At 56.5% G+C, this 57671-nt stretch carries 46 protein-coding genes (1 of these 46 running past the window's edge); 28 read left to right on the top strand and 18 right to left on the bottom strand.

Going from position 1 to position 57671, the window contains the following annotated elements; genetic code table 11:
* The 4 genes from BSF44_RS18570 to istB form a co-directional block, all read left to right on the top strand.
* Positions 1–87: the 3' portion of a M81 family metallopeptidase gene (locus tag BSF44_RS18570; protein ID WP_095944749.1), read on the top strand. 1401 nt of this gene lie to the left of the window's left edge; 87 of the gene's 1488 nt are visible here — the last part of the coding sequence; its start codon lies beyond the left edge, outside the window; it ends in the stop codon at positions 85–87.
* A 202-nt stretch (positions 88–289) separates the two neighbouring features.
* Complete coding sequence (locus BSF44_RS18565) at positions 290–1666, top strand: OprD family outer membrane porin (RefSeq protein ID WP_095944748.1); 1377 nt, start codon at positions 290–292, stop codon at positions 1664–1666.
* A 521-nt stretch (positions 1667–2187) separates the two neighbouring features.
* Positions 2188–3687 carry an IS21 family transposase gene (gene istA, locus BSF44_RS18560; protein WP_141250053.1) on the top strand — a complete coding sequence of 500 codons (1500 nt, stop codon included), beginning with the start codon at positions 2188–2190 and terminating at the stop codon, positions 3685–3687.
* Complete coding sequence (gene istB / locus BSF44_RS18555; RefSeq protein WP_095944747.1) at positions 3680–4483, top strand: IS21-like element helper ATPase IstB; 804 nt, start codon at positions 3680–3682, stop codon at positions 4481–4483. The genes istA and istB overlap by 8 nt, the downstream gene beginning before the upstream one ends.
* A gap of 367 nt (positions 4484–4850) precedes the next feature.
* Here the strand turns inward: istB and BSF44_RS18550 are convergent, their stop codons facing one another.
* The 9 genes from BSF44_RS18550 to BSF44_RS18510 form a co-directional block, all read right to left on the bottom strand.
* On the bottom strand, positions 4851–5297 hold the full coding sequence (locus BSF44_RS18550; RefSeq protein WP_218194560.1) for a MarR family winged helix-turn-helix transcriptional regulator: 447 nt from the start codon (positions 5295–5297) through the stop codon (positions 4851–4853).
* A gap of 221 nt (positions 5298–5518) precedes the next feature.
* Positions 5519–7177 carry a cation acetate symporter gene (locus BSF44_RS18545; protein ID WP_095944745.1) on the bottom strand — a complete coding sequence of 553 codons (1659 nt, stop codon included), beginning with the start codon at positions 7175–7177 and terminating at the stop codon, positions 5519–5521.
* Positions 7174–7485, bottom strand: coding sequence for a DUF485 domain-containing protein (locus BSF44_RS18540; RefSeq protein ID WP_095944744.1), 312 nt, complete (start codon positions 7483–7485; stop codon positions 7174–7176). Before BSF44_RS18540 ends, BSF44_RS18545 begins: the two co-directional genes overlap by 4 nt.
* Positions 7486–7585: 100 nt before the next feature.
* Positions 7586–8569, bottom strand: coding sequence for an MDR family oxidoreductase (locus BSF44_RS18535; protein WP_095944743.1), 984 nt, complete (start codon positions 8567–8569; stop codon positions 7586–7588).
* 429 nt (positions 8570–8998) lie between these two features.
* Entirely contained in the window at positions 8999–9304 is a 306-nt protein-coding gene (locus tag BSF44_RS18530) for a helix-turn-helix transcriptional regulator (RefSeq protein ID WP_095944742.1), read from the bottom strand.
* Between the two features lie 141 nt (positions 9305–9445).
* Complete coding sequence (locus BSF44_RS18525) at positions 9446–10411, bottom strand: LLM class oxidoreductase (RefSeq protein WP_095944767.1); 966 nt, start codon at positions 10409–10411, stop codon at positions 9446–9448.
* Between the two features lie 148 nt (positions 10412–10559).
* The gene (locus BSF44_RS18520; protein WP_095944741.1) at positions 10560–11684 is read right to left on the bottom strand and encodes an alkene reductase; all 1125 of its coding nucleotides are present in this window, start codon (positions 11682–11684) and stop codon (positions 10560–10562) included.
* A gap of 64 nt (positions 11685–11748) precedes the next feature.
* Entirely contained in the window at positions 11749–13248 is a 1500-nt protein-coding gene (locus BSF44_RS18515; protein ID WP_095944740.1) for an aldehyde dehydrogenase family protein, read from the bottom strand.
* A gap of 807 nt (positions 13249–14055) precedes the next feature.
* Positions 14056–14997, bottom strand: coding sequence for a LysR family transcriptional regulator (locus BSF44_RS18510; RefSeq protein WP_095944739.1), 942 nt, complete (start codon positions 14995–14997; stop codon positions 14056–14058).
* A 116-nt stretch (positions 14998–15113) separates the two neighbouring features.
* Between BSF44_RS18510 and BSF44_RS18505 the strand changes: the two genes are divergently transcribed.
* The 7 genes from BSF44_RS18505 (at position 15114) to BSF44_RS18475 (ending at position 24808) form a co-directional block, all read left to right on the top strand.
* Entirely contained in the window at positions 15114–16637 is a 1524-nt protein-coding gene (locus tag BSF44_RS18505; protein WP_095944738.1) for a CoA-acylating methylmalonate-semialdehyde dehydrogenase, read from the top strand.
* Between the two features lie 75 nt (positions 16638–16712).
* The gene (locus BSF44_RS18500) at positions 16713–17348 is read left to right on the top strand and encodes a TetR/AcrR family transcriptional regulator (protein WP_095944737.1); all 636 of its coding nucleotides are present in this window, start codon (positions 16713–16715) and stop codon (positions 17346–17348) included.
* A gap of 81 nt (positions 17349–17429) precedes the next feature.
* Positions 17430–19097 (top strand): GMC family oxidoreductase, encoded by a 1668-nt coding sequence (locus BSF44_RS18495; RefSeq protein ID WP_095944736.1) that lies wholly within the window; start codon positions 17430–17432, stop codon positions 19095–19097.
* A gap of 63 nt (positions 19098–19160) precedes the next feature.
* Positions 19161–20387, top strand: a complete 1227-nt coding sequence (locus BSF44_RS18490; RefSeq protein WP_256589111.1) for a CaiB/BaiF CoA-transferase family protein — start codon at positions 19161–19163, stop codon at positions 20385–20387.
* 40 nt (positions 20388–20427) lie between these two features.
* Positions 20428–21321 carry an enoyl-CoA hydratase gene (locus BSF44_RS18485; protein WP_095944734.1) on the top strand — a complete coding sequence of 298 codons (894 nt, stop codon included), beginning with the start codon at positions 20428–20430 and terminating at the stop codon, positions 21319–21321.
* Between the two features lie 399 nt (positions 21322–21720).
* Positions 21721–23676 (top strand): acetate--CoA ligase, encoded by a 1956-nt coding sequence (gene acs / locus BSF44_RS18480; protein ID WP_095944733.1) that lies wholly within the window; start codon positions 21721–21723, stop codon positions 23674–23676.
* A gap of 163 nt (positions 23677–23839) precedes the next feature.
* Positions 23840–24808: a LysR family transcriptional regulator gene (locus BSF44_RS18475; protein ID WP_095944732.1), complete on the top strand. Its 969-nt coding sequence runs from the start codon at positions 23840–23842 to the stop codon at positions 24806–24808.
* A gap of 70 nt (positions 24809–24878) precedes the next feature.
* On the opposite strand, the gene BSF44_RS30380 is transcribed toward BSF44_RS18475, so the two are convergent.
* A complete protein-coding gene (locus BSF44_RS30380) occupies positions 24879–25046 on the bottom strand; it encodes a hypothetical protein (RefSeq protein ID WP_172435370.1) in 168 nt (55 codons plus the stop codon).
* A 389-nt stretch (positions 25047–25435) separates the two neighbouring features.
* Between BSF44_RS30380 and BSF44_RS18470 the strand changes: the two genes are divergently transcribed.
* The 5 genes from BSF44_RS18470 (at position 25436) to BSF44_RS18450 (ending at position 35512) form a co-directional block, all read left to right on the top strand.
* A complete protein-coding gene (locus BSF44_RS18470; RefSeq protein WP_172435369.1) occupies positions 25436–27853 on the top strand; it encodes a sensor histidine kinase in 2418 nt (805 codons plus the stop codon).
* A complete protein-coding gene (locus BSF44_RS18465; RefSeq protein WP_095944730.1) occupies positions 27853–30015 on the top strand; it encodes a hypothetical protein in 2163 nt (720 codons plus the stop codon). The genes BSF44_RS18470 and BSF44_RS18465 overlap by 1 nt, the downstream gene beginning before the upstream one ends.
* 434 nt (positions 30016–30449) lie before the next feature.
* Positions 30450–31373, top strand: coding sequence for a DUF4007 family protein (locus BSF44_RS18460; RefSeq protein WP_095944729.1), 924 nt, complete (start codon positions 30450–30452; stop codon positions 31371–31373).
* Positions 31366–34680: an ATP-binding protein gene (locus BSF44_RS18455; protein WP_095944728.1), complete on the top strand. Its 3315-nt coding sequence runs from the start codon at positions 31366–31368 to the stop codon at positions 34678–34680. The genes BSF44_RS18460 and BSF44_RS18455 overlap by 8 nt, the downstream gene beginning before the upstream one ends.
* The gene (locus BSF44_RS18450) at positions 34673–35512 is read left to right on the top strand and encodes a phosphoadenosine phosphosulfate reductase family protein (RefSeq protein WP_080956988.1); all 840 of its coding nucleotides are present in this window, start codon (positions 34673–34675) and stop codon (positions 35510–35512) included. Before BSF44_RS18455 ends, BSF44_RS18450 begins: the two co-directional genes overlap by 8 nt.
* A gap of 160 nt (positions 35513–35672) precedes the next feature.
* Here BSF44_RS18450 and BSF44_RS18445 read toward each other — a convergent pair whose 3' ends face one another.
* From BSF44_RS18445 to BSF44_RS30770, 3 genes are all read right to left on the bottom strand, one after another.
* Complete coding sequence (locus BSF44_RS18445) at positions 35673–36143, bottom strand: hypothetical protein (RefSeq protein ID WP_095944727.1); 471 nt, start codon at positions 36141–36143, stop codon at positions 35673–35675.
* An 81-nt stretch (positions 36144–36224) separates the two neighbouring features.
* On the bottom strand, positions 36225–36869 hold the full coding sequence (locus BSF44_RS30775; RefSeq protein WP_256589110.1) for an RES family NAD+ phosphorylase: 645 nt from the start codon (positions 36867–36869) through the stop codon (positions 36225–36227).
* Positions 36866–37258, bottom strand: coding sequence for a hypothetical protein (locus BSF44_RS30770; protein ID WP_256589108.1), 393 nt, complete (start codon positions 37256–37258; stop codon positions 36866–36868). Before BSF44_RS30770 ends, BSF44_RS30775 begins: the two co-directional genes overlap by 4 nt.
* Positions 37259–37609: 351 nt before the next feature.
* On the opposite strand from BSF44_RS30770, the gene BSF44_RS31155 reads away from it, so the two are divergent.
* Positions 37610–37738 (top strand): amidase family protein, encoded by a 129-nt coding sequence (locus BSF44_RS31155; protein ID WP_371918281.1) that lies wholly within the window; start codon positions 37610–37612, stop codon positions 37736–37738.
* 915 nt (positions 37739–38653) lie between these two features.
* On the opposite strand, the gene BSF44_RS18430 is transcribed toward BSF44_RS31155, so the two are convergent.
* From BSF44_RS18430 to BSF44_RS18415, 4 genes are all read right to left on the bottom strand, one after another.
* Entirely contained in the window at positions 38654–39235 is a 582-nt protein-coding gene (locus BSF44_RS18430) for a HupE/UreJ family protein (protein ID WP_095944726.1), read from the bottom strand.
* Positions 39236–39306: 71 nt separating this feature from the next.
* Positions 39307–40842, bottom strand: coding sequence for an amidase (locus BSF44_RS18425; protein ID WP_095944725.1), 1536 nt, complete (start codon positions 40840–40842; stop codon positions 39307–39309).
* Between the two features lie 205 nt (positions 40843–41047).
* On the bottom strand, positions 41048–41680 hold the full coding sequence (locus tag BSF44_RS18420) for an ANTAR domain-containing response regulator (RefSeq protein WP_095944724.1): 633 nt from the start codon (positions 41678–41680) through the stop codon (positions 41048–41050).
* Positions 41677–42825, bottom strand: coding sequence for a transporter substrate-binding domain-containing protein (locus tag BSF44_RS18415; RefSeq protein WP_095944723.1), 1149 nt, complete (start codon positions 42823–42825; stop codon positions 41677–41679). Before BSF44_RS18415 ends, BSF44_RS18420 begins: the two co-directional genes overlap by 4 nt.
* A 677-nt stretch (positions 42826–43502) precedes the next feature.
* Between BSF44_RS18415 and urtA the strand changes: the two genes are divergently transcribed.
* From urtA to BSF44_RS18360, 11 genes are all read left to right on the top strand, one after another.
* Positions 43503–44684, top strand: a complete 1182-nt coding sequence (gene urtA, locus BSF44_RS18410) for an urea ABC transporter substrate-binding protein (RefSeq protein WP_095944722.1) — start codon at positions 43503–43505, stop codon at positions 44682–44684.
* A gap of 91 nt (positions 44685–44775) precedes the next feature.
* Positions 44776–45678, top strand: a complete 903-nt coding sequence (gene urtB, locus BSF44_RS18405; protein WP_095944721.1) for an urea ABC transporter permease subunit UrtB — start codon at positions 44776–44778, stop codon at positions 45676–45678.
* A 1-nt stretch (position 45679) separates the two neighbouring features.
* The gene (urtC, locus tag BSF44_RS18400; protein WP_095944720.1) at positions 45680–46822 is read left to right on the top strand and encodes an urea ABC transporter permease subunit UrtC; all 1143 of its coding nucleotides are present in this window, start codon (positions 45680–45682) and stop codon (positions 46820–46822) included.
* The gene (gene urtD / locus BSF44_RS18395; RefSeq protein ID WP_095944719.1) at positions 46819–47556 is read left to right on the top strand and encodes an urea ABC transporter ATP-binding protein UrtD; all 738 of its coding nucleotides are present in this window, start codon (positions 46819–46821) and stop codon (positions 47554–47556) included. Before urtC ends, urtD begins: the two co-directional genes overlap by 4 nt.
* A gap of 2 nt (positions 47557–47558) precedes the next feature.
* Positions 47559–48248 (top strand): urea ABC transporter ATP-binding subunit UrtE, encoded by a 690-nt coding sequence (urtE, locus tag BSF44_RS18390; protein WP_095944718.1) that lies wholly within the window; start codon positions 47559–47561, stop codon positions 48246–48248.
* A 21-nt stretch (positions 48249–48269) separates the two neighbouring features.
* Complete coding sequence (ureE, locus tag BSF44_RS18385) at positions 48270–48710, top strand: urease accessory protein UreE (RefSeq protein ID WP_095944717.1); 441 nt, start codon at positions 48270–48272, stop codon at positions 48708–48710.
* Positions 48707–49438: an urease accessory protein UreF gene (locus BSF44_RS18380; protein ID WP_095944716.1), complete on the top strand. Its 732-nt coding sequence runs from the start codon at positions 48707–48709 to the stop codon at positions 49436–49438. The genes ureE and BSF44_RS18380 overlap by 4 nt, the downstream gene beginning before the upstream one ends.
* A 42-nt stretch (positions 49439–49480) precedes the next feature.
* Positions 49481–50176: an urease subunit beta gene (locus BSF44_RS18375; RefSeq protein ID WP_095944715.1), complete on the top strand. Its 696-nt coding sequence runs from the start codon at positions 49481–49483 to the stop codon at positions 50174–50176.
* Between the two features lie 3 nt (positions 50177–50179).
* Complete coding sequence (gene ureC, locus BSF44_RS18370) at positions 50180–51892, top strand: urease subunit alpha (RefSeq protein WP_095944714.1); 1713 nt, start codon at positions 50180–50182, stop codon at positions 51890–51892.
* 26 nt (positions 51893–51918) lie between these two features.
* Positions 51919–52578, top strand: a complete 660-nt coding sequence (gene ureG, locus BSF44_RS18365) for an urease accessory protein UreG (protein WP_218194561.1) — start codon at positions 51919–51921, stop codon at positions 52576–52578.
* A complete protein-coding gene (locus BSF44_RS18360; protein ID WP_095944712.1) occupies positions 52575–53441 on the top strand; it encodes an urease accessory protein UreD in 867 nt (288 codons plus the stop codon). Before ureG ends, BSF44_RS18360 begins: the two co-directional genes overlap by 4 nt.
* Before the next feature lie 1271 nt (positions 53442–54712).
* On the opposite strand, the gene BSF44_RS18350 is transcribed toward BSF44_RS18360, so the two are convergent.
* The gene (locus tag BSF44_RS18350) at positions 54713–57661 is read right to left on the bottom strand and encodes a LodA/GoxA family CTQ-dependent oxidase (protein ID WP_256589113.1); all 2949 of its coding nucleotides are present in this window, start codon (positions 57659–57661) and stop codon (positions 54713–54715) included.
* Between the last annotated feature and the right edge of the window lie 10 nt (positions 57662–57671).

Below are 57671 nucleotides of genomic sequence, written 5' to 3'. Positions count from 1 at the left end.
CCTATGATCGCCGATCCGGCGGACATACCATGGACCAAACTTAAAAAGGGTATCAGGCTGAAACCGAATGGATTACCATTTAACTAAGAGCAATTCAGGGAGCGCTCCTAAACCAATAGTGCTCCTTTTGCCAACGCTGGAAAAACAGCCAAAAGACAAATAACAACATTTCGAAGCCAGCTTAATAAGCCGACCGGTCAAAAAGCATAGACACATATAAGACCACCCTCACTTTCCGCACAAAAATAATTTTTACAAATCTGCCATAAAGTTATTGGGGAATACTTCAATGCAGCTCAGAAAAGCAATATTAGTCACCATTATATCGAGTGGATATCACGCAGCATCTTTAGCAAGTCAAGATACGGAATATTCAATCTTCACGCTCAATCCGAAAAATGCGCAAACTGATGCAGGTGGATTCATCAATGATCAGTCTCTATCCGGCTATACTAGAAATTGGTACTCCAAAGAGCGATCAATCGCTGGACCAATCTTCCGCTACTATAAAGGCGATGGTAGTCGGGCCAACACCCACAGTCGTGAAAATTGGGTTCAAGGCACTCTCCTTAACTATACCTCCGGCTTTTCCCAGGGAACCGTCGGGCTTGGTGTCGAATTTGTGGGACAGAACGTAACTGCGCTGGAACGTGGAAAAGGGACAGTTGCAGGTCCTAACAACCGCACGCTGACTAGCAGCGATAGCGACGTAGTAGACCAATGGAGCAAACTTGGAATCGCGAACCTAAAAGCCCGCATTTCTAATACGGTTCTAACAGCTGGTCGTCAGAGCATGGCAACGCCTGTTCTCGCCGATTACAACAATCGGGTGCTACCCTCCAGTTTTGATGGTGTTACCATAACTTCAAAAGAGCTCAAAAACTTCAACCTTACGGTGGGCACCTTTGACCGAGTTTCACCTCGAAACGAGCAAAGCTTGACTGCATTTCGCGGAAAATATGGAAGTGCCACCGCCGAATCAAATCGCGTTAATATGGCTGGCTTAACCTACAGCCCAACTACATCCATCGCCACCAGTGTTTTTGCCTCCCAGATGCAGGACATCTGGAAGCAATACTATGTAGGAGCCATATATAACTTAGGCAGCGCTGACACACTTGGATTTACTACCGCACTCAACTATTACAAAACAGTGGATGATGGTGAGGCGAAGCTTGGCAATATAGACAATCAGAGTTATAGCCTGGCAATTACCGCAACACATGCCTCTCATAGCCTGACATTGGCCTACCAGCAGGTTAACGGAAACGAGTACTTCGACTACATTAACGAAACCGCCGCAAACCTCTTGGCCAATGCACAATACTCTGATTTCAATGGACCAAATGAGAAATCCACCCGAGCAACCTACGCGGTGGATATGGCTGGCCATGGAGTGCCTGGGCTTAAGCTGAGCATTTACACTGCCAGTGGCTGGGGCATCGACGGAACGCACTACCAAGGCTCTGGTTACAACGTCAAAAGCCTTGATGGGGAGCATCATTACGAATACGGATTAGGGGCCAGCTACGTCATCCAGTCCGGGAACCTGAAAGATAGCAACCTGCGCGCGTTCTACTTTGCTCACCGCGGCAGCGAGAACCAGATCGATGGGCGTGTGAACGAGCTTAGAGTCATCACCACCATCCCTTTCAATCTCCTTTGAGGGAAGCATTTCCCTCCTCCATCTGTGAAGGTCAGTCGCATAGCGGGGCAGGCTTATCTGCCTCGCTATGGAGATGAGGGGAATCAACCTTCATGAATCTCCGAACGATATACTCGAGTATTTTCCGCTTGATGCTATTCCGCTACGCAACCACTAGAACCAATGCCGGTTATTGTCTTGGCTGATCCAGTCGCAGAAGTCATTATTTTCTTTTCCTATAATGATCTATAACGGGTTAAAATTTAGGCGAATTCAAGCGTGTACATATAGGCGATCATCAAAATCAGTTCCTCTGGGGACGCCGACATATCGACTCAGCTACCATTCCTCAAATGACCGACCAACCAGCGACTTGAGGTTATAACCTTAAATCCCTGTATTCAGGAATACGACAATTTTTATAAAGTGTTGCCGCTGACCGAAAACTGACCCAGTAAAGGCTGTTCTGCCGACTGAAAACTGACCCAGGTGTTCAACTGCTTCTGCTCACTTTTCGAGCAGGAGAACACAGGGTGATCAGCATGGAAATGTTGGGAAAAATCCGGCGGATGTACTTCCGCGACAAGCTCTCGCTGCACCAGATAGCCAAGCGTACCGGGCTGTCGAGAAACACCATCCGAAAATGGGTCAGAGCGCCCGAAGCTACTCAGCCGGCGTACCAGCGGTGCGCAACCTTCAACAAACTCAGCCCTTTCCGCGAGACGCTGGAACAGGCGCTGAAAGCCGATTCGTTCCGGGCAAAGCACAATCGCAGAAGCGCCAAAGCACTTTTCGAGCAGATCAAGGCCGAGGGTTATGACGGCGGCTACAGCCAGCTCACGGCGTTTGTACGCTCGTGGCGAGGTGAGCAAGGCAAGTCTTTACGCGCTTTTGTACCGCTGACGTTTGCGCTCGGTGAAGCTTTTCAATTTGACTGGAGCGAAGAAGGGCTGCTGATCGGAGGCCTGTTTCGACGCATCCAGGTCTCCCACATGAAGCTGTGCGCCAGTCGCGCATTCTGGTTGGTTGCGTACCCTAGCCAAGGTCACGAGATGCTATTCGATGCCCATACACGCTCGTTCGGAGCGTTAGGTGGCGTGCCGCGTCGCGGCATCTACGACAACATGAAAACGGCTGTCGACAAGGTCAATAAAGGCAAGGGCCGCACGGTCAATGCCCGGTTTTCCGTGATGTGTGCGCACTACCTGTTCGATCCGGATTTCTGCAACGTAGCCTCTGGCTGGGAAAAGGGCATTGTCGAGAAGAACGTTCAAGACAGTCGACGACGCATTTGGCTTGACGCTCAAAACTGCATGTTCCACACCTTCGAGGAACTGAATGCCTGGCTCGGCCAACGCTGTCGTGCGCTCTGGAGCGAGCTGCTGCATCCGCAGTACAACGGACTGACGGTGGCGGAAGTTTTGGAGCTGGAGCAGGTCGAAATGATGCCGATGCCGACGGCCTTTGATGGCTACGTCGAGCGCACCGTACGGGTCTCCAGCACCTGCCTGATCAGCGTGGCGCGAAATCGCTATTCGGTGCCTTGTGAACGAGTCGGCCAGTGGGTCAGCAGCCGTCTGTACCCATCCCGGATCGTGGTCATCGCCGATGACGCAATGATTGCCAGCCACGAGCGCCTCTTTGATCGAGATCAGGTCAGTTTTGACTGGCAGCATTACATCCCAGTCATCGAACGCAAGCCGGGTGCACTGCGCAATGGCGCACCGTTTGCCGATCTGCCCAATCCGTTGCGGCTTCTCAAACGGGGCCTGAGACGTCACAGCAACGGTGATCGAATCATGACGCAGGTGCTCGCTGCCGTGCCCATCGCCGGTCTTGACCCGGTGCTGGTAGCGGTAGAACTGGTGCTTGAGTCGGGAAGTCTGAGCGCCGATCACATCTTAAATGTTCTCGCCCGACTCACCGCTACTGCACCACCGCCTTCCGTAGAAACCAGCCTGCAACTCAAGGTGGCTCCCGTTGCCAACACGGCCCGATATGACCAACTCCGTACAACAGATGAGGAGAGCCGCAATGCGTGACTTGATGGCAGAACTTAAAGAACTGCGTCTGCATGGCATGGCGCAGGCTTGGGATGAACTGGCGGCCCAGGGAGAAGCTTCGACGGCATCCTCGAAATGGCTACTTGAGCATCTGCTCCAACAGGAGCAGGCAGATCGCGCCGTGCGCTCTGTGAATCATCAGATGAACATGGCAAAGCTCCCCATGCACCGTGATTTAGCTGGCTTTGACTTCAGCGCTTCCAGCGCTGATGCCCGTCTGGTCAAGGAATTATCCAGCCTTGAGTTTACGGAGACTGCGCAAAATGTCGTGTTCATCGGTGGGCCTGGAACCGGAAAAACACACTTGGCCAGTGCCTTGGCCGTGTCCGGAATCACCACTCATAACAAACGAGTACAGTTCTTCTCCACGGTCGATCTCGTCAACCTGCTGGAGCGTGAAAAGTACGATGGTAAGGCAGGCCGAATCGCCCAGGGACTGCTTCGGACAGACCTGGTGATACTCGATGAGCTTGGGTATTTGCCCTTCAGTCAGAGTGGTGGCGCGCTGTTATTTCACCTGCTTTCAAAACTGTACGAGCACACCAGCGTGGTCATCACCACCAACCTCAGCTTCTCGGAATGGTCGAGTGTGTTTGGTGACGCCAAGATGACCACAGCGTTACTGGATCGGCTTACACACCACTGCCACATCGTCGAAACGGGCAACGAGTCCTACCGCCTGCAACACAGCACCTTGGCAGACCAGACAAAGATCAAATCGCGTGAACGAAAGCGCAAGGATGCAGAGGATATCGAGGACGATGCACCGTTTTGACCGGCACCATAAATACCCTGCTGCATGCCTACATGCGGTGGGGCTTGATAAGCCTTCAACCGGAACACGACTGCTAAGCTTATCCACAATTGCTGGGGCAAAAATCAGCAATCCGCCCTGGGTCAATTTTCAATCGGCAGGGTGGGTCAGTTTTCAATCAGCGCTAACATTATAAAGAAAATATTCACTAAAGGCTCAAAAAAATATCAGCCTCACCCTTGATTAGACCATGAGACATCGCAATTACAAGAAAAGAGCATGATATAATTATAAAACCTTAAATTAATTTCGGCATTTTATTTGGGCTGCAACCACTTCGCAAGCGATCGAAAGTAATTTATATCCGTTTACTTTTAAGTGAATGCTTTCAGTATGATTCGCTGTAGGCAATACTCAGCAATACTTTTCTCAGAACCTTTTCTTCGTCCTTCCCAAACACTGAAGAGAAGCGCTCCTGAGCAGCAAACCATAAAGGTTTAGTGTCTTTTAATTTTTGCAAGCCCTTATCCGTAAGTGTGACACAGTGTTGGCGGCGATCTAACGGATGTTCAGCTAAATGTATAAAATCCTGTCGCATCAGTGGTTTAAGATTACGTCCGAGCGTAGATCTCTCCATCACCATGATTTCAGCCAGCTCAGTTACCGATGGCCACTCATTCAGTCTGTTGGAAATTTCAGATAAAATTGCATACTGGGTGGACCTCAGATTTGCTTCGCTAAGTGCGTTGTCGTAAATCTGAGTCAGTCTGCGCGATGCTTTTCTCATCGCAGTGTTGCAACAACTACGGTCTCTCGCCGGATTATTATTCTTCATATTATTATCCGCCTCTATCGCTTCATTCTGTTAGCAGTTATTAACTGCTCATCATTGTCTTTTAAACAGCAAGTCTGTACAGCTCGTTAAGTCTCAATCCCCGCCACTTGTCTACCGGTCTGCATCCCTATAGCGGGCGATAATCGTCCAGTAGAAATGCCGCGATCTCTCGACCGCGGCATTTTCTGTTTGACCCAACTTACACAGCCAAAGCTGAAGCCTTAGTGCGAAACCGCCCCACTCGCCCCTAAACCAGTCTGCGAACGCACGAACTGCGGGAAGAACAGCGCCCGCTCGTTGTCAGCCGCCGTCGACTTGTCGGTAATCGAGAAGAACCAGATCCCGATAAAGGCAATGATCATCGAGAACAGTGCAGGGTACTCATACGGGAAGATCGCCTTCTCGTGATGCAGGATCTGCACCCAGATGGTCGGGCCCAGCACCATCAAGCCCACAGCGCTCACCAGACCCATCCAGCCCCCGATCATCGCGCCGCGAGTGGTCAGCTTTTGCCAGTACATGGAAAGCAGCAGCACCGGGAAGTTGCAGCTCGCCGCGATAGAGAATGCCAGGCCGACCATGAATGCGATGTTCTGGCTTTCGAAAAGGATGCCGAGGCCGATCGCCAGCACCGCCAGGGCGATGGTGGTGATTTTCGACACGCGGATCTCGTCCTTCTCGTTGGCCTTGCCCTTCTTGATCACGCTGGCGTACAGGTCATGGGACACCGCCGAGGCACCGGCGAGGGTCAGGCCGGCCACCACGGCCAGGATGGTTGCGAACGCTACCGCCGAGATGAACCCCAGGAAGATACTGCCACCGACCGCATTGGCCAGGTGCACCGCCGCCATGTTGGTACCGCCCAACAGCGCGCCAGCCGCATCCTTGAAGGCCGGGTTGGTGCTGACCAGCAGGATCGCGCCGAAGCCGATGATGAAGGTCAGGATATAGAAGTAGCCGATGAAGCCGGTTGCGTACAACACGCTCTTGCGCGCTTCTTTTGCGTCACTCACGGTGAAGAAGCGCATCAGGATGTGTGGCAGGCCCGCAGTACCGAACATCAGCGCCAACCCCAGGGAGAATGCCGAGATCGGATCTTTCACCAGGCCGCCCGGGCTCATGATCGCTTCACCTTTAGGGTGAACCTTGATCGCCTCGGAGAACAACATGTTGAAGTCGAAGTTGACGTGCTTCATCACCATCAGCGCCATGAAGGAAGCGCCGGACAGCAGCAACACAGCCTTGATGATCTGCACCCAGGTGGTCGCCAGCATGCCGCCGAACAGCACGTACATGCACATCAGGATACCGACCAGGATCACCGCCACGTGGTAGTCGAGACCGAACAGCAGCTGGATCAGCTTGCCGGCACCGACCATTTGCGCGATCAGGTAGAACGCCACCACCACCAGCGAACCGCAGGCGGACAGCAAGCGGATCTGGGTTTGTCCCAAGCGATAGGATGCCACGTCGGCAAAAGTGTATTTGCCCAGGTTACGCAGGCGCTCGGCGATCAGAAACAGAATGATCGGCCAGCCCACCAGGAAGCCGATCGAGTAGATCAGGCCATCGTAGCCAGAGGTGAATACCAGCGCGGAAATACCCAAGAAGGACGCCGCCGACATGTAGTCGCCGGCAATCGCCAGGCCGTTCTGGAAACCGGTGATCTTGCCGCCTGCCGCGTAGTAATCGGCCGCCGATTTGTTACGCTTGGACGCCCAGTAGGTAATGCACAGGGTCGCACCAACGAAGGCGACAAACATCAAGATTGCCGACACGTTAAGCGGTTGTTTCTGCACGGCGCCGGTCAGGGCGTCAGCCGCCCAGGCAACCGGTGCGAAGGCTGCGATGCTCAAAAGAGCCAGTATATGTCGGATCATTGCTGAGCCTCCTTGAGAATCGCATTGTTCAGGTTGTCGAATTCGCCGTTGGCGCGACGTATATAAAAACCGGTCAAGATAAAGGCCGATAGAATCAGCCCGACACCGATCGGCATGCCCCAGGTAATAGATGACTCAGGGCTGATTTTTGCTCCCAGGATATGCGGCCCGTAGGCAATCAAAAGGATGAATCCGGAGTAAAGCCCTAGCATGATTGCCGAAAGAATCCAGGCGAACCGTTCTCGCTTGCGAACCAGATCCTTGAAGCGCGGGCTGTTTTGAATCGAGCGGTAAATGCTGTCGTTCATTGTTTTTATCCTCGCAGCACAGATGAATTTGCAACGTCATCCAGATGGAGCCGCAAGCAGCAGTCAGATTGAATTCTCCCCGCTGCTACCGGCAATCACATTACTCGTTGACGTTGACGACTAAGCGACCCCTGATTTTCCCCTGAAGCAAATCAGTAGACGCTGGAATGGCTTCTGAAAGCGCTATCTCTCTTGTGATATCCGATAGTTGTGATAGATCGAGATGTATGCCCAATTGCTTCCAAGCTTCGATACGACTGTCATATGGCTGGGTGACGCTGTTGATACCAAGAAGACTGACGCCTCGTAAAATGAATGGTGCGACAGTAGTCGGTAGATCCATGCCCTGAGCCAGACCGCAGGCGGCGATTGCCCCCTCTGCTTTAATCGAAGCGCAGACATTTGCGAGCGTATGGCTACCAACAGAATCAACAGCTGCAGCCCAGCGCTCCTTTTGAAGCGGGCGACCAGGTTCAGATAATTCGGCACGGCTGATGATGGAGGTTGCACCAAGAAGCTTCAGGTATTCCTCCTCCTGAGGCCGACCGGTCGACGCAATGACCGAGTAGCCTTTACGGGCAAGAATGGGAATAGCAAAACTGCCCACCCCTCCATTTGCTCCGGTCACTAGGACTTCACCATGTGCAGGAGTCACGCCATGGCGCTCCAATGCCATTACACACAGCATGGCAGTGTACCCGGCCGTGCCTATCGCCATTGCTTGGGCTTCGGTAAAGTTTTTCGGTAATGGAATAAGCCATTCCCCGCGCACTCTGGCCTTTTGTGCCAGCCCACCCCAATGGCTTTCCCCTACCCCCCAACCATTAAGCAAGACCTTATCGCCGGCCTTGTAATTAGGATGGGCGCTTTCCTCCACTACCCCAGCGAAATCAATTCCCGGAACCATTGGAAAATGGCGGACCACAGGACTTTGGCCCGTGATCGCGAGTGCATCTTTAAAATTTATCGTGCTATAGGCTACGCGCACGAGGACATCCCCTTCGGGCAGCTGCTCCTCGTTAATGTCTGTGACCAGCGAGTTATAAGACGTTGCATTTTTGTCGATGAGAATTGCCTTGAACATGTTTTGCTCCTATTTAGACCGTTCGTCTATAAAATTTCGAAAAAAATCAGCTGACATATCAAAAAATCCACCAGCGGAAGAGTGCCGGTACCGGTAGCCTCGCTGGAACTCCGAGTGGACGATGCGGCCAAACGTGCTCAGGTGCGATCTTGGGTGGTCGGCCGCTACAGGCCAGGGGATTGATTATGTTCATGAGCACATAATTAGACCGATCGTCTTTTAATGTCAAGAGACCGGATGCTTTGAATCGCGGACAACCGCCGGTGCGGCGCGCTGACTACGCAGCGCTGGGGCTTGGCAGGTGGCTGACGAACTGAGGCGAATCCGCATGGGGCGGCTATACGTCGACGACGGTTCGCTTGCAGGGCAGCGGCGACACTAGCAACCAAGTCAGACGCTGCAGAGAGGGGGAGTTTTTTTGTCGCTGCTTCAGATCAGGGCTTGTAGCTTCTCAAAGAATGCAGAAATGTTCCCCTCATGGCGCTTGTAGTACGTCCACGGACCAATTCGTTGAGATGTGATCAGTTGCGCACGTTGCAACGATGCCAAATAAAGCGACACAGTCGATTGAGACAATCGCGTGCGCTCCTGGATGATACTGACGCACACACCAACTTCGTCCGGATCGACTTCCTGTTCGGGAAAACTCTTCCGGGGCTCTTTTAACCAACCGAGGATCGCTAGACGGGTCGGGTTATCGAGCGCCTTGAGCGCTTCACTGATATCGATGCTCATAAATTTCTCGGTATCTCTTTTTCTCGATATTACGACAATTTACGCCTATTCGCACAGTCCTTCAGCTCGAACGTTCGAATCCGGTTCATTGGGTGAATGGCTAATTTCAAACAGTTTCACACTGCCAACCTGCTCGTCCGGTCAATTTGAGCTGAAGTGAGGCATAACGTAAGTGCCAATTTCTTCGATCACTTCAGCAGCAGGCCGATGGCCGTACTTGACATTCAGGATGACGTGATCAACACCTGCATCTTGAAGTAGCTGCAAAAGCACCACCAAATGGTCTCTGCCCAGTCTATAGCCCAAATGGATTGGGGATGGAGGGCATTGGGGTGAGGCCTCCAAATCAATGTAAAGCGACTGTAAAAAAGGTTTGTATACACTTTCGCATTGCTTCTCGACTTCTGCTCGCCATTTGTCAACGGTCAGTTTCTGTGCGGTGGGAGGCCGGGGGTAGCTAATCCATCCGCAGCTGTTGCGAGCAATCCAGTCCAGAGACTGACGACTGTGTCCTGTCACAAAAAATGGGATTTCATTGGTTGTCGGCTTTGGGACCAAATCTGCGCCCACCAGAGCTCCACCGCTCCAGTGCAGGGGCTCAAAACTGCTGCGTTGTGCTTGCCGTATCACAGTCAGGTGTTCTCGAAAAATCTCGTCGCGATTCTCCGGGTCAATGCCGAATGCGGGGAATTCAACTGGACGATCCCCTGAAGCAACTCCCAGCAAAAGACGACCATCGCTTAGCTGATCGACGCTTGTGGCTGCCTTAGCGGTATGTAAAGGGTTGCGCAGAGGTAGCGCAATGGACGCCGTGCCGAGTGAAATTTCTGATGTGTGCGCGGCAATAAATCCCAGGTAGACCCAGGGATCAAAAACCTGTCCGACGTCACCGAAACTTGGATCTCTGAGCGGCACGTCTCGAAACCAGAGTGCCGAGAACCCGAGTTTCTCTGCACGCTTCGCCAATGCAACCTGGTTTAGCATGGTTGGGGTATCACCCCCAAAGGCTTCAAGGGGGAAAAAAATGCCCAGACTGAGGCGTCCGGCTTTGAACGTACGCTGGAAACCTCGATGCTGTTCATAGGGCACTGCACTTGGTTGATACATGATCATGTCTCTAATATTGGCCAGGTCAGTCTGTAAAATCCTGGACCAGCCTTGCATCGACTTCGACTGATGCGTCTGGCCATTGCAATCCATCCGCATCTCCAGTTCGAGGCTTGAGCCGCGCCTTTGGGGGCGCGGCTCACAGCGACTATTCCTGATAGGTGGAATAGTCGGTGTAGCCTTTGTGAGTACCGCCATACATGCTGGTCGGATCCACTTGGTTTAGCGGCCAGTTGTTAGCGATGCGCTCGGGCAGATCCGGATTCGCTATAAAAGGACGTCCGAAGGCAATCAGGTCGCCCCAGCCTTCTTCGATTACGCGGATGCCACGCTCGGCGGTGTACTTGCCTGCATAGAGAATTGCGCCACTGAAGTTTTTCCGAACAGCTGTTCGGAAAGTCTCCGGCAACTCGGGGGCATTCTCCCAATCAGCTTCGGCTAGTGACAGATAGGCGATACCAATATTCTCGAGTACTTTGATCGCCTCGATATAGGTCTCGTGCGGATTCTCCTCAACCAAACCGAGGTAGACACGATCTTCATCCGTAGTTGCAAACAGAGGAGCAAAGCGTATGCCCAGGCGGTTATTGCCAACGACCTCCGCCACCGCTTGCGTGATTTCTTTCAAAAAGCGCAGCCGGTTCTGCAGTGAACCACCGTATTCATCGTCACGCCGGTTGGTATGGGCCGATATAAATTGGTTCACCAAATAGCCATTGGCGCAGTGAATTTCGACCCCGTCGAAGCCAGCGTCGAGTGCATTGCGAGCGGCTTGAGCATACAGCTGAACCAACTCCTTCACTTCCGCTGTAGTCAGTGCACGCGGTGTCGACGGCAGGGCTAGCGCACCTTCGCCAGGTCCGGTTTCGATAAAGACTTTTACGTTATCAGCCACAATCGCCGAGGGCGCCACTGGAGCATCACCACCAGGCTGGAGAGAGTTATGCGAAACGCGACCCACGTGCCACAGCTGGGCGAAGATCACACCCCCCTCTGCATGGACGGCGTCCGTCACTTTACGCCAACCCTCTACCTGTTCCGCGCTATAAATACCTGGCGTCCAGGCATAACCCTGCCCTCGTGGCTCGATTTGGGTACCCTCAGTCACCATGAACCCAGCACCGGTACGCTGACCGTAGTAAGTAGCCATTAGATCGTTAGGAATGTTACCTGGCTGGGAGCTGCGGGAACGGGTCAGCGGTGGAAGAACGATTCGATTCTTTAGAGTGTACGGGCCCAGATGAGCCTGTTTGAACAATACTGAGCTTTTCATAGCATTCACCTAGATATCTAAATAATTCGATTTGAACAGTTAAATGTACAGAGCGAATTTCGCTTCAAAACAGGCCTAGCGGCGCTTCATTGAGGCTCACATAAATGTTCTTTTTCTGGCTGTAGGCCTCAAGCATCGATTTATGGGTCTCTCTCCCAATTCCGGATTTTTTGTAGCCACCAAACGGCGCGTGGGCGGGAATCTCGTGGTAAGTGTTCACCCACATCCGCCCAGTTTCAACGGCACGCGATACCCGTAGAGCTCGATTAATGTCTTGGGTCCAAACGGCACCCGCCAATCCATATTCCGAGTCGTTGGCTAAGGCGATGACTTCCGCTTCATCTTTGAAGGGGATCACGCAAAGAACCGGACCGAAGATTTCTTCGTAAGCAACACGCATGTCATTGCGGACGTCGACCAAAATAGTGGGCTGAATGAAAAATCCAGCGTCGTAATCACCGCCAGTCAGCCGCTCACCACCAACCAGAACATTCGCGCCCTCTGTCAGAGCGATATCGATATAACCCAGAATTCGATTCATTTGAGTTTCGCTGACCTGGGCTCCCATGGTCGTCTCAGGGGACAGCGGATCTCCCACACGTACCTGTTCGAATTTTTGTTTCAGTTCACCAAGGAATCGTTCATAGATCGACTCATGAACGAACAAACGTGCACCTGATTCACAAACCTGGCCCTGATTCCAAAGGATGGCCAGGGCCGCACCTTCCACCGCCTTCTCCCAGTTGGCATCGGGGAAAACAATGTTTGCAGATTTGCCCCCCAACTCCAGCGTGGCGGGAATGATTTTCTTGGCGGCGGCAGCAGCTACAACCCCGCCAATACCGGTTGAACCTGTGAAGGCCAGTTTCCGAATGAGAGGATGATCCAACAGCGGTTGACCAGTAGTAACACCTGTACCAGTAACGATGTTCACGACACCCGGCGGCAGCACCTTAGCGAAGATTTTCGCAAGCTCCAGGATGGTGACAGGGGTCATCTCCGAGGGCTTAATAACAACGGTGTTACCCATTGCAATAGCAGGTGCAATCTTCCAGGCCGCCATGAGCAATGGGAAATTCCACGGAATTACCTGACCGACAACGCCCAGCGGCTCGCTCAGGGTGATGCTTAGAGTCTGCTCGTCGAGCATCACGGCTTCGTCAGAATGGCTGCGAATCACACCGGCGAAATAGCGAAAGTGGTCGATGGCCAGCGGGACGTCAATTGCCTTGCTTTCGCGGAGAGGCTTGCCAACGTCAAGTGACTCTAAAATGGCAAAGCGTTCAAAATCTCTTTCCAACAAATCGGCGATTTTCAGCAGGAGGTTGGATCGTTCAATCGGTGTAGTGGTGCGCCAGGTCTGAAAGGCACGATTGGCAGCTTGTACAGCGCGATCGACATCCGCAGCGTTGGCATTCGGAATACGAGTGAGAAATTTACCATTGGCCGGATTGCGGCTGTCGATAGTTTCTCCACTTTCACCTTCAACCCACTGGTTGTCGATGAACAGACCGTAGCTCTGATCTGGAACGTAGCTTGGAGGGACGTCATGAAGGATTTGCATTTTGATTCTCCCAAGTATTAGGGGTTTTGAGGTGTAGCTCAAAATTATTTCAGATATCGAGATATGTCAATATCTATATTCTCGAATTTAGATTTGTGGGAAGGCTTTGAGCGAAAACCTGATGAAAATTCATCGCTTAGGAATGTCAGCCGCCTGTCGCCCTAGCAAAAAATCGGCCCACCTGACGCGACGATGTGTCCACTAATCCCCTCCTAATTGACGGCGGTCGGGCAGATTGTTGATCAAGAGCCTGAAGCTACCGGCAACGTGGATGGTCCCCCCTTTGATGGTGCGTCTGGAGGTTCGATATGACTAACAGTCAGCCAATGATGATGCGCGCTTATGGATAACCTGCTAACGGCGCGCCTCGCTCAGCGTCGTCGATCTTTGGCTGCGTTATAACTTGGCCGGGCTAGGGTCGCGCACCCAGCAGCGTCCAGCGAGAGGCGCGGAACCTGGTGATCTTTAGGCCTCAATGCTGAAGACCATTACCGAAAGTACTGCGATTCCTAGCAATGGGCGTGCTGGTGCTAGGTGGACATGCGTCGGCAATACCCCGAACGTACTCGGTGCGGCAATTGCAAAAATGCTTTGTCGGTCGCTGTTACACGGTACAGCGACTCTACGATGATCTGAAAGGGCTGCTGGATTATCCTGATAGTGGCGAGGGCGGTCGCCAAGGCGTTGGTCCGCCCCCTACCGGGGAACCAGAGAAGCTCCACCGATGTTCAACTTGAAAGAGACAAGCGGAACGAGAAAATGTCACGGTTTCCAAATTCTGCATGGGAAGAACGTTAAGCGAAGACCCTATTTCGGAGCGAAGCCGGATGCCCAGGCATTGCGCAGAAAACTGACAAACGTCGATACAGCCATAGGGACATGGCTCGCGTAGGGACGAACTGCGTAGAGTCGCTCGGCGAACGTACCTACAGGCATCCATGCAGGGAGTACTTCGACAAGCTTCCCAGCTTTTAGAGCCGCCTGGGCACTGAAGTCTGGCAGTAGCGCAATACCGAGTCCTGCGATCGATGCATCGCGCAGCGCCTCACTGTTGTTGGCTGCGAAAGGACCGGCAACCGCCACTGTGATGCGCTCGGAGCCGCGACTGCCTTCTAGAGGTTCGAAAGCCCAAGTGGGGGTTTCTTGAGCGCGCGGATAAAACAAACAGTCATGCCCTGCCAGGGCTTCGGGTGTTTTTGGTGCTGACTTGCGGCGCAAATAGGCGCGACTGGCGACCAAAAGTGACCGCGTACTGCATAACTGCCAGGCAACATGTGTGTCGGGGACAGAGGCTGCGTGCCGAATCGCCAGATCAAACCCCTCCATTGAAAGGGAGCTGATCCGATCAGAAAGCTCCAACTCCAGCCGGACCTCTGGGTTAGCGCGTGAAAACTCTGCTAAGCGAGGCACCAATTGTTGGCGGGCCAGCGCCACGGGAGCCGTCACGCGCAGTAGTCCCGTGGGAACTCCTACCAGGTCGCGCACACCTGCGAGACTGTGTGCTATGCGCTCGAACGGTGTACGCGTGTCGTCCACCAATCGCTGCCCAACTTCAGTCAGGCGCATGCTGCGTGTGGTGCGCCGCACTAGTGGCATGCCAACTGCGCGCTCGAGTTCAGCGATACGCTGGCTCATGGCCGCTTTACTCACGCCAAGGCGAGCGGCGGCCGCCGTATAGCTGCCTTGCTGTTCCAAAACGACCAGCCAGTGCAGATGGCCCCAAAGCGACTCGATATTTTTGTCATTCATAAATCTATTGTTCACCAAAGTGAACAATCAATTCAAGTTTGTGACGTTGTTGAGGCAAGAACGATCCCTTAGGCTCTGGGTGCATTTCCGACTTCTCCATCGAAGCGAGACCCGCCATGACCCAGCTAAATAATAACCAAGAGATTGCCCAGTACATCCACGGCGCCCACGTCGCCGGTAGCGGTGTCCGCACTCAACCCATTTTCAACCCAGCCACCGGCGCCGTTAGTGGCCATGTGCGCCTGGGCAACTCACAGGACATAGACGCCGCAGTGGCTTCCGCCCAGGCTGCCTTTCCCGCCTGGTCGGAAACGCCGCCCATTCGCCGCGCTCGAGTCTTATTCAAATTTCTGGAGCTGTTGAACCAGAACAAAGACGTACTGGCGCACCTGATCACTGCCGAACATGGCAAGGTCTTCACCGATGCCCAGGGCGAAGTGGCCCGTGGTATTGACATCGTTGAGTTCTCTTGTGGCATTCCGCAGTTGCTCAAGGGCGACTTCTCCGATCAGGTGTCCACCAACATGGACAACTGGACACTGCGCCAGCCATTGGGTGTCGTCGCTGGCATCACGCCGTTCAACTTTCCGGTGATGGTACCGATGTGGATGTTCCCGGTGGCGATCGCTGCGGGCAACACGTTCATTCTTAAACCCAGCCCAACCGATCCAAGTGCCAGCCTGTTTATGGCCGATTTGCTGAAACAGGCCGGCCTGCCTGATGGCGTGTTCAACGTGGTGCAAGGCGACAAAGAGGCCGTTGACGCGCTGCTGGTCCATCCGGATGTGAAAGCGGTGTCCTTCGTCGGCTCCACGCCAATCGCCAATTACATCTACGAGACCGGCGCTCGCCACGGCAAGCGCGTGCAGGCCCTGGGCGGCGCGAAGAATCACATGGTGGTCATGCCTGATGCTGATGTCGACCAGGTTGTGGATGCCCTCATTGGTGCTGGCTACGGTTCAGCGGGCGAACGCTGCATGGCGATCTCGGTTGCAGTGCTGGTCGGTGACGTGGCCGATAAGGTCGTGCCAAAGTTACTGGAACGTACCAAAGCGCTGAAAGTGCTCAATGGCACCAACTTGGCCGCAGAGATGGGTCCCATCGTCACTGCCGCCGCCCATGCACGCATTACCGGCTACATTGAGCAAGGCATTAAGGAAGGCGCACAGCTATTGGCTGATGGTCGCGACTTCAACGGTGCCGAGGCCGGTGACGGATGTGCAGAAGGCTTTTGGATGGGCGGCACACTGTTCGACCACGTCACGCCGGATATGCGCATCTATAAGGAGGAGATCTTTGGTCCTGTGCTTGCTTGCGTGCGCGTGCCTGACTTTGCTACGGCTGTGCAATTGGTCAACGATCACGAATTTGGTAATGGCGTGGCCTGCTTCACCCGGGACGGCAATGTGGCGCGCGAATTCAGCCGCCGCATTCAGGTAGGAATGGTGGGCATCAATGTACCGCTTCCTGTGCCTATGGCTTGGCACGGTTTCGGTGGTTGGAAGAAAAGCCTTTTTGGAGACATGCATGCTTACGGAGAAGAGGGTGTGCGCTTCTACACCAAGCAAAAATCCATTATGCAACGCTGGCCAGAAAGCATCGGCAAAGGTGCGGAATTCGCGATGCCGACCTCAAAATAGTCGCAATGGTCTCACGAGGGGCGCTGCGTAAAAAAGGTGTTGATTTTAATAGTCGATCGGTCTAATAATCGACGCATGACTAATACCCTATCTACCCCTCGTAAGCGTGGTCGCCCGGCGAAAACCGCCGGCGACTACCGTGAGACACGCGATATCCTGTGCCGTGCCGGCGTTGCTGCCCTGACGGAAAAGGGATTTTCGGCCACCGGCATCGACGAAGTGCTGAAGTCAGTTGGCGTACCCAAGGGTTCTTTTTACCATTTCTTCACCAGCAAAGAAGCTTTTGGATCGGAACTGATTACGCTTTATGCCCGGTATTTCGCGCGCAAGATCGACCAGCACCTCTTGGACGAAAGTATTTCCCCCATGAGGCGCATCGATGCGTTTTGCCAAGATGCAGAGCGCGGGATGGAGCGGTTCGATTTTTCTCGAGGATGCCTTGTGGGTAACCTGGGACAAGAGATGGGGGCTCTTCCAGAGTCCTTTCGGGCGCTACTCAGCGGCGTGCTTTTGGACTGGCAAAACCGCTTCGAACGCTGCTTGGATGCAGCGAAGAGCGCAGGCGAAATTCCCCAGCATATAGACTCGGCGCGCTGGGCCGCTTTCTTCTGGATTGGCTGGGAGGGGGCTGTGCTGCGCGCCAAGCTTGAACGCAATGGGGAGCCGCTGCGGGTATTTGCAGATATGTTTTTGATGAGCCTGGAGTCTTAGGCTCTTTTTTTGCCCAATAATATACGATCGGTCTAATTAAAAACTAGAACCGTTACATCGCTCGTCACAACAGGTGTCACGATGAATACGCCAACTTTTGACTACATCATCATTGGAGCTGGCACGGCTGGCTGCTTACTTGCCAACCGCCTCAGTGCCGATTCGAACTGCCGAGTCTTACTCCTTGAAGCCGGTGGCCCGGACAATTACCCCTGGATTCATATTCCGGTTGGTTACCTCTATTGCATTGACAATCCACGTACTGATTGGCGTTTTCGGACCGCAGCATCACCAGGCCTGAATGGCCGCGAATTGCTGTATCCAAGGGGTAAAACGCTGGGGGGATGCTCAAGCATCAACGGCATGATCTACATGCGTGGCCAAGCTCATGATTATGAGCATTGGGCGCAGGTCACTGGTGATGAAGAGTGGAATTGGGAGAGCTGCCTCAATGACTTCCGTGCGCACGAGGATCACTACCGCCTTGATTCCGCCGTTGCCAATCAACTAGGTAGCCGGGCGGCACAATTTAAAAACCTGCACAGCTCGGGCGGAGAATGGCGCATAGAAAAGCAGCGTCTGCGCTGGGACATACTTGATGCCTTTGCAGAGGCGGCACAGCAGGCCGGCATTCCAGCGACCGACGACTTCAATAGCGGAGACAATCATGGTGTCGGCTATTTTGAAGTCAACCAACGCAGCGGCTGGCGCTGGAATGCCTCCAAGGCGTTTTTAAAACCCATTCGAAAACAACGCTCAAATCTTACGATATGGACCGGTGCGCAGGTATCCCGCCTTCTTTTTGAGACGCGTGAAAATGGGCCGCAAGCCTGTTGCGGCGTCGAGCTTATTCACCAAGGTCAACACCGTAAAGTGGGGGCCCGTCGCGAAGTTATCCTCAGCGCTGGTGCTATCGGTACTCCCCAGTTGCTGCAGCTTTCGGGGGTAGGCGACGCCAAGTTGCTAAATGAGCATCGCATTCCGGTCGTGCATCATTTACCAGGGGTAGGCGGCAACCTACAAGACCATCTACAGATCCGCTCGGTCTACAAAGTGCACGGTGCGCCCACGCTGAACACTCAGGCGTCCAATATATGGGGTAAAGCTGCGATCGCATTGGAATACGCGCTGAAACGTAGCGGCCCAATGAGTATGTCCCCTTCTCAGCTGGGCATTTTCACCACCAGCGATGAGTCCTATCAAACCCCTAATATTCAGTACCATGTTCAACCATTGAGTCTGGAAGCTTTCGGCCAGCCGCTTCACCAATTCCCTGCCTTAACCGCCAGCGTGTGCAACCTTCGCCCGAGTAGCCGCGGCCAGGTATCGATACGCAGCGCAGATTTCCGCAACGTTCCAATCATTGCGCCCAACTACCTGAGTACTGATGAAGACCGCAAAGTCGCGGCAGATTCGTTACGCGTGACCCGTCGTATTGCATCGCAACCAGCGTTGGCCCGCTACTACCCCGAAGAATACAAGCCGGGTGTTCAGTACGAAACGGACGAACAACTTGCACGTTTGGCGGGCGATATCGGAACGACGATTTTCCATCCCGTGGGGACCGCGAGAATGGGGCGTTCATCCGACCCGGACTCTGTGGTGGACAGTCATCTTCGTGTACATGGCATCCAGGGTCTTCGAGTAGTCGACGCCAGCGTCATGCCCACGATTACGAGCGGCAACACCAATAGCCCAACGTTGATGATTGCGGAGAAAGCCGCGCGTTGGATCATTGCTGGTATCTAACCCATCAGATCGGAAAATAATAATATGGATCTCCCACAAGGTTCGTCCCCAAAGAAAGGCCCTTTGGATGGCATCACTGTTTTAGACTTCTCGCGTGTTCTGGCTGGCCCCTATTGCACGATGGTCCTAGCGGATCTCGGAGCGCGAGTCATCAAGATTGAAAGGATCGCCACTGGAGACGATACGCGCGCATTCGGGCCGTTCGTCGATCAGGAATCCGCGTACTTCATGTGTTTCAACCGAGGCAAGGAGAGCATCGCGCTGGATATCAAAAGCCCGCGCGACCGCGATCTGCTCGAACGAATGCTCGGCGAGGCTGACGTATTGGTGGAGAATTTTCGACCCGGCGTGATGGATCGATTAGGTTACGGCGCCGATCGGCTTGCGCGCACCCACCCGCATCTCATCTACGCCTCCATCTCGGGCTTTGGACATACAGGACCATTTAGTGACCTGCCAGGCTACGACATGGTTGTCCAGGCAATGGGCGGCATCATGAGCTTGACCGGTTGGCCTGATGCTCAGCCCGCGCGCGTTGGCACAAGCTTTGGTGACCTAAGTGCCGCGTTGTTCGCAGTCATTGGCATCCTGTCTTCACTCTACAAGCGAAACCAAGATGCACAGGGTACGCGCGTTGACATTGCCATGTTGGACTGCCAAGCAGCGCTCATGGAAACGGCCCTGGCGCGCTACGATGTGGAGGGAAAAGTACCAACGCGCACTGGCGATTGCCACCCGTCTCTTGCACCTTTTGAAACGTTCGCGGCACAAGACGGCCGGTTTGTAATTGCGGCGGGCAATGACCAGCTTTTCATGCTTATGGCGGATGCGTTGGGTGACCCGCAACTAGGGCTGAACCCGCTATTTGTCAGCAATGAATTGCGTTGCATCAATCGCCCTGCAATGGTCAAAGCGATTGAAGAAATCACACGTACCAAGCCGATCTCACACTGGATTGATCGACTTAATGCGGCTGGCGTCCCCTGCTCGCCTCTCAACACGATAGACCAGTTGTTCGACCATCCTCAGCTGGATGCCCGCAACATGATTATCCAGGTGCGAGGCGCGGGAGAGCGTGCTGTACGCACCGCCGGCAATCCGATCAAGCTCAGTGGTTATGCAGACATCGATGCTGCGACTCCAATACGCGCGCCCGCTCTTGACGAGCACCGTGAACATATTCTCTCTCAACTGATGTCTCGAACGGGAGACTATGCACCATCGCCTCATACGTTCGAAGAAGCGCTGCCCGAAGAGTTCAGCGAACAATTACAAAAAGCCACTGCTTAGTTCTAATCAAGTAGGTCCATCCAATACGGAGATGTTATCTATGTCAGCCACAACAATTACAACAGCCTCAAACGCTGCAGTACTTAAAAACACAAACAACCAATCCGACGCCGGTAAATCTGGCAGCGTGAAGACTTCGGGTGTTGAACCGACCCCGGCGCTACGTTACGAGACTATCTTGGTCGAACGGCGAGAGCGTGTGGGACTGCTCACATTGAACAGACCGAAGAGTCTGAACGCGCTCAATGTCCGTATGTCGCAGGAAGTCGTCTCAGCACTTCGCGCTTTTGATGCTGATGACAACATTGGTGCCATTGTCATCGCAGGCAGTCCAAGAGCGTTCGCCGCAGGGGCAGACATTGAAGAGATGGCCGACAAGACCTTCGTCGAGCTGCAGTCGCGAGATATCTTCGCTGCATGGCAGGAATTGCCCACCATCAGTAAGCCAATCATCGCAGCAGTGAGTGGTTACGCGTTAGGCGGGGGCTGCGAGCTGGCGATGATGTGCGACTTTATCATTGCCTCAGAGGACGCTCATTTCGGGCAGCCGGAAATCAAGCTGGGTATCCTACCCGGCATTGGCGGATCACAACGACTCACGCGGTCGGTAGGCAAGGCCCTGGCGATGGACCTTATCTTGACCGGTCGGAGTATCAACGCTATCGAGGCAAAGGCGGCTGGGTTGGTGGCTCGTGTTGTCCCTGCGGCCGATCTGTTGCAAACGGCGCTTGAGGCTGCCCACACCATTTCTGGCTACAATGCACCCGCGGTAAGAATGGCCAAAGAAGCTGTAAATCGCGCATTGGAAGTTGGGTTGACCGAGGGTATGCGCTACGAGCGTCGGCTATTCCAGGCGTCATTTGCGACTGATGGTCAGAAAGAAGGCATGCAGGCATTTCTCAGTAAGCGAGCACCAGTTTTCCGGCATCGCTGAGTACCAGTTAGAGTCAGCAACCTTTGGTCACCCGAAGGTTGCTGCATGCATAGACTTTTAAAACTGTTTCAAAATGACCTAAAAATTTGCTCAGACACTTAAGGCTATCACTTAATCCGGTCTTGAAGTGTGTTGCCAGACCTTTGAAGCGCCTTGTCAGTTTCACGACTCTCAAGAAATATGTTTATTGTTTGAAAAAGAGCCCTGACTACAATTACGTTTTTTTCTGTTCACTAAGCATGTGAGCAACGTGCAAAGTTTATCTCAGCAAGGTCGAGCCGGCCCGCCATTATTCTATTGATTAAACCTGAATTGTCCCGACATCGCATTGCGCGGTTTTTACGTAAAGCACGTTCAATCTGTGCACATAAAAACAACTACTTCACCGAGGTAAGAAAGATGAGTGCGGCTTCCCTGTATCCCGTTCGTCCCGAGGTTCTGGCCAACACGTTGACCGATGAGGCGACCTACAAGGCCATGTACCAGCAGTCGGTCGTCAATCCGGACGGCTTCTGGCGCGAACAGGCCAAGCGTCTCGACTGGATCAAGCCTTTCACCAAGGTGAAACAGACTTCTTTCGACGATCATCATGTCGACATCAAATGGTTCGCCGACGGCACCCTGAACGTTTCCTATAACTGCCTCGACCGTCATCTGGCCGACCGTGGCGACCAGGTCGCCATCATCTGGGAAGGCGATGACCCTTCCGAAAGCCGCCATATCACCTACCGCGAGCTGCACGAACAAGTCTGCAAGTTCGCCAACGCCCTGCGTGGCCAGGACGTGCACCGCGGCGACGTGGTGACCATCTACATGCCGATGATCCCCGAAGCCGTGGTCGCCATGCTGGCCTGTACCCGCATCGGCGCGATTCACTCGGTGGTGTTCGGCGGTTTCTCGCCGGAAGCCCTGGCCGGTCGCATCATCGACTGCCGCTCCAAGGTGGTGATCACCGCCGACGAAGGCCTGCGTGCCGGCAAGAAGATCCCGCTCAAGGCCAACGTCGATGACGCCCTGACCAACCCGGAAACCAGCAGCATCCAGAAGGTCATCGTGTGCCAGCGCACCGGTGGCGACATCAAGTGGAACCAGCATCGCGACATCTGGTTCGAAGACCTGATGAAAGTGGCCGGCACCGTTTGCGCGCCGAAAGAGATGGGCGCCGAAGAGGCGCTGTTCATCCTCTACACCTCCGGTTCCACCGGCAAGCCGAAGGGTGTGCAGCACACCACTGGCGGTTACCTGCTTTATGCCGCCATGACCCATGAGCGCGTGTTCGACTACCGTCCGGGCGAAGTCTACTGGTGCACCGCCGACGTGGGTTGGGTCACCGGCCACAGCTACACCGTCTATGCCCCACTGGCCAACGGCGCGACCACGCTGCTGTTCGAAGGCGTGCCGAACTATCCGGACATCACCCGGGTGGCGAAAATCGTCGACAAGCACAAGGTCAACATCCTCTACACCGCGCCGACCGCGATCCGCGCGATGATGGCGGCGGGCACGGCCGCCGTCGAAGGCGCCGATTGCAGCAGCCTGCGTCTGCTGGGCTCGGTGGGCGAGCCGATCAACCCGGAAGCTTGGGGCTGGTACTACAAGAATTTTGGCCAAGCCCGTTGCCCGATCGTCGACACCTGGTGGCAGACCGAAACCGGTGCGACTCTGATGAGCCCGCTGCCCGGCGCCCATGGCCTCAAGCCGGGTTCCGCGGCGCGGCCATTCTTCGGCGTGGTACCCGCGTTGGTGGACAACCTGGGCAACATTCTCGATGGCGAAACCGAGGGCAACCTGGTGATCCTCGATTCATGGCCAGGTCAGGCGCGTACCCTGTACGGAGACCACGATCGCTTCGTCGATACCTACTTCAAGACGTTCCGTGGCATGTATTTCACCGGTGACGGTGCCCGTCGCGATGCAGATGGTTACTACTGGATCACCGGGCGTGTGGATGACGTGATCAATGTGTCCGGTCACCGGATGGGGACTGCCGAGATTGAAAGCGCGGTGGTCGCGCACCCGAAAGTCGCTGAGGCGGCGGTGGTGGGCGTGCCGCATGACATCAAGGGCCAAGGGATTTATGTGTACGTCACCCTGAATGCTGGTGAAGAGCCGAGCGAGAAACTGCGCCAGGAGCTTAAGAACTGGGTGCGTAAGGAGATTGGGCCGATTGCTTCACCGGATATGATCCAGTGGGCACTGGGGCTACCGAAGACCCGTTCGGGCAAGATCATGCGCCGGATTCTACGCAAAATTGCGACCGCCGAATACGAAGGGTTGGGCGATATCTCGACCTTGGCAGATCCAAGCGTTGTGCAGCACTTAATCGACACTCATAAGAACATGAATGCTTCATAAACTAGTCCGACCATGCTGAGCAATGAGTTTTGTCCCGGTCTTTTGCCGGGACAAGTCTCTACGCTTACAACTGAATAAAAATTCTGACAACGGTCTTTCTGTCGGCTCTTGGGCTCTGAAACCTCATACCTCAATTTTTTTTCGCATCCGAGAGCAGCATCCCATGGACACTTTGCAAAACATGCGCGCTTTCAGTTACGTGGCAGAAACAGGAAGCTTTACAGCCGCCGCCGTGCAGCTGGACACCGCCACGGCCAACGTCTCGAGATCCGTTACCCACCTTGAAGCACACTTGCAAACCCGTCTGCTAAACCGAACGACACGGCGCTTAGCCTTGACCGAAGCCGGCAAGCGCTATCTGGTGCGCTGTCAGCAGATCCTCGCGTACGTCGAGGAAGCCGAAGCCGAGGCCAGCGACGCCTACGCGCGGCCGGCCGGGCAGCTGAAGGTGCACACCATGACCGGCATTGGACAGCACCTCGTGATCGACGCCATCGCTCGCTATCGCACGACCTACCCGGACGTGACCTTCGACCTAACCATGGCCAATCGAGTGCCAGACATGTTGGACGAGGGTTACGATGTGTCCATCGTGCTCGCCAGCGAATTGCCAGACTCGGGTTTTGTCTCCCAGCGTCTCGGCATCACCTACAGCATCGTTTGTGCGTCTCCGGCCTACGTTAAAGCCAACGGCTGCGCGCAAAAGCCCAGCGACCTGCTCAATCACGCCTGTCTGCGCCTAGTGAGCCCGGCGATTCCATTGGAAAAATGGGCCTTTGACGGGCCCAACGGCCAGGAAATGGTCACCATCAACAGCTCACCCTTCCAGGTGAACACGGCCGACGCGATGAAAGCCGCGATCACCAGCGGCATGGGCATTGGCATCCTGCCGCTGTACGCCGCGATCGACGGCCTGCGCAACGGTACGCTGGTGCGGGTTATGCCCAAGTACCGCTCGCAGGAGTTGAACCTGTACGCAATCTACCCTTCCCGGCAGTACCTAGATGCGAAGATCAAGACTTGGGTGGAATACCTGCGCGGGTCATTACCGGAGTTGTTAGCGGTGCATCAAACAGAATTGGCCGCATACGAGCTGTCCAGTAGTCTCGCCGGCGCGCAGATCACAATTTAAGATTTTTTGGCGGGCTGAATCCTTTAGTCGGGGGCCACACGGCACCTTCCCTCTACCACTTGATTACATTTCAGAAGTCATTGATGCGCCAACTGATATCGCCCAAGGTGATCAGTCGATTTGCCACCATGCCTGGATGAGCCAAGCCCGTGGTGAACGCGATGATAGGCACGGTTGTTTCAGTGGTGACGGCAAGCCTATCTTCATGCTGGTCAAACTGTAACGTAATACGGGCCATACAGTATTACCTGCTGCTTCGCTCCACCTAGTTCACCTATACCGTAACAAACCCCTGATTTTAAGCCCTGACGCTCAATGATTGGGCGGCTGATCAGCTGCAAATTTTGCCCGCATCGTTACGTTGGGCGTCGACCTCCGAGCTGGGGCATCGATAGATTCCCAAGCACACTGCACGGTGTTCCATCCTTTGAAGCAGTCTATTCACACCTGCAAACTGGACAGGCATTGCTAGTGGTCATTCGGGTATGATTCGTGCGCGTGAGCTCTTGCATAGTGCTCCACCCCGAAACCGTCTGCATGAAGCGGCGCCTGGCATCACACAGTGTTCAAAGCTCTGCGAGCGCCTCGCTCCCGTTCCTTCAAATGGAAACAAGGAAATTTAGTTCCATGGATAAAGCGCAAATGAGGGGCTCGACTCGCTCGCAAAAGCCGGCCACGACATTTCTGGTTGCAGCTCGAACCATCATTCACTTGGGTCGAGAGCTCATCACTTCAGACGAAATCGCGATCAACGAGCTGATCAAGAACGCATTCGACGCGGGCTCCGAGGTCGTTGACGTCACCATTTGCTGCCCCGTCTCCAGTGAGTGGCTGTCGATGCTGATTCGGGATGTCCGCGAAAGCGATGACGATTTTGAGGAGATCAAGTCAGGGATCATTCAGGCAATCGAAGATGCCCGATTCGATCGAGAATGCGGCCCAGCCACCGTGGCGCATGTAAATGAACAGCTGAGCAGAATCGCGGCCTGCGAGACTGTCGACGAAGCCGTCGAAATTTTAGAAGAAGTCAATTTCATTGAGGTCGTAGACTCCGGCTGCGGAATTGAAGAAGAATCGATCGTGCCGATTTTTCTAACCGTCGGTACCGATAACAGACTTAGCTCACCCAAACCGGATGGTCCTGACCAGTACCTGGGAAACAAGGGAATTGGCCGCCTCGCGATGATGCGCTTGGGTCATCGGGCGCGGGTGACCACATGGACCGACAGCAGGCCAACGGCATACGAAGTAGAATTTGACTGGCGCGCGTTCGATACCGCGGACCTGCAGATCAGTGACATCCCCTTGAAGACCAACCGGGTTCGCATCCACAAGGACAGCGAATCGGGAACACGCGTGCGCGTATTCGCTCTGCGAAGTGACTGGACGCAGGATGGCGAGCAGGCGACGAACCTGCAAACTTTTATCCGGCGACTACGAAGTCCGTTTTCGCCAGTTCGCAAGTTCAAAATTCGGGTAAAAATCAACGACGGCAAGGCCATGCCGTTCCCCAAGCTTTCGGACGACATCAGAAACCTCGCAGATCAGCACCTAACCCTCGAGTTCTACCCTCAGAAAGCCAAGTCACTTAAAGACCCTATTCTGACTCTCACTTTAAAAACGGCAGCGGACGCGGAGTCGGGCACGCCTCAACTGCGCTCGGGTGAGGCGGTACGCCGGATGTTAATCGACGTTACCAACACGCACGATAGAAGCGACGTGCCACTTGATTTGCAAACGCTGCAAGCCATTGGTCCGTTCAAGCTAAACATCCTGCGTTTTAACCGGCGGATACTTCGCGAAAAAGTTAAAACTGAATGGCCGAACGTGAAAAAGGAACTCGACTTGTGGGCGGGAGGCATCGCCATTTACAGGGACGGCTTCCGTGTCGGATTCACCGGTTCGGAACGAGATGGTGACTGGCTCGGACTCGACAGTAAAGCCCTGCGAGGAAGCGGTTACGTGGTAAACCGCATTCAGGTCATGGGCGCACTGGAAATTACCCACCGCGGCAACAAACAGTTGACCGACCTCACTAACCGGGAGGGCCTGATCTCGACTCCTGAAGCGGACATGCTCAAGGAGTTGCTGCTCCAGGTGGCCATTCAGCCTTTACGAGCCTACGTGCAGGATGAGGACCAAAAGACCAAGCAGAAACAACTGGAGCAATTGGTCAACGACGGTACGGCGACCTTGGCCGAGCGACTGTTGCTCGCCAAGCAAGACGTGAACGCCCTGAAGGACGGTGTGCCGAGCAACCTGAAATCCAGCGTGTCCTCCCTCAATGAGCATCTGCACTTCATCACTACGCAAGTGAAAAAATTTGAAGATGCCATCGAGAAGAGCAACGAAGGTCGCGAGGACATTCTTGAACTGGCCGGTATTGGCAATGTAATGCACGGCGTGATGCACGAACTCACTCGAACCACTGCCCAAACGCGACAGCTGATGAGAGAGTTAGCCAACAAGGCAGACGATGAAACACAGCAACTGCTTACAAAGCTGGAGACAGAAATACGGGCAATCAACGTTCGCCTACAGCAGATGGACCCGCTTATGCCAGGGGCGCGCCAGATCAAGAGAGAGATCGAGGTAGAAAAACTCACGCGAACAATTGTCAAGGGTTATGAAAGCTTGTTCGCCCGAAACAACATCGACTCAGTCGTAACAGTCACCCCGAAAGGCGCCTTGCTGAAAGTCAAAATGGTGCCTGGCTTCCTCAGCCTCGCACTGGAAAACCTAGTCAGCAATTCTACGTATTGGCTCAGTCAACGAGATGACCCAAGGGAGCGAGGCCTGATAACCATCGAGATCGATGTCCCAGCGAAAACCATCGCATTCAAAGACAATGGCCCCGGTATCGACTTCGCCGACAGAGATCGGATTTTCTTGCCTGGATTCAGCCTTCGCAAAGGTAAAGGTTACGGGCTGTACCTGGCGCGAGAGGTTTCGGAGTACCACAATGGCCGACTATACCTTGACCCCCAGACGGACGACGACGGTCGTCTGCGCACTTTCATACTTGAGCTTCCCAGGACGGAATAATGAGCGTTACTGATTTGCTAATCCGTGCGGGGGTTACCCGCGTCTTGATGGTTGACGACGACCTGAGAGAAGGACCCACTCTCGCAGAGGTGAATGCGTGCGCTCCATCAGCGCAAGGTTATATCGAAGCCATATTGCAGGATCCCGATCACGATGCCACCGAGCGCTTGGTTGAGTTGTTGCAGCAAGAAAATCGTCCTCATGCCACGCTCGCTGATCTGTTTCAGGGCCTGGCAGAAAAGCACATCCGAGCGCAGTGCCCGGAAGATCTGAGCAAACCCTACGACAACGCCCAAAAAGACCTGGATGGATTCAAGGCTCCCTTGCTAAAAATCCAATCCTGGGTCAAAGGCAAGGGTAAAATCGAATTGACTCCCTGGCCTGAGATTCGTGAGCTGGAAGCAGATCAGTTCTACGACCTACTGCTCGTTGACTACTACCTGATGGAAAACGAATCCGGCCCAACGCGAACATTCATCAAGAAAATGATCGAGCATCACAAGGATTGCGAGCAGCCATTGCTAGTCATTTTGATGTCGACAAACAAGGATGGGGTGAAGAACGATTTATCGCTAATACGAGACGAAGTCGGTGCATCGGCCTCGCGCTTCCGAATGCTGGTCAAACCGAGCTCCGCGCATGTGGAACCGGAGCCGGTGGTAAAAGAAAAATGGATGCAAGCGCTCACGCAGCTGGCGAACGAGCGAAAACTGATTCACCCCATTGAAGAATTCATTCACGCTTGGGAACAGGGACTGTTGAAGGCGACGGCGTCGATCGTCAAGCGCCTCTACGAGCTCGACGCCAGTGCCTTCGCTATTTTATCGGCAACCGCAAAAGCCGATTCGATGTCGATCGAAGAATACATGGCCGATGTGCTCGCCAAACGCGTATCCGCCGAAACTGAAGAGCACTCTGAAGTAATAAATCACACCATCGCCCTGCAGCAAGCGCTGACGGATTCCGCCGCCTCAGTCAATCCTACAATTAACCAGGGCGTAGAAATCAAAGATGCTCAGCATGCGATACGCCGGCTAATGTCGGATGTAGTCTGGCATCGCACGCCATGGCATAAACCCAACGCAGAACTGCCAGAAAAGGGGTTAGCCCCAGCTGATGCAGAGCGACCCAATGCCGAGACGGCCCAGGCACCCGCTGCTGCCAACGATGCGCAACAACCTTTGACCGCGGATCAGCCCGAGGGTACCGAAGCCCCAATGCCGATGGCTCGTGCACAACAGGACGGCCTTGCTCTGGTTGAGGAAAACAATGTCGCCACTGAGGCAATCGCTGAGGCGATCCCTCCCGTCGAGAGGCGAACCGGCGTAACGCCAAGCCGACTTGCCTGGATGAAGAGAAATCTCCGGTTTGGCACGGTGTTGCGCGAAAAACACGGCTTCAAGCGCTATTACGTGAACATTACCCAGGCGTGTGATGTGCAGAATGTCAAGTTCGATGTCGCCGCTGATTACCATTACTTATTCGTTCGGGGAGAAAAGCTTGCCGTGGATCGCGTTGCAAAGGGGGAGAAGGTGTTTGAATCGCCGTACTATGCCCAGAGCTCCGACGTTGACGATTTTTATTCATTCCATTGGAATCTACGGCAGCCCTTCACGCCCTCTATGACCGACGTGCTAGATCATCTAGAGGACTATTCAATTGAGGGTCAGCTACGTAACGAGAGTGCTTACGCAGTGCTGGCCAAATTCCTTTCGCAGGCCTCACGCGTTGCCTTGCTTCGAATGCCAAAAATTTATCGATGCCCGGTCTATACGCTGCATCGTGAAAAGGACAGCTGGCAACCCTACACACTCGAGGGCGATACCGAAGTCTATGCAAGTTGCTGGGAGAAAAAGTCAGGTACTTGGTGTAGTCAATTCCAGATGGACGATGCCTTTCGCATCGTCTCTACCCAAAAAGGCATGACTGCCGATGTTCAGGCAAAATCAGTAGCCGCTTTGGGTAAGAGCACTCCGTTTGACGTTTCAAAAGGTCAAGCCAAGAATCTCGGGGGAACTCCGATTTACTTAGTCCGATTGAACTCGGATGCAGATTTGGATATTGATGCTGTAATTGGCCAGATCGCCGGCGATGCGAATTTGAAGGTGGCAAAGGACGGAGATGTTGTGGTCGTAATCAGAACGGCAAACAGCTTCGTTTAAAATTCGCGTTGGCATTACCCCATCGTCATCTCAGGGCCCTCGCCTAGCGCAGGGTTCTGAGCCATCAATGCATAACGAAGTACGCGATCAGACAACCAAGTCTATTCGCGCGACTACGTTCGGGCGCACAAGCACCCTTGCACAATCGCCTGTATCGGCAATCATGATTGGCCGCCCACCTTTTATCCCACGTCATTGAATAGACTTTTCCTTTCTTCATCTCGAAAAGGAGAATGAGCCCTCCTACATCTTAGCCGTGATACCTACCGATGGTGCTGGAGCCACCACGTTTTATCCCGTTTTTTAGGAGGTTACGAGAAGACAGCGGGCGCACCCAACGCTACAATGCCTACCTTCGACCCATGCGGACTGGATGACTTCTCCAGTCCCTATCTTTACTCGCTGGAGAGGGTCGCCAGTCTGGAAGGGTATCAATGATCGGAGCACTACAGGACAAGATTGAAGCCCACTTCTCCGGGCATGAAACGTTTCCGCTTCGTCAGATGTGGTTAAAGAAAGCGGTCGACAAGGCTGATACGGAAGGACGCTTGCTGAAAGAGGTGTTTTCAGATGAGCGAGCGATCGCTGACTTTGGCGTCGGCAGAAATATGGTGTCGTCAATCAAACATTGGGCGCTCGCGTGTGATGTGCTCGCAGAGGACGACTCGCGCCGACATTTTAATTTGACTCACGTTGGCGCAGAGATCTTCAGGACCGGCGGACTCGATCCGTATTCAGAAAGTCCCGTTTCGGCATGGTATGCCCATTGGTGCCTCGCCGGTCGAGGTACGCGCTCGACAACGTGGTATTGGTTGTTCAACGTCTTCTCTTCACAAGCCTTCAGTCGTGAAGACGCTTTGCCTACTCTGACGGCTTTTGCCATGTCTCTCACTGCTGGCAAGAAACTTTCGAGTGCTACCCTCGGTCGCGATTTAGATACCTGCCTTCGGGGCTATGCCCCCCGCTCCACCACTGCATCTGTCGAGGAGTCGGCCGAATCGATGCTGGCCGAACTCGGCCTTCTCCAGGAAGAGCGAAAAGGGATTTTCACTTTTCGCCGAGGCCCAAAATCGACGTTGCCCGATGCGCTGTTCGCATGGGCGCTTCTTGATTATTGGATGCGCAACCGGCGCGCAGAATCATCGCTCACATTTGAAACAGCGGCATACGCGCAGGGCTCTCCTGGACGGGTCTTCAAGCTCGATGAAGAGAGCGTAGCGGAGCGTCTATTCGCCCTCGCTGATTTGACCAACGGCAGGCTTCGTTGGTCGGATACATCGGGATTACGTCAAGTTCATAGAAGCGACTTCGATCCAGAACTATTGATGACCCAACTTTTAAGAGACTCCTATGCCTAACGGTTTTACCCTTGAAGAGAGCGATGGTGCGGTTAAAATCGTCAGGCATTATCAGCGCTCCGTACGTCTCGACTCGGACCTTGGTCGCCAGGATGCATTGGACGGTTATGTACTGACCGCCACATCGCGCGAGGCCATTTCGGTAATGGCGCGTCAGATTGCTGGCAGCAACCAACGCGCGTTCACATGGACCGGGCCTTACGGAGGGGGCAAATCCTCTCTGGCGCTCGTGTTAGCAGCCGCCCTTTCTCCTGAGGCTTCCCTTAGAGAGGCGCCTCGCGCCTTACTTGCCAACATCCCCCATTTTCAAGAAGCGTTCCCCGAGGACCAAGGAGAGTGGTTGGTCGTACCCGTTGTGGGTCGCCGGGTCGGCATTCGCGGCGAACTATCCAAAGCCTTGGGTAAAGCGCTGAACACCGATCGCACAAGCAGCGACAGCGTTGACTCGTTGATCGCTGATTTGGCTGCCGAGGCCGAACGGCCAGAGCGTGGTGGTGTGCTGGTCGTGGTAGATGAAATGGGTAAGCTTCTGGAAGCCTCGGCTGCCGGTGGCGACGATGTCCATTTCTTCCAGGATCTCGCCGAAGTGGCAGCACGCTGCAGTGGCAAACTCGTGGTGCTGGGTATCCTGCATCAAGCCTTTCGCCAGTATGCCTCCCGACTCGGCATTGAGGCTCGCGAGGAGTGGGCCAAGGTACAGGGGCGCTTTTCGGACGTATCTTTCGTCGCCACGGGCGACGAAGTCGTTGAGCTAATCGGCCGAGCGATTGACTGTAAACAACAACACCCTGATACCAGGCCACTGAGCGAGGCAATCGGCGTAGCCATATCGGGTCGACGCCCATCGGTGGGCGCGGCCATGGGCGAATTGCTCGACAAATGCTGGCCTTTGCATCCCATAACAGCCGCCTTGCTTGGCCCGGCCTCACGACGCCAGTTCGGGCAGAACGAACGAAGCGTATTCGGATTTTTGACTTCGCTTGAACCGTATGGATTCCAAGACTTTCTTCAGAACTGGGACGGGGTTACCTCCTATGGACCCGACCGCTTCTGGGACTACTTACGAGCCAATCTGGAGCAAGCCATTTTGGCTTCCCCTGATGGCCATCGCTGGGCTCAAGCGGTCGAGGCAGTGGATCGCGCGTCAGTAAAAGGCGCAGCCACCTCAGAGATCTCGTTGGCGAAGAGCCTCGCTCTCATTGACATGTTCCGCAGCGCATCGGGACTGGCTGCGGAACATGAGGTGCTGAACACGATAACCACAGACATTGGCCGTGGAGCGCTCGCCGAATCCCTCGAGCGATTGGCTGCGTGGAGGGTGGCCTTATTCCGCAAGCATGTCGGAGCATGGACCATTTTCGAAGGCAGCGATTTCGATATCGACCAAGCGATATCAAAAGCTCGCGCAACCTTCGTCTCAGCGGACATGAAAACACTGACCGCGCTCGCGAATCTAACTCCGGTCATCGCCAAGCGTCATTACGCCGATTCCGGTTCATTCCGCTGGTTGGGTGTGTCGATGCTTTCCTTGCAGGACGCAGGCCGGCTAACCCGCGACTACCAACCAGAGAGTGGTGAGTTCGGGCGCTTGGCTCTGGTTTTGCCGGAGCGCAATGTCACCGCCGAGGAAGCCAAGCGCGCGCTGGGTGCACTGCCCTCTTCCGCTACCACTCCTTTGATACTTGGGGTTCCTGCCAATCACGAGCTCATATCGGACTTGGGGTCAGAACTCCTGTCACTTCGACTCGTCTTTGAAGGAAGTCCAGAGCTTGAGGGAGACACGGTCGCACGCCGAGAAGTGGCAGCGCGCTTATCCTCAATTAAAGGCGCCCTTGAAGAAGCGCTAAGGGCGTCACTGCTGAATGCTGAATGGCTAACGGGAGAAGGCTTTAAACGCATTCCAAGCTTGTCATCAATGGCTTCAGAACTTGCTGAGCGCATCTACCCGGATGCTCCCAAGGTGTGGAGCGAACTGGTAAACCGTGATGCGCCTTCAGCCAATAGTGTTAAAGCCCGTCGGGATCTGATGCACCGCATGGTCAGCGGCACAGCCCATGAACATCTCGAAATTGAAGGTTTTCCGGCGGAGCGTGGACTTTATGAAACGCTGCTTTCATCGACGCACCTTCATGTAAAAAGTCCCGATGGCAGCTGGGCTATTCGCGCGCCCAAGCCACAAGATACGCGCAACCTTCACCCCATGTGGGACGCCGCATTAAAACTGGTCTCAGGGAAACGTACTGAACCAGTGCGGGTAAAAGATCTGTATGTATTATGGGGTGCTCAACCTTATGGAGTGAAAGGCGGACTGTTGCCGGTCTTCGCCCTCGCCTTCCTGCTGTGTCATGCTGATACGGTGGCGGTCTATCGCGATGGCGTCTTCGAACCAAAAATCACCGATGTTGATGTCGATGAAATGCTTCAAGACCCCAACCGCTTCTCATTGCGCTGGGTGCAAGAGACAGGTGAGCGAAAACGCGCTTTGAAAGCAATCGCTGCCGTGGCGGAATCCTTTGGGTTCAAGCCAGCTAGCGCCACGCCGCTGGAGGTTGCAAAGGCACTTGTCGCCTTGGTCTTCTCCGTGCCCAACTGGTCACGCAGAACTCAGGAGCTCGGCGCGGAAACCCGCGCCATCCGTGATGTTCTACTCAAGGCATCAGACCCTCACCGTTTGCTGTTCATGGATTTGCCCGAAGCGTTGAAGGCGTCCCCAACCGAACTCGCCGACAGTTTGTCCGGTCCGCTACAGGAGTTACGTGACGCTTACGAACACATGGTTCGCCGGTTAGACAGACGACTCGCACAAGCCATCGACGCTCAAGGTGACGACGATCCGGATCTCAGAGAACGCGCGGCAACGGTGAGTAAAGGCTCGGGAGAACTCCGACTGCGCAGCTTCGCAGCGCGCCTTTCAGAGCGCGACGGCTCACTTAAGGGCGCCGAGGGAGTTCTCAGCCTGGCCCAAAGTAAGCCTCCGACCGAATGGTCGGACCTCGATGTGCAGATGGCGACGATCAACCTCGCAGAACTTGCGCTGGGTTTTCGCAGAACCGAATCACTGCTCGCCGTGGAGGGCCGCCGCCCAGGTCGAGAGGTTTTTTCAGTGGTGATCAGCTCAAGTGGCGACTCTAAACTGCTAACTCGAGACTTCGAGGTGGCGAGTCGAGATCAAGCGGCGGTTCAAGGCGCTGCCGGCAAGATTGTAGACCTGCTAAAAAGCTCAGGCCTGCAAGGGGATTTGCTGTTGGCCGCCCTCGCCCATGCAAGCCAAGAGCTCGTTCAGAAGGGAGAAACTGAACATGCGTGAACGGCATCTGCTAGGACTGTCAGGCGGTCGAGATAGTGCTGCCTTGGCAGTGTACATCCAGCAAACGCGCCCCGAATTGGACATTGAATACTTCTTCACCGACACCGGGGAGGAGCTACCGGAAGTCCACGATTTTCTGGGCCGACTCGAGGGATTTATGGGGAAGCCCATCCTCCGACTAAATCCAAGAAGGGACTTCCGGTTCTGGCTGCGCGAGTACAAGAACTTTCTGCCTTCGGCCCAGACACGCTGGTGTACTCGCCAGCTGAAGCTGGCTCCATTTGAAGAATGGACGCGGCCGATGCTGGCCGCCGGCGAGAAAGTCTTTTCGTACGTCGCGATCCGAGCGGATGAAGATTATCGGGAAGGGTATGCATCGAAACACAAGAATTTGAAAGTCCTGCTGCCATTTCGCGATGACGGTATCGACAAAGCAGGCGTTCTGGAGATATTGGAGTCCTCGGGCGTCGGCCTCCCCAAGTACTACGAATGGCGCAGTCGAAGTGGCTGCACTTTCTGCTTTTTCCAACAAAAAATCGAATGGGTCCGCTTGCGCGAGCGCCATCCGGCGGCCTTTGAAGAAGCCAAGTCCTTGGAGAAAACCGCTCTGGAAAATGGCTCTCCCTTCACTTGGACCAAAGGCGAGCCACTCTCTGACCTGGAACAACCTGAACGGGTGGAGATGATTTTTAGAGAATATGATGCCCGACGCCGGAGAGCCAAGCTTAACCGACCGCGTAACCCTCTTCGCCCTTGGGAAGACAACCTAGAAATCGATGACATCTATGGCGTTGATGAATCTGATGGTGGTTGCGCCATTTGCCATAAATGAAAAGGGGTAAGTCCTGCTTTAAGCGTCGTTTCTGAAACTGCTGCGGTCCTTTAGAGCCAGCAGCAGTTGAGGAACCTCTCCAATCAAATGAAACACAGGTTGAATGCCCCAACTGCAGCAGTCACCCTGAAATCTCTAAAATCCAGCTCGCTTCTATTAGCTACTGCTGCAGGGTGACCGTTATTGAAGCAGGATCTACGCCATAAAACCGCGCCATTGCTCCCTTGCCACCCGTGATCGAGAGGTAGGGCTTGCCTTCTGTTTCTGCGGCAAAGCCTTCGACTTCGATGATCGTCCCCCGACCGAAGAGCTGTCTAATTCCACCTGCTAGAGCTACATCATGATCTTTAAATAACGCGCTGACAGTGCCAGCGACCGCGACTGCTCTTCTAAACCTGACATTCCAGTGCACCTCGCCTTCAGGCGACAAGATCTTGCACCATTCACATATCTCAAAAACCAAACCACCAGAGTCCATTGCAGTGCTGTCGGATCGCCCGTTGGGCCAATAAATGAATTTTACTGCCAACGCTCTGTCATCATCGTCTAAGGGCAGTTTAAGTGCAGCGCCCTGGGTTTTGTCCCAAGGCGCACCTTTCTCGTGTCGATAAATCAATTCACGCTCAGTCATACCATCCCCTAAAAGTATTACTTTGATGCCTCATTCGCACCAGCGTCAAACACCAGTGCCTCTGCAGAGAAGCCCTGCTTCCTAGTCCAAGTTCAGCCGCTTGCGCGTCTCGTCGCTCATGAACATATCGTAGATATGCCGATACTCGCGGGCCTGGGTCTCAATCGCCGTTACCTTGTGATACCGAATGGAGTCATGCACAACAACTACCTTGGTAGGTGGCTTTGACGAATTGTCCAATTCAACCTCAACCACAACGGGGAGCTTTTCGTCGCCAAGTCTTTCAGCATCGGCCTCCGGCGGCGGTACATAGGCAAGGCGGCTGGCCTCGGGGAACAAGACTACGTTGGTACCCGCTTCGCCCGTCTGCACGGATGGGACGACCAGACCGTCGACCTGCTTGCCAAAGCGCAGCCTTAGGTACTCGAACACCACCTGGGTCGACAGGTAGCTCAGCTCATCATTACGAGCCTTTGGCCTGGACATTTTTTTGACAAGTGAGCCCAGGAATACCTTGCGGTGTAGTGCCTCACGAAACCCCACATCCAGAAGCGACAGATCCGGGGGGTCAACCTGGTCTAGGACTGTAAGGTCAAGGAGCTTCAGTTCGACGACTGGAGTCAGCGCTGCGCTCACCACATGATCCCCGGTGATGGAGCGGATTTCGCTCAGACAGGTCTCTCGCTCCAGCGCGCAGTACAAGGCGGAGATACCGTTCGGCGTCATTCTTTGACTGCTTGCAATTGGCCAGCGGGATCATTGATTATCTCCTCTGCTTCGCTGAAGCCTTTAGCAAGACGCGCACGGTACATCAAGTCGCCATTGACCACGGTCCGGATGGCTTCAGGCTTAAGGTCTTCGTTATCGGTGACCAACAAAGAGAAAACCGAGTCGAGAAATTCTCCGGCATTTGCGTTGAAGAAACGGTGCGTGTACTGCACATCCTCAACGAACTGGTCCCACAGACCTTCGTAGAAGTTCACCTCCATCGCGTCATCTTCGCCATAAAAGTGCGTAGTGTCGCCGACATCATCTAGATTGAATTCGGCGGGAACGCCGCTACACAAATCGTCGAAATATGATTCATTTCCGAGATCATCCATAATTTGGAACAATTGAGTTTTCTGTTTCCTCGAATGCTTCGTCAATGGCGACCCTCGTTTCACCGGCAGTACACCGACTAACGCTGATCGATCCGCGTCGTGAAGCGCTGACGCATCATCTCCCGTTCCCCTAATCGGGATTGGTTGGCACACTTGCCAAGCGCAATGTTCAGTTGCCTCATCGCTTATTGAGGGAAATCAGACCGCTCATGCGTTTCAGTAGCGACCGGTTGTGAGATGGAAAAAAGGTCATCGGTGGACTCCCCAGAAAACCGTGTACACGGCTCCACTCGCAATCCTTGGGACCTGACCCTTAGCGCCGGCGGATCCAGAGGAGGCTCGTAGGCCGCTGTAGCCGTTGGCATGGTGCCGATCGCTCATGCGACCGATGGCGGCGGCTCAATCCGAGTGCTCGCCGCTTCCTGCGCGTTGTTTGGCCTGAAGCCAAGCTGCGGGCGTTTACCTATGGGGCCGGATGTAGACGAGGTCTAGGCGGGGCTCGCCGTACACGGGATGCGTAGCCGTGCAGTACGGGATACAGCAAGTTGGCTCGACGCCGTGCACGGTCCTGGGGTAGAGAATCCTTTCCAGAATGCACCACCGACGCAATCCTGCCGGTCGCTGCTGAATCGCGAGCCTGGGCCTCTTCGCGTCGCCGTATAGGGACATGCCCTCAATGGCCAGTAGCACCTGCGGTGAGCGCCGGCTTGAACAGTGTCTGCCTGACACTGGAACCGCTGGGTCACCACGTCCCTCCCGTTGTCGCGGATGCAGGACTGAGCTGGGAGCTTTCGTAGAATTGAATGCGCGATTCTGGTCCAGCAACACAACGGCCTGGATCGACGCCATCGCCGCTGCCACTGTTCGTCCCATAGACAAATCGACCCTGGAGCCTGTCACGCTCGCCCTTTACCGACTCGGGCAAGAGCTGAGCGCGACCCAGTTGTTCGACGCAATGTCGTGACCCGAAAGGTTGGCCGACTGTTCCGCAACTACGACGTGCTTCTGACGCCGACGTTGCCCAGCGCCCAGCCCGTCATCGACCAATACAATGCGAGTCAGGAGACACTGGATCGCTGGGAATAGAGGGCCCGCGTGTTCGCTCACTCGCCTTTCACCGCGGTCTTCAATGTCAGCGGATGCCCTGCCATGTCGATGCCACTGGCGCACGATCGGGCAATTGCCTATCGGCATGCAGTTCGGTGCGGCTTATGGTCGTAAGGATTTACTGCTGCAGCTGGCGACACTGCTGGAGCGGGCCATGCCCTGGAATGACCGATGCCCGGCCATCTGGTCGGGAAACCAGCGATAGTTCACAGCAATCGGCGACACACCGAAGTTACCTGGTCAGCGAGGCTGCATGCATCAACCTCACTGGCCGCGTCCGAGTTGGGTTCCACCCCGGAATCAACCTGCCAGCAACGCGACTCCTGTCCCCGCAGAAGTCAACCCGAGCACACGAATCAGTACGGTGGCGCTCACCGGCAACCAGCGTGCCAGTGCATAGCCGGTAGCATGAAGCGCTGATGTTGCGATCACGAAACCGATCGCGTAAGCCGCAGGGCTGATCATCTCCGGTAACTCAAGGCCATGGGCGATGCCGTGAGCCAGTCCGAATAAGCAGGTGATGGCAAAGGCAAGCGTCACAGGTGGACGCGCAGCCACCGCGACCAGCAAGCCAAAGGCGAGCACTGATGCAGCGATGCCGGTTTCCAGGTGAGCAATTGCGAATCCATCGAACCCCAACAGGCCGCCGAGTAACATGCCGCCGACGAAGGTAGCGGGCAACATCAAGCATGCCCTGCCGGTTTGTTGTGTGGCCCAGAGACCGACCGCGAACATCGCCAACAGGTGATCCATTCCGGCCAAAGGATGCGCCACGCCCGCTATCAGGCCTGATTCGTCATGCCCCGGATGGGAAAATGCGAACACAGGTAACAGGCATAAGGCAGCGCCCAGAGAAAGCCGTATCGATTGAGTCAATCGCATGAAAACACTCCTGGATTCTGAGAAGGGCAAGGTGCTGACGCTTACGTCATCAGCACCCGGCCAAAGACACCTTAACGACGCGGCGGTTTAGGGAATGGACCGCGGGCCTGCTCGTAGGCTTGAGCCACGCGCAAGGCTAGGGCGTCCTTGAACCGTGGGGCGACGATCATGATCGCCACCGGCAAGCCATCAGCCAGACCTGTGGGAACCGAGGTCGCCGGGTGTCCGGTGAGGTCGAACGGCGCGGTGTTGGTCAGCATGTTCAGCGCGCTGTGTACGTACTCCTCGATCGGAGCATCGGCGTCGGTCAGCGTGGTCGCCACGAAGGGCATGGTCGGCATCACCAGCACATCGAATTCCTTGAATGCCTCGTCATACTGGCGAGTGAGCTCAGGCACCAACATGCGCGCCTTGGCGTAGTAGGCGCCGTGCAGGTTTTTCAGGCTGTAGTGGCCGGTCAACGCCACGGCACGGACACTGCTGGACAACGCATCGGCGTGCTCACGACGCTTGGCACCGAAGTAGCTCATGATGTCAGGATCGTAATAGCCATCCACGTTCATACCGTAGCCGTTGCCTTGCAGCATCTGATACGCCGCGCCATCGGTGGCAATGACGTTCCACATGTCCAGCGCCACGCCCGAATGCCAAGGCGCGCTGGCTTCGCCGACCGTAGCACCTAGGCTTTCCAGTTGGGCGACCGCCGCTTTGACCTGAGCATCCACCTGAGCCTCGGACACGCCGGGAATCGCGAAACCTTCACGCAGCACGCCGACTCGCAGGCCTGCGACGCCCTGATCCAAGGTGGCCACACAGGCGACGGCTGGCGGATTCTTCTGGCGGGAATCGAGACCATCGGCCCCCGCAATGACATCGAGCATCACGGCCACGTCACGCACGCTGTTGGCCATCGGGCCGACGTGATCGATGGTCCTTTCGATCGGGAAAGCCCCGGTGTAAGGCACCAGGCCGTAGGTCGGCTTGTGGCCGACGATCCCGCTCCAGGCCGAAGGCATGCGGATCGACCCTCCCTGATCCCCGCCAATCGCCATGTCGACCTCCTCAAGGGCAACCAGCACTGCGCTGCCACTGGAGGAACCGCCGGAATTGCGGGTCAGGTCCCACGGGTTTTTCACGGGCCCACTGGCGGCGGTGAAGCTGGCGCCGGAGAAGCACAGATCCTCGCAGACCGACTTGCCTACCACCGTCGCGCCGGCGGCGAGCAGTCGTTTGACCACGGTGGCATCCTCTGAGGGGATGTAACCGTCCAGGCTCAGCGACCCGTTGGCCATCGGTACGCCGGCCACGGAAACGTTGTCTTTAATCACCACGGTCTTGCCGGCCAGAGGGCCTTGGGCGGCGCCCTCAATATGGGTTTTAACATACCAGGCACCGTGCAGATTGTCGGCGTCCGGCGCTTTGCTGAACTCGCGCTCGGGCGGTTGCTGCGCGATGGTTTGCGCATACAGCTTGTCGATGGCGTCGTAGGAGCCGAGGGTCTCATCAGCCAGATTGAGGAAAGATTCCATCTGACTGTCGCTCAGCTGATAGCTGTGGTCTTCGGCGGCGATCAGAAAGTCGGCTTTGCTTGGGCGTTTTACAGACATGGGGTGTTCTCCAGATATCGGTTAAAGGCTGCCCGTGATAAGGCAGTCATTGACTCGAACCCACTGCGCGGATGCGCAGGTTGCGGTTCGCTCCGGAGGACTCCGTTGTCCAGGCCGGTCGCCACGCGGTGATCCATACCTGCCGATCAAGGGCGTATGGCAATCCTCCGCGCAGAAGAGGGTCAGGCCCCTGGGGGGCCGACACTCAGGAACAGGCTTGTTGAAACAATTCGTGGGCCTTGACCAGCGCTTCGGCGATCTTTTCCACCGGTTCGCGCTTGGCCATGGCCTGATCACGCAAGGCGTTATAGGCGTCGATTTCCGACATACCCTTGGTCTCGATCAGGATGATTTTGGCCTGCTGCACGGTGCGCATCACCGCCATCCGGCCTTCCAGTCGCTTGACGTGCTTCTCACGCTCACGCGCCTTGCGCGATTGACTCAAGGTCAGCGCCAATGCCGTGAGCAGGCCAAACGACCGAACCGGCGACGGAATCACCGAGCAGGCATTGAGCTGCACTAACGCCTCGACAATGATCGGGTTTTCGTAGGCGATCACCGGAATGATCGGCGGCGTGCTGGCGTGCAGCAGCCAGGGCGTGTTGGTCGACAGGCTTTCCGGAGAAACCGCGAGCACGATCATGTCCACCTCGGTGTTGAGTCGCTCGGGAATCGGCCACTGCACACGCACCTGACAGCCGATGCGCTGCAGCTGCTCGATCAGATTGCGGCCATCGTCATCATCCGGGTGCACCACCAGCACGCTGATGTCGCGCAGGTGCTTGATCCCCCCGCTGCTGTCATTGCGTTGCCGCTTTTTTGCCGCGCGCAGGGTCATAACGGCCTCCCAGTGCCGCTCGACCAGTCGTTCAAGCGCGACGCAATGGCATATGGATCGGGTTTGAGGGCGTTCTGGCTTTCATAAAGTATGTCGAATTGGCCCTCGGCGTTGGCCCGCCCGATTCGCGAAAAAAGGTAGGTGTGATGGTTGTGCGCATCGACGCGAACCCGCCCCTGAGGCGCCTCGAATTCCAGGCCGCGCATGGCCTGCAGCACATCATCGACTTCGGTGCTGCCTGCGCTGAGAATCGCCTTGGCCAGCAGGTGGACCTGAAAATAGGCGGCCTCCCAGCATCGATCAGTGACCTGGTCCTGGCCAAACAGCTCGCGATATTGCGCGATGCATTGGCGGTTGAACGCGGTGTCGACCGACTGAAAATAGGTCGCCGCCGAAATGTGACCTGCCCCCAGATGAACCCCCATCTGCTTGATGTCGGTCTCGCTGGTGGTCAGGCTGGCGATCGGCATCACGGCCGGATCGAAACCAGCATCGGCATAGGCCTGATACAAGTGCGCCATGGTTTCACCGACGACGGTGGAGAAGATGAAAGACGGTTTGAGTTCCCTGGCCTTTACCATCAGTTTGGCAAAATCCTCGGGTCGGGCGTTCTTGAGCGGCAGGTAATATTCGCCCAGCTTGGTGCCACCCCGCTCGTACAACAAGTCGCTCATCAGCCGGTTGGTTTCGTAGGGATAGACGTACTCGGAGCCAATCATCAAGACCCGTTTGCCGAAGTTGTCGAGCATGAAATTGCCCAGCGGCACGGCGTTGTGATTGGGTGTCGCGCCGGTATAAATGATATTGCGCGAGTACTCGAAACCTTCGTAATACACCGGGTACATCAACAACGCGTCGTAACGCTCCACGATCGGCAATGCGGCCTTGCGCGCGGCAGAGGTGTAGCAACCGAAGAAAAACCGCAGGTTTTCCTCGCGGATCAGCGACTCGACATGCATGGCATACAATGCGTGCGTCGAATCGGGGTTACGGGTGATCAGTTCCAGAGGCCGCCCCCCTACTCCACCGGCCGCGTTGATCTGCTCGATGGCGAATTGCGCACCGCGCATTGTCGACCCCTCGGCAGCTGCCGTGACGCCAGTGTCGGAAAACAGACCGCCTATGCGGATCGCCTGGTCAACCATGCCTATCAACCTTGTTCAACGTGAGGTAAGACGCCCGGCATCCGTCAGGGGCAGGGACATCTGCAAAGAGTCATTGTGCAAATGATTCGGTGAGCGGTAGCCGTGCATTCAATGGCTGCTCTCAGGCGGCTTGTGCCTGAAACCGGCGCGACTGCGCTGTCGGGTCCGGTCATGCGAGGGACCTTCCACACCTGCCGGGAACGGGCGTGTGACAAGGGCCCCTGCGAGGGTAGTGTCCTGGCGTCATGCAGATTGCGGGCCAATCCCCTTACAGCGACCTGAACATCGGGCCTGGCATGGGACGCGCTGGCCACCAGCATGACAATACTGCGCGCATAGATCGCGTTAAATCTTCACGCTTTTGGTGCGCAACCCGTCTCCTTGCGCCAAAACAGCGCAAGGCCTGTCGAGCGTTCAATTAATGCAGGAAATGACGGCCGATGATCCAGATGGCACCTGATTTAGCCCTCATTGGCAATTGGCATCACCCTTGCTAATACTCTCCCGAGACATCGCGCCAGCTGTCTGCCCTACGCCCACCAGGCAAGTAGGGAGACACCTGGCGTACGACTGGATCGGACACAGTTGTCCCGCCAGATTCGGCACAAGAAGCCTGACCTCCCGATTATTCGTTTAACCGGGACGTCGGGCTTTTTTTATTCCTGGGGAGAAATGAGATGCACAACGCCAAGCGCCGTTTGATTAAACATGCCCTGTTGCTGGGGGCCTTCAGCCTGTTGCCGTTTTCCCTGGCCAGCCAGGTGCAGGCGGCAGAGACCATCAAAGTGGGAATCATCCATTCGCTCACCGGCACTATGGCCATGAGTGAGGCCTCGGTGGTGGACGCGGAAAAACTTGCCATCGACGAAATCAACGCCAGCGGTGGCGTGCTGGGCAAGACCATCGAACCGATCGTCGAAGACGGCGCCAGCGACTGGCCGACCTTCGCCGAAAAGGCCCGCAAGCTGCTGGAAAACGATCATGTGGTGGCCACCTTCGGTGCCTACACTTCAGCCTCGCGCAAAGCCGTGCTGCCGGTGTTCGAGCGTGACAAGGGACTGCTGTACTACCCGACGTTCTACGAGGGTCTGGAGAAATCCCCGGCCATCATCTACACCGGCGCCGAAGCCTCGCAACAGACACTAGCCGCTGTCAACTGGTTGATGGCGAATAAGGGCAAAAGCGTCTATCTGGTCGGTTCCGACTACATCTGGCCGCGCACCACCAACAAGCTCGCCCGCGCGTCGGTGACCAAGCAAGGCGGGTCTATCGTCGGCGAAGACTACTTGCCCCTAAGCAACATCGAATTCTCCTCGGTGATCAACAAGATCAAGGCCGCCAAGCCCGATATCGTGCTGTCGACCATCGTCGGCGGCTCCAACGTGGCGTTCTACAAACAGCTCAAGGCGGCGGGCATCGACAGTAGCAACCAGACGCTGATGGCACTGGCCGTCACCGAGGAAGAAATCACCGGTATCGGCGCCGAAAACCTCACCGGCTTTCTGGCCTGCATGAGCTACTTCCAGAGCCTGAAAAACCCGGTCAACGAGAAATTCGTCGCCGCGTTCAAGGCCCGATATGGCGAGAAGCGCGTGGTGGGTGATCCGATGGCTGCGGCCTACACCGCGGTCTACCTGTGGAAGAAAGCGGTCGAGAAAGCCGGCAGCTTCGATGTCCCGGCCGTGATCGCTGCTTCTTCTGAACTGATCCTCGATGCTCCTGAAGGCGAGATCAAGGTGCACAAGGACAACCACCACCTGTGGAAGCGTGCGCGCATCGGCACCATCAATGCCCAAGGCCAAGTCGACGTGATCTACGAATCCGCGCCGATCGAACCCAATCCATTCCCGAAACTGTGAAGCATGGCCGGGCGCGACTCGTCTCGCGCCTGAGGCCACCCAGAGTTCCTGAAAACGGGTCCTCCAATGTGCAGCGACAGGTAGCGACGTAATGACTCTCGATATTCTGATAATGCAGGTGTTCAGCGGGTTCTCGCTGTTCTCGGTGCTGGTGCTGATGGCGCTGGGGCTGACGATCGCCTTCGGGCTGATGGGCGTAATCAACATGGCGCACGGCGAGCTGATGGCGATGGGGTCTTACATGACCTACGTCACATCTCTGGTGTTCCAGCGCTACTTCCCCGAGTTGATGAACTGGTATTTCATCATCGGCATCGGTGTCGCCTTCGTGGTGACGTTTGCCTTCGGCTTCCTCCTCGAACGCTGCTTCATCCGCTTCATGTACAACCGCCCGCTGGACACGTTGCTGGCCACTTGGGGTCTGTCGCTAGTGCTACAGCAAGTGTTTCGCCAGGTGTTCGGTCCCAAGGAGGTCAGCGTGCCGACCGTGGAGTGGCTGCAAGGCGCCTGGAAGATCAGCGAGGGACTGGAATTGCCCCTCAACCGGATTTTCATCATTGGCCTGACGTTCGTCATTGCCGGCGCCGTATTTCTGTTCCTGTACCGCAGCCGCTGGGGGCTGCGCATCCGCGCCGTGACCCAGAACCGCGCAATGGCGGGTGCTGCGGGGATCAACACCGCCCGCGTCGACGCCGTAACTTTCGCCCTGGGCTGCGGCCTGGCGGGGATCGCCGGAAGCTCGTTCACAATGCTCGCCTCGACAGGTCCGGTAAGCGGCCAGCAGTACCTAGTAGACACCTTCATCGTCGTCGTGTTCGGCGGCGTCGAAAGCCTGCTCGGAACCTTTCTTTCTGCGTTTGCCATCGGCCAGACGCAGATATCCCTAGAGTATCTGACCACCGGTTCCATGGCCAAGGCGATCACCCTGATGGTGGTGATTGTGTTGCTGTTCTTCCGCCCCAACGGCCTGTTTGCCGCGAAAGTGAGACGCTGAGATGAATGACATGACTGAAAAGCCGCTTATCCGGCCACAGGCACCCTCCGGTGGTCCACGCTGGCTCTGCTCAGGCTGGTTGCCTCTGGTCGAGCGACATGGCCTGATCTGGTTGTCGATCCTGTTGCTGATCATCCTGCCTTTGAGCTTGGGCGACTTTCGCCTCGGACTGGCCGGCAAATACCTGAGCTTGGCGTTCTGCGCCTTGGGCATGGTGCTGATCTGGGGCTACGGCGGGATTCTTAGCCTGGGACAAGGCATCTTCTTCGGCCTGGGCAGTTACATGATGGCCATGTACCTGAAGCTGGAAGCCACCGCCACCGATGAAGCCGCCAGCGCCCTGGCTGCCTTCTACGGCTCGGCCCTGCCCGATTTCATGATCTGGAACAGCGTCGACGCATTGCCCTGGTGGTGGAAGCCGTTCGAGTCAGCGACCTTCACCATTGGCGCGGTCCTGATCATCCCGACCCTACTGGCATTCGCGTTCAGCTACGCCTACTTCAAAAAGCGTGTGGGTGGGGTTTACTTCTCGATCATCACACTGTCCCTGGCGGCGATCATGTCAATCATGATCATCGGCCAGCAAGGCTACACCGGCGGCGTCAACGGTCTGACCGACTTCAAGACCGCATTCGGCCTGAGCCTGCAAAGCCCGCAAACGCCCTGGATTCTGTACCTGATCACCACCCTCCTGTTACTCGGCTGCGTGGCAGTCTGCGGGTTCATTCTGCGTAGCCGCCTGGGCAAAGTCGTGGTCGCCATTCGCGACCGGGAAGACCGGGTACGTTTTTCCGGCTACAACACTGCACTGTTCAAGGCCTTCATTTTTGCCGTGGCGGCATTGATTTCCGCGTTGGGCGGGGTGATGTTCACCTTGCAAGTAGGCCTGGCGTCACCCTCGCTGGTAGGGATCATCCCTTCGACAGAAATCGTCATCTACGCCGCGTTGGGCGGCCGCTTGTCCCTGGTCGGCGCGGTCTACGGCACGCTGCTAATCGGTGTCGCGAAAACCTATCTGTCCGAGAACTTCGTCAATTTCTGGCAGTACTTCATTGGTTTCCTGTTCATGGGCGTTGTGCTGTTCCTGCCATCGGGGCTGGCCGGGCTGCTACAGCGCCTGAGCCAAAAGGAGGTGCGGTCATGAGTGCGGTGTTATTGAGTGTCGAAAACCTAACTGTGTCCTTCGACGGTTTCAAGGCCGTGGACAGTCTCAACTTCTACGTCGAGGAGAATCAGGTACACGTGGTGATCGGCCCCAACGGTGCCGGTAAAACCACGCTGCTCGACATGATCTGCGGCAAGACCCGCCCCAGCGCCGGGAGCATTCGTTTCAAGGACCTGCAACTGGCGAACATGATCGAGTACCAGATCACTCGCGCCGGAGTCGGTCGCAAATTTCAGAACCCCTCGGTGTACGAAGACCTTACGGTGCGGGAGAACCTGGACATCTCCTCGCCGGACAAACGTGGCATTTTCAACTGCCTGTTCGCCCGCAAGGACAAAGCCCTGCAAGCGGAAATCGAACGCACCGCCGAGATGATCTTTCTGCACGACCAATTGGGCCGCAAGGCCGGGCTCCTGTCCCACGGCCAGAAACAATGGTTGGAGATCGGCATGCTGCTGATGCAACGCCCCGAACTGCTGTTGCTCGACGAACCGGTGGCGGGCATGAGCGCAGGCGAGAGGGAAAAAACCGCAGGCTTGCTCAAACAGATCGCCAAGGGCCGTGCCATGGTCATCATCGAGCACGACATGGAATTCGTGAAATCGGTGGCCGACAAAGTCACCGTTCTGCACCAGGGCAAGACCCTGGCCTACGGCTCGATGGATCAGGTGCAAAACGATCCTCGCGTCATCGACGTCTACCTGGGGCACTGAGTATGCTGACCGTCAACGACCTCAATGTGTATTACGGCGACAGCCACGTGCTGCGCAACCTGGACCTGGATCTGGCGCCCGCCGAATCCCTGGCGATCATGGGCCGCAATGGTATGGGCAAGACCACCTTGCTCAAGAGCCTGGTGGGCATGCTGCCCGCGCGCAGTGGCAGCATCAAACTGGCGGGCGAAGAGCTGACCGGGCGCAAGAGTTACGATCGGGTTGCGGCAGGTGTCGGTTTCGTCCCCCAGGGCCGAATGATCTTTCCTTACCTGAGCGTCGAAGAGAACATTCTGACCGGCATGCAGGGCGCACCGTCCGTGCCGATCCCCGACTACATCTACGAGTATTTCCCGGTGCTGTTCGAGATGAGCCGACGCAAGGGCGGTAACCTTTCCGGTGGTCAGCAGCAACAGCTCGCCATCGCCCGCGCGCTGGTCTCGAACCCCAAGGTACTGATTCTCGACGAGCCCACCGAGGGCATCCAGCCGTCGATCATTAAGGACATCGCCCGCGCACTGAACCTGCTGAAAAAAGAGCGAGGCTTCTCCTTGATCGTCTCCGAGCAGGTGCTGTCGTTCGCCATGGCCGTGGCGGACCGTTACCTGATCATCGAGAAAGGCGAATTCGTTCACAGTGAGATTCGTGAAACCGTGGATCGCGAGCGCATCCTGCGCTACCTAACCATCTGATTCGGCACAGGAGACCACGCCATGTTGATACTCGACCGTATCGTCGGCCAGGCCAGCGACCCTGCCCTCGCCGACCGGCTGCATGACCTCGGCCACAACGGCCAGGTCGAAACCCTGAGCCTCTCGTCCAGCGACATCCAGCGTCATCGCCTGCGCCTGGCCAGCGATCGTGGCACCGACTGCGCCATTCGCCTGGAGCGCCATCAGCAATTGCGCAACGGCTCGGTGCTGATGCTCAACAGTGAGCGCGCCATTGTCGTGCAGATGCAGGACCAGCAGTACCTCACGCTGCGCCCTCGCGACACCGCTGCGGCGCTGGAACTGGGGTATTTCGCCGGCAACATGCACTGGAAAGTGCGTTTTGCCGATGACTGGCTACAGATCCCGTTGCACGGTCCAGAAGGCGACTACCTGGAGCGCCTGGCGCCGATGTTGGCAGACGGCCGAGTAGCGTGTTCATGAGCACGCTGCACAGTAGCCTGTTGGCATTGCAACAGGCCGACAGCTTTTTTCCGGGTGGCGCCGTCGCCTGGTCTTGGGGGCTGGAGACGTTGGTCGCCGACGGTCGTCTGGGCGCTGCCGCAGGTGTGTCCATCCCTCGTCGCCAACGGGGCGTGCCTCGGGATCGCAGTGCTGAGGTCAGCGGATTCGTCGAAGGCCAGTTGCGCCACCGATGGGCCGGTTTCGACCGGGCGTTCTTATCCGCGGCCTGGTACGCCGCCGCGCATCCCCAAGCGTTGTGCGCCCTCGACTCACAGGTCGAGGCGCTGACCCTGGCCGAAGAACTGCGCCAAGGCTCGCGCCGGGTGGGTCTGTCACTGCTGGGCGTGCACGTGGCCATGGGCACCCCCGGCGCCGAGGCCTACCAGCGTTGCGTTGTAGCGGGCGATGCGCCGGGGCATTTGGCCGTAGTGCAAGGGTTGCTCTGGCAACGCCTGGGCATGGATCACGAACACTGCCAACTCGCCGCCGCCCACGCGCTGTGTACGGGGCTGGTCAGTGCCGCCGTTCGCCTGAGCGTAATGGGCCATCTCGATGCGCAACGGGTGCTGACCGATATCCAGCCGCTGCTGCTGGATATCCTCGCCCAGCCCGTCCCCGCCCCTGCAGACGCCTGCGGTTTTACCCCCATGGCCGAGATCGCCGTGATGCGCCACGAAACCCAGGAACTCCGACTTTTCGCCAATTGAGACGACCGGCTCTGCGCCTGCCGTCATCAGAGGAGCTTGAACATGCTGCTGACCCCGACAGAACTCGAACGACTGACGCTGTACACCGCCGCCGAGATATCGCGCAAGCGCCGCGCCAAGGGCTTGCGCCTGAACTTTCCAGAAGCCAGCGCCCTGATTGCCGACGAGATTCTCGAAGGGGCGCGGGAAGGTCGTAGCGTCGCCGAACTGATCGGCTTCGGCTCGACGGTTCTCACCACCGACGACGTCATGTCCGGTGTCGCCGATTTACTGCCGGTGCTGCAAGTAGAAGGCACGTTTCCCGACGGCACCAAACTGGTCACCGTGCACCAGCCGATTCGCCCCGGCCGATTGCCTCTGGCGGTCATGCCGACGCCTGGGGAAATCATCTCTTCAGAGAGCGACATTCAACTGAGCAGCGGCCGACCCACGGCCACCCTGCGCGCGATCAATACCGGCGACCGTCCAGTGCAGATTGGCAGCCATTATCACTTTTTCGAAGTCAACAAGGCGCTGGATTTCCCTAGAGAAATCGCTTTCGGCATGCATCTGGATATCCCGGCAGGCACCGCTGTGCGTTTCGAACCTGGCGAGCTGCGCGAGGTGCAACTGGTGCAGTTTGGCGGCAGCGGAGACATCCACGGCTTCAGCGGCCTAACCAACGGCAACCTGCACGACCCGGCCTGCAAGGCTGCTGCGCTGGACCGCGCGCACGCTCAACACTTCAAGGGGGCCTGAACCATGGCAACGATGACTCGCAAGGAATACGCCGCGATGTACGGCCCCACCGTCGGCGATGCCGTGCGTCTGGGCGACACCTCGCTGCTGGCTGAAGTCGAGTTCGACCACTCGGTGCCCGGCGATGAATGCTTGCACGGCGGCGGCAAGACCCTGCGCGACGGAATGGGCCTGATGCCGGGGCACGACAGCGATGACGGCGCACTGGACATGCTGATCTGCAATGCGCTGATCATCGACCCGGTGATCGGCATCGTCAAAGGCGACATCGGCATCAAGGACGGTAAGATCGTCGCCATTGGCAAGGCCGGCAATCCACAGGTCATGGACGGCGTGCACCCGCAACTGATCTGCGGCGTGGCGACCACCGTGCGCGACGCCGAAGGGCTGATCGTCACTCCCGGCGGCATCGACGTGCACGTGCACTTCGACTCGGCGCAGCTGTGCGAGCACGCGCTGGCGGCAGGGCTGACCACCCTGATCGGCGGCTCGCTGGGCCCGATCACGGTGGGCATCGACTGCGGCGGTGAATGGAACGTGGGCAAGATGCTGCAAGCCTCCGAAGCCTGGCCGATCAACTTCGGTTTTCTGGGACGCGGCAACTCCAGCAAACCTGAGTCGTTGCTGGCGCAACTACGCGGTGGCTGCTTGGGATTGAAGATCCACGAAGACTGGGGCGCGATGCCTGCGGTGATCGACACCTGCCTCAAGGTCGCCGACAAATACGACTTCCAGGTGCAGCTGCACACCGACACGCTCAACGAATCGGGGTTTCTGGAAGACACCCTGGCGGCCATCGGCGATCGCACCATTCACATGTACCACACGGAGGGCGCGGGGGGCGGGCATGCGCCGGACATCATCAGCGTGGCCGGCAAGGCCAACTGCATCCCCTCCTCTACCAACCCGACCAACCCCTACACCGCGAACACATTCGATGAGCATCTGGACATGATCATGGTCTGTCATCACCTTAATCCGGACGTGCCGGAAGACGTGGCGTTCGCCGAATCCCGGGTGCGCCCGCAGACCATCGCCGCCGAGGACATCCTGCATGACAACGGCGCGATCTCGATTCTTGGCTCGGACAGCCAGGGCATGGGCCGGATCAATGAAGTCATCTGTCGCACCTGGCAACTGGCCTCGAAGATGAAGGACCAGCGTGGTCGACTACCTGAAGAAAGCACCGCTCTGGGGGACAACGAACGGATCAAGCGCTACATCGCCAAATACACGATCAACGCGGCCCGGGTGTTCGGCATCGACCGCTACATCGGCTCGCTCGAACCAGGGAAAATCGCCGATCTGGTGCTGTGGCGCCCGGCGTTCTTCGGGATCAAACCGGAACTCGTGGTCAAGGGCGGTTTCATCGTGCATGGCGTCATGGGGGATTCGGCCGCATCGCTCTATACCTGCGAACCGCTGGTGATGCGCCCGCAGTGGGGTGCGTTCGGTGAAGCCAGGCAGGCGCTGTCGGTGAACTTCGTCAATCGCCTGGCCATCGAGTCCGATACCGCTGCCAGACTGGGCCTCAAAAAAGCCCTGTTGCCCGCCATCGGTACCCGCACTCTGCGTAAATCCGACATGTTGCACAACGACGCCTGCCCCGACATTCGTGTCGATCCGCAAACTTTCGACGTATACGCCGACGGCAAGCGCCTGACCTGTGAGCCGGTCAGCGAAGTCCCCTTGGCCCAGCGCTATATGCTGCGCTGAGCCCTACTGGTACAAGGAACCCGATGATGAATATCCTGCTCAATGCACAGTCGGCGGCCGAGCCGCTCCCCCACCCCGGTGCCGCACGCGTAGGGATCGGCGGACCGGTCGGTTCGGGCAAGACTCGACTGCTGGAACAGCTGATCCCGCGCTTTATCGCCCGAGGCACCCAACTTGCGGTGATCACCAACGACCTGGCGACTCGCGAGGATGCCGAGCGGGTCAGGCGCAGCGGGCTGATCGACGCGGAGCGGGTGCGCGCCGTGGAAACCGGCGCGTGTCCGCACACGGCGATCCGCGAAGACCCGACGCTGAACCTGCAGATGGCGGACGAGCTCGAAGCGCGTTTCGAACGCCTCGAGCTGATCCTGATCGAGTCCGGTGGGGACAACCTGGCATCGACCTTTTCCCTGGATCTGGTGGACTACTGGATCTTCGTCATCGACGTTGCAGGGGGCGACGACATCCCGCGAAAACGAGGGCCGGGCGTCTTGAGCTGCGACCTGCTCGTCGTCAACAAATATGATTTGGCGCCCTACGTCGGGGTCGACTTGCCACGCATGCGTCGTGAATCCGCTGACGTGCGCGGTGCCAAGCCGGTGCTGTTTACCAACTGCGCTACGGGCGAAGGCGTCGATGCGGTCGTCGATGCGATCAGCCGCGCCGTACTGTTCGACCGCCCATGAACGCGCCTCAGACGCTGTTTCGCCCCTTGACCGAATCCGTCGAGCCTCAAGCGCGGATCACCTTCAGCCAGACCCCGAATGGCGGCAGTTACATTTCCGCGCAGCAGGTGGGCTACCCGTTTCATCTGGGGCGTACTCTCAAGCTCCCCGGTGACCCTTCGAGCATGGCAGCGGTGTACCTGCAATCCTGTTCGGGAGGCATCTTCGCGGGGGAACACCTGCACGTGCAGGTGCGGGCAGAAGCCGGTAGCCAGGCCCACGTCAGCACCGGCGCCGCCACTGTCGCGCACAGTATGGTCGAACAGTCGGCGCAGCAGGTGGTCAGCCTGGAAACCGGGAGCGGTGCCTGGCTAGAATACCTGCCGATGGCGACGATTCTGTTCCCCCACGCCAAGCTGCACAGCCGGGTTAACGTGATCCTGCACCCCGAAGCCAGGGTGATGCTCTGCGATGCGTTCTGTCTGCATGCGCCTCAAGGGAGCACTGGGGTATTCGACGCCTATCGCGCCGACCTGGAAGTGCGCAGCCCCAGCGGCCAACTGTTGGCGGGCGATCGCCTGACCCTGACCGGAGAAGACATGCGCCGTCGATTGCCTGGGGTCAGCGAGGAGATGCAGGCGTTGGCGACGTTCATGCTGGTGGGACATAACCTGCCGGTTAACGCCCTCAAGCATCGCCTGCGCGATGCCCTGAGCATCCTTCCCGACAGCTACGTCGGCGTCAGCGCGTTGCCCAACGATTGCGGGGTCAGCGTGCGCATCATGACCCTCGATGCAGTGGCATTGCGCACCGGGCTGCACAGCGCCTGGTCCTGCGCCCGCCAACAACTGACTGGCATCGCGCCCAGGCCACGACGCAAATAAGTGGTCATGGCCTGCTCATCGACGCCGAACGAATTTAAGGTCCAGGCAGATACACCAGGGGAAAACTCCGATGGGTCCCCATTCACAGCGACGCGGGCTGGCCGGTAGCCTGCACCGCTAGCAAGTCGATCCATTGCCAGTCACGGAGTGAGCGCCATGAAAAACATTCGATTACGCAGCTTCCTCGCTCGCACCGTTCAGCCCTGTCCCCCATTCCACTGACCAATAAAAACGGCGATTGGATAGTTGATGCTGAACCGTTGACATGAAGCCAGCGAGCTGTCTGTTGGCTAGCCCCTGCCTCTCATAAAGTTGCATGACAGCTCCAGAAAGAACTTCCCCGATGACCCGCCGCAGCCCGCGTGTAGAGACGGTGTCTAGCGATTCGCTGTTCGGCGATTAAGCGAAGCATGGCGTCATTGAAGCAGCGCGACGCTTCTTCTCCCTTATCGAGTATCTGATCAAGTAATCCTGCCGTAGCTGCCGCCGTTTCTAGGCCCGCACCGCAGATGGGGTCAACCGCCAGCGCTGCATCGCCAACGGCAAACCACCCTTCCCCACTACATTGTTCCAGCCATGACATTGAGGCCAACCGCGGAGGGCCCAAGCGACACTCGCTTACCAGCTCTGCTAGTTCGGGTGGCATCCCCGGTGCAATTGGAGTGGACGTCTGGCGTGTGCTCGACATGAACATCACGTTTGTTCGGCCACCCGCACTGGCAGCGAACCACCAACCATCGTCGGACGACACCACCGCGATGCTGTTCGGCGGCATTTGGCTACGGCTCACGATCATCTGGTGTGACAAAAGAGGTGCGTAGCTGCACCACTCCGCACCCGCGCGCCTTGCGAAGTGCGCAGACCGGCCGGTGGCGTCGACGGTCAGTTTAGCTCCACGCGCCAGGTTCTCCTGTCGGCGGCATAACTCTACTCCCCTAGTTTCGGCCTGAGCGCGAATGAAAGTCTCCACTTCGACCCGGCTCACTAGGTATCTCGGTTGAGACGGAACCAAGCTGGTAGCCGCGAAAATAGACGAACCTCCCCAGCCAGAAAGTTGAGTTTGGATGAGATGCTTTCCTGGCCATTCCTCCCATTCCCGGCCAACGCCGAGAGCGCGCAACTGGTCGGTCCAGAGGGGTGTCACTGTCATAAGGAAATCGCCGGCCGGATCGGAAGGGCCATCCCCCACTAAGACGACCTTGGAGAATCGCTTCTTCAGCGCGATTGCAGCCAAGCAGCCAGCGACACCGTCACCAAAGACGACGACAAGTTCAGTGGACACTGCCTGCACCGATGAATTGGCGTCGACGGGCGAACGGCACTTTGGCCAAGGAGGCCAAGTCCTCGGAACTGGCCTCAACGATGGTGAGCATTCTGCGCACATTCAGGGTCCGCTTTAACAAAGCTCCCGGCATCCGACAGCCAGTACGAATCCACTCTTCAAAGACGGCGACTTGTTCCAGTTCCAAGACGTTGGCCATTTGTACTTTAAAAACATCGTGAATTAGCGGACTGGCAGCAGGGTCATTCGGGACGATCATGTCGCTTCCGGCTAGGTCGCCCATGACCTTGACCGCATCACCGGAGGCGAACAGGTCGGTGACGGAGACGCTTTGCCCGTCTGCCAGCGTCAGCATGCTGCGGGCATGTGCCGGCTCCTGCTGCGCCTTTTCCATAAAGGCTCGAATAATGATCGCGACCTGTTCCGGCGGAGATACAGGTCCCGGCTCAGGCGTGGGTGCCGAACCCGCCAAGCTTTCGATCCAGTTCAAGATGATGTCGAGTTCTTCCGGGGTGAACACTTTGTACATGGGACCGTGGAACCCGAGAAGCTTGGTGACAAACATGCTGTCGCGCGGTGCGGCTGGATTAACCCACTTCTCGGCAATCAGTGCGTCCAGAAGGCGCTCCGGCTCAGCGAAGAGCGAGCCGAGCGCAACCCCGCCCAGCATGGCGGTACCATGCGCTGTTTGAGCGTACGGCGCTTTCTGCCGCACAAGCTTAATCATCCGTTCGTGGGCATATTCCTCACCGCCCGATACATACTTGCGCTCCAGCAGCTCGCCAAGCTGCGAGCTAAAGCTGCCGACCGTAGCCCAGGTCACGTAGCCATTCCAGACGCGCTTCCACTCCCTTTGCATTGCAGCCTGGCCGCTGTGCGTCCGTACCTCGTTCAGGTGGAGTTCAATGGCTTCGCGCGCAAGCGCCCCATGGCCGGCCGTCACGTTGTCAATGGCAGCGTGCATGGAGTAGAACTGCGGATCGATGCCATGCTTGCGCAACATGCGAGCCACCGGGATCATGGTCGGAGTAGCTTCCCACTCCATATAAAGCGTCATCCCCAGAAGCTCGGGAAAAAACTCTTCCGGGAAAAGGCCGACGCTCAGTTGGAAGACGGCGTTTTCCCAGGCTCCCGGCAGAAGATCCAGCTCAATGAAGTCACGCGACGTGATCGGCGGCAAGAACACGTCTAGGCCGCGCAGTAAGGTGTCGTAGATATTGGAGTGATTGAGCTCGGTGTGGCCGTTACCCGCTTCATCGGACCAGATCTCAAAGAGCTTGGCCCGCACTTCCCCTGTCGGCCCGGCGCTCAGTATGTGGTGCAGCCATGCCCCATCGGTCATGTTCATCGGAGCCTTTTGTAGCAAATTCTCGACCACCGCCTCCCGCGGAAAGGCTTCGAGCCAATGCGGCTCGTCGATCTCTGCCACGAAGTCGTTGTAGATCTTGTCCAATCGCTGGCGAAACGTCTGGACGGAGAATTCAAAAGGCTGGTAGTTCGGGTCCGCATAATCCGCGCCTTCGAAGAACTGGAGCGCCAATTCGCGCGCAGGCTTCCTGTAGTCTGGGAATCGCTCGATGTTGATCAGGCGGTGGAACCACTCGGCAAGGTTCCTGGGGTCGGTGACCGCAATCGCAGACGCCTCGCTCTCGACTAGGACGGGACTGCCTTTGACGAGCGCATTGGACCCGTCCGGGAGCTGCGATGTCACAAAGCCGAGCTTGGGCCACTCCGACACCATGGCATGTTTGCCTGAGTAACTTTGTTTGGGGAGATGTCTTGCCCAGGGAACTCGACGGCTGACAAGCTCCTCGAGTTCACTCTGCAGTTGTGCGCGAACCACTTTGTCCGAGCCAACATCGCCGAGCCGTTCGTTCGCAAGTGCTTGTTCGATCACCCGAATGCGTTCCAGCGCCGCCAGGGGCAGGACATCATCCGGCCGCTGCGCGGGCCACCACCAAGTGTTACATTCGAAGAAGTCCGCCTGCCATGGAACAGCCATCCGCTTCGTTACATCCCCGGCAGTCAGAAGGTTGGCGTTGAAGCGCAAAGGTTCAGCAAACGCTTCAGCTTTCCGGAAGATCCAGCCGGCCTCGATCCCCGGGTAGAACGCACCGCCGGAGCAGGACTGCAAAGCGGCCCGATCTAGCCCGTCCGGGGTCACTTGAGCGACGTCCGTTATTGCGGGTGGCCAGTCATTTAAGAAGTCACCTTTGGCCCAACGCTGCATGTGCATGTACTGCGTTTTGGTAAACACCAGCCATTTGTCCGATTCTCCCTCTTCACAATCTCCTTCGTCCCCAGCAAGCGCTGGCATATACCTGCTGTTGGCCTGTGCCCTAGCCTCGTCGTCGATCGCGAAAGGATTTCTGAGCACCTTGAAGATCGCCTCACGGGTTGCTCGTATGTCCTCCGCGGAACTTGCCAACATTTCCAGATCAACTTGTGACGCCCAGCTCGAATGGGCGCCATGAGCGTCGCCGCTTGTCCACATGATCGAGATCGCGCCTCGTAGGAGCGGAAGGACGTCCAAGCAATAGGATGTCTTCTTCGGGGGATTCTGGTTCAGGTGTTCGTAAGCGGTCTGGAGCGCCACATCGAGCAGGGTTACTGGATTGGGCGACTCCGGCGAAAAATCCGGCGGGGCGGTGATGACCCAGGCAGGCTTAGCCGTGAGTACACGACCATCGGGCAACGTGACTTCTGCCTGAACCGGACCATCGGCGATGTCATCGAACCAACGATCGTTGTTCGCATAATGGGAAATGCGACGACCTTCTTCGACCGTTTCGCTACGGCCGCTCCCTGCCAATACTAAAAGCCGCCCCACCGCTTCCAAGCGGGCTTCTCCGAGAGTCACCTTGACGCCCATGAACGTCCCATCGTCGAACACATGCCGAGCGCCCGGGCGATCCAAAACGGCTGGTTCAGGGGCGATTATCAGCAGT

Origin of the sequence: Pseudomonas sp. ACN8 (genome assembly GCF_002303925.1) — a bacterium.
In the GTDB taxonomy this organism is placed as follows: domain Bacteria; phylum Pseudomonadota; class Gammaproteobacteria; order Pseudomonadales; family Pseudomonadaceae; genus Aquipseudomonas.
The sequence above is the reverse complement of the archived record's forward strand: the minus strand, read 5'-3'. Positions and strand labels throughout refer to the sequence as shown.

What these genes read in the sequence shown, in the direction of transcription:
- BSF44_RS18375 (WP_095944715.1), top strand. Translation starts at nt 49,481, where the DNA reads ATGCTGCTGACCCCGACAGAACTCGAACGACTGACGCTGTACACCGCC.
- BSF44_RS18510 (WP_095944739.1), bottom strand. Translation starts at nt 14,997, where the DNA reads ATGAATGACAAAAATATCGAGTCGCTTTGGGGCCATCTGCACTGGCTG.
- BSF44_RS18545 (WP_095944745.1), bottom strand. Translation starts at nt 7,177, where the DNA reads ATGATCCGACATATACTGGCTCTTTTGAGCATCGCAGCCTTCGCACCG.
- BSF44_RS18460 (WP_095944729.1), top strand. Translation starts at nt 30,450, where the DNA reads ATGATCGGAGCACTACAGGACAAGATTGAAGCCCACTTCTCCGGGCAT.
- istA (WP_141250053.1), top strand. Translation starts at nt 2,188, where the DNA reads ATGGAAATGTTGGGAAAAATCCGGCGGATGTACTTCCGCGACAAGCTC.
- BSF44_RS18455 (WP_095944728.1), top strand. Translation starts at nt 31,366, where the DNA reads ATGCCTAACGGTTTTACCCTTGAAGAGAGCGATGGTGCGGTTAAAATC.
- urtD (WP_095944719.1), top strand. Translation starts at nt 46,819, where the DNA reads ATGAGTGCGGTGTTATTGAGTGTCGAAAACCTAACTGTGTCCTTCGAC.
- BSF44_RS18465 (WP_095944730.1), top strand. Translation starts at nt 27,853, where the DNA reads ATGAGCGTTACTGATTTGCTAATCCGTGCGGGGGTTACCCGCGTCTTG.
- BSF44_RS18535 (WP_095944743.1), bottom strand. Translation starts at nt 8,569, where the DNA reads ATGTTCAAGGCAATTCTCATCGACAAAAATGCAACGTCTTATAACTCG.
- BSF44_RS18540 (WP_095944744.1), bottom strand. Translation starts at nt 7,485, where the DNA reads ATGAACGACAGCATTTACCGCTCGATTCAAAACAGCCCGCGCTTCAAG.
- ureC (WP_095944714.1), top strand. Translation starts at nt 50,180, where the DNA reads ATGGCAACGATGACTCGCAAGGAATACGCCGCGATGTACGGCCCCACC.
- BSF44_RS31155 (WP_371918281.1), top strand. Translation starts at nt 37,610, where the DNA reads ATGGTGCCGATCGCTCATGCGACCGATGGCGGCGGCTCAATCCGAGTG.
- ureE (WP_095944717.1), top strand. Translation starts at nt 48,270, where the DNA reads ATGTTGATACTCGACCGTATCGTCGGCCAGGCCAGCGACCCTGCCCTC.
- BSF44_RS18485 (WP_095944734.1), top strand. Translation starts at nt 20,428, where the DNA reads ATGTCAGCCACAACAATTACAACAGCCTCAAACGCTGCAGTACTTAAA.
- urtB (WP_095944721.1), top strand. Translation starts at nt 44,776, where the DNA reads ATGACTCTCGATATTCTGATAATGCAGGTGTTCAGCGGGTTCTCGCTG.
- urtE (WP_095944718.1), top strand. Translation starts at nt 47,559, where the DNA reads ATGCTGACCGTCAACGACCTCAATGTGTATTACGGCGACAGCCACGTG.
- BSF44_RS18505 (WP_095944738.1), top strand. Translation starts at nt 15,114, where the DNA reads ATGACCCAGCTAAATAATAACCAAGAGATTGCCCAGTACATCCACGGC.
- BSF44_RS18520 (WP_095944741.1), bottom strand. Translation starts at nt 11,684, where the DNA reads ATGAAAAGCTCAGTATTGTTCAAACAGGCTCATCTGGGCCCGTACACT.
- BSF44_RS30775 (WP_256589110.1), bottom strand. Translation starts at nt 36,869, where the DNA reads ATGACGCCGAACGGTATCTCCGCCTTGTACTGCGCGCTGGAGCGAGAG.
- BSF44_RS18430 (WP_095944726.1), bottom strand. Translation starts at nt 39,235, where the DNA reads ATGCGATTGACTCAATCGATACGGCTTTCTCTGGGCGCTGCCTTATGC.
- BSF44_RS18360 (WP_095944712.1), top strand. Translation starts at nt 52,575, where the DNA reads ATGAACGCGCCTCAGACGCTGTTTCGCCCCTTGACCGAATCCGTCGAG.
- BSF44_RS18515 (WP_095944740.1), bottom strand. Translation starts at nt 13,248, where the DNA reads ATGCAAATCCTTCATGACGTCCCTCCAAGCTACGTTCCAGATCAGAGC.
- BSF44_RS18530 (WP_095944742.1), bottom strand. Translation starts at nt 9,304, where the DNA reads ATGAGCATCGATATCAGTGAAGCGCTCAAGGCGCTCGATAACCCGACC.
- BSF44_RS18525 (WP_095944767.1), bottom strand. Translation starts at nt 10,411, where the DNA reads ATGTATCAACCAAGTGCAGTGCCCTATGAACAGCATCGAGGTTTCCAG.
- BSF44_RS18420 (WP_095944724.1), bottom strand. Translation starts at nt 41,680, where the DNA reads ATGACCCTGCGCGCGGCAAAAAAGCGGCAACGCAATGACAGCAGCGGG.
- BSF44_RS18425 (WP_095944725.1), bottom strand. Translation starts at nt 40,842, where the DNA reads ATGTCTGTAAAACGCCCAAGCAAAGCCGACTTTCTGATCGCCGCCGAA.
- ureG (WP_218194561.1), top strand. Translation starts at nt 51,919, where the DNA reads ATGAATATCCTGCTCAATGCACAGTCGGCGGCCGAGCCGCTCCCCCAC.
- istB (WP_095944747.1), top strand. Translation starts at nt 3,680, where the DNA reads ATGCGTGACTTGATGGCAGAACTTAAAGAACTGCGTCTGCATGGCATG.
- BSF44_RS18475 (WP_095944732.1), top strand. Translation starts at nt 23,840, where the DNA reads ATGGACACTTTGCAAAACATGCGCGCTTTCAGTTACGTGGCAGAAACA.
- acs (WP_095944733.1), top strand. Translation starts at nt 21,721, where the DNA reads ATGAGTGCGGCTTCCCTGTATCCCGTTCGTCCCGAGGTTCTGGCCAAC.
- BSF44_RS18495 (WP_095944736.1), top strand. Translation starts at nt 17,430, where the DNA reads ATGAATACGCCAACTTTTGACTACATCATCATTGGAGCTGGCACGGCT.
- BSF44_RS30380 (WP_172435370.1), bottom strand. Translation starts at nt 25,046, where the DNA reads ATGGCCCGTATTACGTTACAGTTTGACCAGCATGAAGATAGGCTTGCC.
- BSF44_RS18380 (WP_095944716.1), top strand. Translation starts at nt 48,707, where the DNA reads ATGAGCACGCTGCACAGTAGCCTGTTGGCATTGCAACAGGCCGACAGC.
- BSF44_RS18445 (WP_095944727.1), bottom strand. Translation starts at nt 36,143, where the DNA reads ATGACTGAGCGTGAATTGATTTATCGACACGAGAAAGGTGCGCCTTGG.
- BSF44_RS18450 (WP_080956988.1), top strand. Translation starts at nt 34,673, where the DNA reads ATGCGTGAACGGCATCTGCTAGGACTGTCAGGCGGTCGAGATAGTGCT.
- BSF44_RS18500 (WP_095944737.1), top strand. Translation starts at nt 16,713, where the DNA reads ATGACTAATACCCTATCTACCCCTCGTAAGCGTGGTCGCCCGGCGAAA.
- urtC (WP_095944720.1), top strand. Translation starts at nt 45,680, where the DNA reads ATGAATGACATGACTGAAAAGCCGCTTATCCGGCCACAGGCACCCTCC.
- urtA (WP_095944722.1), top strand. Translation starts at nt 43,503, where the DNA reads ATGCACAACGCCAAGCGCCGTTTGATTAAACATGCCCTGTTGCTGGGG.
- BSF44_RS18415 (WP_095944723.1), bottom strand. Translation starts at nt 42,825, where the DNA reads ATGGTTGACCAGGCGATCCGCATAGGCGGTCTGTTTTCCGACACTGGC.
- BSF44_RS18550 (WP_218194560.1), bottom strand. Translation starts at nt 5,297, where the DNA reads ATGAAGAATAATAATCCGGCGAGAGACCGTAGTTGTTGCAACACTGCG.
- BSF44_RS18565 (WP_095944748.1), top strand. Translation starts at nt 290, where the DNA reads ATGCAGCTCAGAAAAGCAATATTAGTCACCATTATATCGAGTGGATAT.
- BSF44_RS18470 (WP_172435369.1), top strand. Translation starts at nt 25,436, where the DNA reads ATGGATAAAGCGCAAATGAGGGGCTCGACTCGCTCGCAAAAGCCGGCC.